Annotated in this window: 30 protein-coding genes and 1 pseudogene (2 of these 31 running past the window's edge); 9 read left to right on the forward strand and 22 right to left on the reverse strand. The window is 67.4% G+C overall.

What is annotated here, in order from left to right; genetic code table 11:
• Positions 1-436, forward strand: the 3' portion of a protein-coding gene (locus tag ACIP21_RS26905) for a LysR substrate-binding domain-containing protein (protein WP_400694392.1). Its footprint begins 443 nt before the window's first position; 436 of the gene's 879 nt are visible here — the last part of the coding sequence; the start codon falls outside the window, past its left edge; it ends in the stop codon at positions 434-436.
• A 151-nt stretch (positions 437-587) separates the two neighbouring features.
• Positions 588-2,588 carry a U32 family peptidase gene (locus tag ACIP21_RS26910; protein ID WP_400694394.1) on the forward strand — a complete coding sequence of 667 codons (2,001 nt, stop codon included), beginning with the start codon at positions 588-590 and terminating at the stop codon, positions 2,586-2,588.
• 108 nt (positions 2,589-2,696) lie between these two features.
• On the opposite strand, the gene ACIP21_RS26915 is transcribed toward ACIP21_RS26910, so the two are convergent.
• Together ACIP21_RS26915 and ACIP21_RS26920 are read right to left on the reverse strand one after the other, a co-directional pair.
• Entirely contained in the window at positions 2,697-4,091 is a 1,395-nt protein-coding gene (locus tag ACIP21_RS26915; RefSeq protein WP_400694396.1) for an aspartate aminotransferase family protein, read from the reverse strand.
• Between the two features lie 89 nt (positions 4,092-4,180).
• On the reverse strand, positions 4,181-5,029 hold the full coding sequence (locus tag ACIP21_RS26920) for a LuxR C-terminal-related transcriptional regulator (RefSeq protein WP_400694398.1): 849 nt from the start codon (positions 5,027-5,029) through the stop codon (positions 4,181-4,183).
• Positions 5,030-5,274: 245 nt separating this feature from the next.
• Between ACIP21_RS26920 and ACIP21_RS26925 the strand changes: the two genes are divergently transcribed.
• Positions 5,275-6,186 carry a LysR family transcriptional regulator gene (locus tag ACIP21_RS26925; RefSeq protein ID WP_400694400.1) on the forward strand — a complete coding sequence of 304 codons (912 nt, stop codon included), beginning with the start codon at positions 5,275-5,277 and terminating at the stop codon, positions 6,184-6,186.
• A gap of 21 nt (positions 6,187-6,207) precedes the next feature.
• Here ACIP21_RS26925 and madM read toward each other — a convergent pair whose 3' ends face one another.
• From madM to mdcA, 9 genes are read right to left on the reverse strand one after another with little or no spacing between them, the layout of a single operon-like run.
• Positions 6,208-6,972 (reverse strand): malonate transporter subunit MadM, encoded by a 765-nt coding sequence (gene madM, locus ACIP21_RS26930; RefSeq protein WP_400694401.1) that lies wholly within the window; start codon positions 6,970-6,972, stop codon positions 6,208-6,210.
• Between the two features lie 2 nt (positions 6,973-6,974).
• Positions 6,975-7,397, reverse strand: a complete 423-nt coding sequence (gene madL, locus ACIP21_RS26935) for a malonate transporter subunit MadL (RefSeq protein ID WP_400694402.1) — start codon at positions 7,395-7,397, stop codon at positions 6,975-6,977.
• A gap of 60 nt (positions 7,398-7,457) precedes the next feature.
• Complete coding sequence (mdcH, locus tag ACIP21_RS26940) at positions 7,458-8,378, reverse strand: malonate decarboxylase subunit epsilon (protein ID WP_400694403.1); 921 nt, start codon at positions 8,376-8,378, stop codon at positions 7,458-7,460.
• Positions 8,375-8,989 (reverse strand): malonate decarboxylase holo-ACP synthase, encoded by a 615-nt coding sequence (locus ACIP21_RS26945; RefSeq protein ID WP_400694404.1) that lies wholly within the window; start codon positions 8,987-8,989, stop codon positions 8,375-8,377. Before ACIP21_RS26945 ends, mdcH begins: the two co-directional genes overlap by 4 nt.
• A gap of 1 nt (position 8,990) precedes the next feature.
• On the reverse strand, positions 8,991-9,782 hold the full coding sequence (gene mdcE / locus ACIP21_RS26950; protein ID WP_400694405.1) for a biotin-independent malonate decarboxylase subunit gamma: 792 nt from the start codon (positions 9,780-9,782) through the stop codon (positions 8,991-8,993).
• On the reverse strand, positions 9,779-10,627 hold the full coding sequence (locus ACIP21_RS26955) for a biotin-independent malonate decarboxylase subunit beta (RefSeq protein WP_400694406.1): 849 nt from the start codon (positions 10,625-10,627) through the stop codon (positions 9,779-9,781). The genes mdcE and ACIP21_RS26955 overlap by 4 nt, the downstream gene beginning before the upstream one ends.
• Positions 10,620-10,919 carry a malonate decarboxylase subunit delta gene (locus ACIP21_RS26960; protein WP_400694408.1) on the reverse strand — a complete coding sequence of 100 codons (300 nt, stop codon included), beginning with the start codon at positions 10,917-10,919 and terminating at the stop codon, positions 10,620-10,622. Before ACIP21_RS26960 ends, ACIP21_RS26955 begins: the two co-directional genes overlap by 8 nt.
• Position 10,920: 1 nt before the next feature.
• Complete coding sequence (locus ACIP21_RS26965; RefSeq protein ID WP_400694409.1) at positions 10,921-11,856, reverse strand: triphosphoribosyl-dephospho-CoA synthase; 936 nt, start codon at positions 11,854-11,856, stop codon at positions 10,921-10,923.
• A complete protein-coding gene (gene mdcA, locus ACIP21_RS26970; protein ID WP_400694411.1) occupies positions 11,857-13,518 on the reverse strand; it encodes a malonate decarboxylase subunit alpha in 1,662 nt (553 codons plus the stop codon).
• Between the two features lie 363 nt (positions 13,519-13,881).
• On the opposite strand from mdcA, the gene ACIP21_RS26975 reads away from it, so the two are divergent.
• Positions 13,882-14,946 (forward strand): enoyl-CoA hydratase/isomerase family protein, encoded by a 1,065-nt coding sequence (locus ACIP21_RS26975; protein ID WP_400694412.1) that lies wholly within the window; start codon positions 13,882-13,884, stop codon positions 14,944-14,946.
• 16 nt (positions 14,947-14,962) lie between these two features.
• A complete protein-coding gene (locus ACIP21_RS26980; protein WP_400694414.1) occupies positions 14,963-16,114 on the forward strand; it encodes an acyl-CoA dehydrogenase family protein in 1,152 nt (383 codons plus the stop codon).
• A 13-nt stretch (positions 16,115-16,127) separates the two neighbouring features.
• On the opposite strand, the gene ACIP21_RS26985 is transcribed toward ACIP21_RS26980, so the two are convergent.
• From ACIP21_RS26985 to ACIP21_RS27005, 5 genes are all read right to left on the reverse strand, one after another.
• Positions 16,128-17,081: an AraC family transcriptional regulator gene (locus ACIP21_RS26985; protein WP_400694415.1), complete on the reverse strand. Its 954-nt coding sequence runs from the start codon at positions 17,079-17,081 to the stop codon at positions 16,128-16,130.
• Positions 17,082-17,385: 304 nt separating this feature from the next.
• Positions 17,386-18,441, reverse strand: a complete 1,056-nt coding sequence (locus ACIP21_RS26990) for a GlxA family transcriptional regulator (RefSeq protein ID WP_400694417.1) — start codon at positions 18,439-18,441, stop codon at positions 17,386-17,388.
• A gap of 128 nt (positions 18,442-18,569) precedes the next feature.
• A complete protein-coding gene (gene proX / locus ACIP21_RS26995; RefSeq protein WP_400694419.1) occupies positions 18,570-19,598 on the reverse strand; it encodes a glycine betaine/L-proline ABC transporter substrate-binding protein ProX in 1,029 nt (342 codons plus the stop codon).
• Positions 19,599-19,664: 66 nt separating this feature from the next.
• Positions 19,665-20,618 carry a glycine betaine/L-proline ABC transporter permease ProW gene (gene proW / locus ACIP21_RS27000; protein ID WP_400694420.1) on the reverse strand — a complete coding sequence of 318 codons (954 nt, stop codon included), beginning with the start codon at positions 20,616-20,618 and terminating at the stop codon, positions 19,665-19,667.
• 22 nt (positions 20,619-20,640) lie between these two features.
• Positions 20,641-21,801, reverse strand: a complete 1,161-nt coding sequence (locus tag ACIP21_RS27005; RefSeq protein ID WP_400694422.1) for a glycine betaine/L-proline ABC transporter ATP-binding protein — start codon at positions 21,799-21,801, stop codon at positions 20,641-20,643.
• A 359-nt stretch (positions 21,802-22,160) separates the two neighbouring features.
• On the opposite strand from ACIP21_RS27005, the gene ACIP21_RS27010 reads away from it, so the two are divergent.
• On the forward strand, positions 22,161-23,141 hold the full coding sequence (locus ACIP21_RS27010; RefSeq protein ID WP_400694423.1) for a LysR family transcriptional regulator: 981 nt from the start codon (positions 22,161-22,163) through the stop codon (positions 23,139-23,141).
• Positions 23,142-23,345: 204 nt separating this feature from the next.
• Positions 23,346-23,591 (forward strand): annotated as a pseudogene (locus ACIP21_RS27015) (alpha/beta hydrolase); the annotation flags it as partial.
• A gap of 2 nt (positions 23,592-23,593) precedes the next feature.
• On the opposite strand, the gene ACIP21_RS27020 reads toward ACIP21_RS27015, so the two are convergent.
• Together ACIP21_RS27020 and hisN are read right to left on the reverse strand one after the other, a co-directional pair.
• Entirely contained in the window at positions 23,594-24,325 is a 732-nt protein-coding gene (locus tag ACIP21_RS27020) for a hypothetical protein (RefSeq protein ID WP_400694425.1), read from the reverse strand.
• Positions 24,326-24,550: 225 nt separating this feature from the next.
• Positions 24,551-25,342, reverse strand: coding sequence for a histidinol-phosphatase (gene hisN / locus ACIP21_RS27025; RefSeq protein WP_400694426.1), 792 nt, complete (start codon positions 25,340-25,342; stop codon positions 24,551-24,553).
• A gap of 218 nt (positions 25,343-25,560) precedes the next feature.
• Between hisN and ACIP21_RS27030 the strand changes: the two genes are divergently transcribed.
• Positions 25,561-26,187, forward strand: a complete 627-nt coding sequence (locus ACIP21_RS27030) for a LuxR C-terminal-related transcriptional regulator (RefSeq protein WP_400694428.1) — start codon at positions 25,561-25,563, stop codon at positions 26,185-26,187.
• 166 nt (positions 26,188-26,353) lie between these two features.
• Complete coding sequence (locus ACIP21_RS27035) at positions 26,354-27,700, forward strand: hypothetical protein (RefSeq protein WP_400694430.1); 1,347 nt, start codon at positions 26,354-26,356, stop codon at positions 27,698-27,700.
• 73 nt (positions 27,701-27,773) lie between these two features.
• Here ACIP21_RS27035 and ACIP21_RS27040 read toward each other — a convergent pair whose 3' ends face one another.
• The 4 genes from ACIP21_RS27040 to ACIP21_RS27055 all read right to left on the reverse strand — a co-directional run.
• Positions 27,774-29,777: a MacB family efflux pump subunit gene (locus ACIP21_RS27040; protein WP_400694432.1), complete on the reverse strand. Its 2,004-nt coding sequence runs from the start codon at positions 29,775-29,777 to the stop codon at positions 27,774-27,776.
• 2 nt (positions 29,778-29,779) lie between these two features.
• A complete protein-coding gene (gene macA / locus ACIP21_RS27045; RefSeq protein ID WP_400694434.1) occupies positions 29,780-30,937 on the reverse strand; it encodes a macrolide transporter subunit MacA in 1,158 nt (385 codons plus the stop codon).
• Between the two features lie 79 nt (positions 30,938-31,016).
• Positions 31,017-42,398: an amino acid adenylation domain-containing protein gene (locus tag ACIP21_RS27050; protein ID WP_400694436.1), complete on the reverse strand. Its 11,382-nt coding sequence runs from the start codon at positions 42,396-42,398 to the stop codon at positions 31,017-31,019.
• Positions 42,395-57,671, reverse strand: the 3' portion of a protein-coding gene (locus tag ACIP21_RS27055) for a non-ribosomal peptide synthase/polyketide synthase (RefSeq protein WP_400694437.1). Its footprint extends 7,193 nt past the window's final position; the window shows 15,277 of its 22,470 coding nt (coding positions 7,194-22,470); its start codon lies off the right edge, out of view; the stop codon is at positions 42,395-42,397. Before ACIP21_RS27055 ends, ACIP21_RS27050 begins: the two co-directional genes overlap by 4 nt.

Genomic DNA, 57,671 nt, shown 5'->3' on the forward strand with positions numbered 1-57,671 from the left:
CGTGCGTGCCGGGTTGGGCCATGGGCTGGAATTCGCGCCGCTGTTGCATGATCGTCTGTGCCTGTTCCTGCCCACCGACCACCCGCTGGCCAGTGGCGACCTGCACCTGGCTTGCCTGGACGAGCAACCGATGATCCTGACCGGGCGCGACAGCAGCGTGCGGGCGCAGATCGAGCAGGTGTTCCGCGAGCGCGGGCTGAGACTGCGGGCGGCGATGGAGGCCAACTACATGTCCACGGTGCTGGCACTGGTGCGTAATGGCTTGGGGATTGCCCTGCTGCCGGAGTCGGCGGATGACGGCGAGCGGCGGCTGGTGCGCCGGCAGCTGGATGAACCGGGGCTGGAGCGGGAGCTGGGGGTAATTACCCGCGGCGAATGCAGCCTGTCGCCGGCGGCTGAACGGTTGGTGGAGTGCCTGAAAGGCATCAGCCTTTGAAGCCCGCGAACACAGCGCCGTACCTGTGGGAGCGGGTTTACCCGCGAAGAGGCCGGCACAGGCCATGCACCTCTGGGCACCCGATGATGCCACCCGCCCCATTCCCCGCTACAATGCCGCCCTAACCGTGACAGCCCGAACCTATAACGACATGTCCCTTCCAAAGAATCACCTGGAACTGCTCAGCCCTGCCCGTGACGTGGCCATCGCCCGCGAGGCGATCCTGCACGGCGCTGATGCCATCTACATCGGCGGCCCGAGCTTCGGCGCGCGGCACAACGCCTGCAACGAAGTCGGCGAGATCGCCGAGCTGGTCGAGTTCGCCCGCCGCTACCATGCCCGGGTGTTCACCACCATCAACACCATCCTCCACGACAACGAGCTGGAACCGGCACGCAAGCTGATCCACCAGCTCTACGACGCCGGCGTCGACGCGCTGATCGTGCAGGACCTGGGGGTGATGGAGCTGGATATCCCACCGATCGAGCTGCACGCCAGCACCCAGACCGACATCCGTACCCTGGAGCGGGCCAAGTTCCTCGACCAGGCCGGTTTCTCCCAGCTGGTGCTGGCCCGTGAGCTGAACCTGCAGCAGATCCGCGCCATCGCCGCCGAAACCGACGCGGCCATCGAGTTCTTCATCCACGGCGCGCTGTGCGTGGCCTTCTCCGGCCAGTGCAACATCTCCCACGCCCAGACCGGGCGCAGCGCCAACCGCGGCGACTGCTCCCAGGCCTGCCGCCTGCCGTACACCCTCAAGGACGACCAGGGCCGCGTGGTGGCGTTCGAGAAGCACCTGCTGTCGATGAAGGACAACAACCAGACCGCCAACCTGGCGGACCTGGTCGATGCCGGCGTGCGCTCGTTCAAGATCGAGGGCCGCTACAAGGACATGGGCTATGTGAAGAACATCACCGCCCACTACCGCAAGGAACTCGACGCCATCCTCGAAGGCCGCCCGGAGCTGGCCCGCGCCTCCAGCGGGCGTACCGAGCACTTCTTCCTGCCCGACCCGGACAAGACCTTCCACCGCGGCAGCACCGACTACTTCGTCACCGATCGCAAGGTGGACATCGGCGCCTTCGACTCGCCGACCTTCACCGGCTTGCCGGTGGGCGTGGTGGAGAAAGTCGGCAAACGCGACATGCAAGTGGTCACCGAAGTGCCGCTGACCAATGGCGACGGCCTCAACGTGCTGGTCAAGCGCGAGGTGGTGGGCTTCCGCGCCAATATCGCCGAGCCGCGTGGCGAGTTCGAGGAAGACGGCCAGAAGCGCTACCGCTACCGCGTCGAGCCCAACGAGATGCCCGAGGGCCTGTACAAGCTGCGCCCGAACCACCCGCTGTCGCGCAACCTCGACCACAACTGGCAACAGGCCCTGCAGCGCACCTCGTCGGAGCGCCGCGTGGGCGTCGAGTGGCACGCGGTGCTGCGCGAACAGCGCCTGATGCTGACCCTCAGCAGCGAAGAAGGCGTCAGCGTGCAGGTGGCGCTGGACGGCCCGTTCGGTGCGGCCAACAAGCCGCAGCAGGCACTGGACCAGCTGCACGACCTGCTTGGCCAGCTGGGCACCACGATGTACCACGCCAACGCCATCGAGCTGGATGCGCCGCAGGCGTACTTCATCCCCAACTCGCAGCTCAAGGCCCTGCGCCGCGAAGCCATCGAGGCACTGACCGAAGCCCGCGTCAAGGCCCACCCGCGCGGCGCGCGCAAGGCCGAGACCACGCCACCGCCGGTGTACCCGGAGTCGCACTTGTCGTTCCTGGCCAACGTGTACAACCAGAAGGCCCGCGACTTCTACCACCGCCACGGCGTGCAGCTGATCGACGCGGCGTACGAAGCCCACGAGGAACACGGCGAAGTGCCGGTGATGATCACCAAGCACTGCCTGCGCTTCTCGTTCAACCTGTGCCCCAAGCAGGCCAAGGGCGTGACCGGCGTGCGCACCAAGGTGGCGCCGATGCAGCTGATCCAGGGTGATGAGGTGCTGACCCTGAAGTTCGACTGCAAGCCGTGCGAGATGCATGTGGTGGGCAAGATGAAGAGCCACATCATCGACCTGCCGACGCCGGGGAGCGCGGTGGCCCAGGTGGTCGGGCACATCAGCCCGGAAGACCTGCTCAAGACCATTCCCCGCGGGCCACATTGATCGTTGGCCTGCTGCGGCCCATTCGCGGGTAAACCCGCTCCCACAGGGACCTTGGTGTCCCTGTAGGAGCGACCCTTGGTCGCGATGGGCCGCAAAGCGGCCCCGCCCCTACAGAATCCCCAACCCGCGCGCAGTCCGGTCCACCGCAATCCGGGTCTTCTCCACCAGCTCATCCAGCTCGCCATGATTGGCCACCAAAGCCGGCGCCATGATCATCCGCCCCAACGTCGAGCGAATGATCACCCCCTCCTCGAACCCATAGGTCCGGCACTGCCACGCCAGGTCATTCTCATTGGCATAGCGCTTGCGGCTGCCCTTGTCCTCGGCAAACTGCAACGCCGCCACCAGACCAGCGCCCTGCACCTGCCCGATCAGCGGATGATTGGCAAACACCTCACGCAGGATGCGCTGCAGATACGGCCCGGTGTCTTCCTTCACCTGGCGCACGATGCCCTCGTCACGCAATGCCTTGAGGTTGGCGATCGCCACCGCCGCCGCCACCGGGTGCCCGGAATAGGTCAGGCCGTGGGCGAACACGCCACCGCGCTCCACCAGCGCCTCGGCGATGCGCTTGCTCAGCACAAGGCCACCCATGGGCACGTAGCCCGAGGTCAGGCCCTTGGCGATCGACAGGGTGTCGGGCTCGAAGCCGAAGTACTCGTGGGCGAACCATTCGCCGGTGCGGCCAAAGCCGCCGATCACTTCGTCGGCGCACAGCAATACGTCGTACTGGCGGCAGATGCGCTGGATTTCCGGCCAGTAGCTTTCCGGCGGGAAGATCATGCCACCCGCGCCCTGGAACGGCTCGGCGATGAAGCCGGCAACGTTCTCGGCCCCCAGTTCGAGGATCTTCGCTTCCAGCTGCAGGGCGCAGCGGCGGCCGAACTCGGCCGGGGTCAGCTCGCCGCCTTCGGCGTACCAGTACGGCTCGTCGATGTGCGCCACATCCGGAATCATCCCGCCCATCTCGTGCATGAACTTCATGCCGCCCAGCGCCGTGGCCGCCAGGGTCGAGCCGTGGTAGCCGTTCCAGCGGCCGATCATGACCTTCTTGTTCGGCTGGCCGACCACCTGCCAGTAGCGGCGCACGGTGCGGATCAGCACCTCGTTGGCCTCGGAACCGGAGTTGGTGTAGATGGCGTGGCTATAGTGGCCCGGCAGCAGGCTGAACAGCAGCTCGGACAGCTCGATCACCGCCGGGTGGGTGGTGTGGAAGAACATGTTGTAGTAGGCCAGCTGGTCCATCTGCGCGGCGGCGGCGGCGGTCAGGTCCTTGCGTCCGTACCCGAGCTGGGTGCACCACAGGCCGGACATGCCGTCCAGGTAGCGCTTGCCGTCGCTGTCCCACAGGTGCAGGCGCTCGCCACCGACCATCACCCGCGGGCCTTCGGCGTTCAGCGCCTTCTGGTCGAGGAAGGCGTGGATGTGGTGGGCGGCGTCGCCGGCCTGGTAGTCACGGGTATCGCGGTGGGCGTGCAACTTGGCTTGGAACGGTGCGTTCATGGTTGTTGTTCTCCAGGGTGAAACGCGGCGTGCAGTTGTCCCTGCCAGACCGCTGACAGTGAAAATCGGGTTGAGCTGAAGCGGTGCGATCAGCGCCTTCGCAGGTAGCTTTCCAGCGGGTCCTTGCTCAGGCCTTCCTGGGCCTGGGCAAGCGAGTCGATGAACAGCGAGAACAGCTCGGCCTGCTTGGCGATGTCGAGCTTGGTGTAGAGGTTCTTGCGGTGGGTCTTCACCGTGTCCTCGCTGATGCCCAGGCGCTCGGCCAGCGAGCGGGTCGAGTGGCCGCGCAGCAGGTACTGGGCGATGCGGCATTCGCGCTCGGTGAGCAGCGAGGAGCCGAAGTTGTTCAGGGCAGCGTTGATCTGCCGGCCCAGGGCACTCTCGAAGCGCCCGCCGAGGGCGTCGACATCCAGATGGCCCCACTGGCGGCGCACGCTGGCCACCACCCAGGGCGCCACGCACTTGAGGTCGCTGACCTGCTGGCGGTCCAGGCGGCGAGTGCTGGCCAGGGCCACGGCGATGGTCAGGTGCTCGTCCAGCGGCACGATGAAGTTGAGCTCATCCTCCAGGTGCGCATGCTGGTAGAACGCCAGGTAGTACTCGCTGCGCTTGAAATGGTCGGGTGCGACATCGCTCAAGCGGTAGCAGCCGGGGGCGATGCCGTCCATGCAGGCGCGGTAGAACGGGCACAGCAGGTAGTAGCCCTCGAGGTACTTGTGGATGTTGCCCTCCGGCAGCCACGGCCCCTCCTCGTCCTTTTCGAACAGCGCCGAGGGCAGGCCCTTGCGCGGGTAGAGGAACACGGTGATGGCCTGGCACGGGGCAATCAGCTTGAGCGCGGCGAACAGCGCCTCGACGAAGGCCGGCGAACCCTGGGCGTCGACGACACGGGCCATCTGCGCGTACCAGTCGGGCGATTTCAGCCGGTCTTTGCTCATTGTCGTGGTCCCATGCCGGGGTTGTCGTGGCCTGGATTCTTGCACGGGTTTACCGGGTGAACCATCACCCTTCCGGGTGATAGGTCGCCTGCACGGGCTTCTTCGCGGGTAAACCCGCTCCCACAGGGATAAGCACTACCCTGAAGGCAACTGAGTTCCTGTGGGAGCGGGTTTACCCGCGAAGAGGCCAGCGCCGGCTTGAGCGCTATGGCATGATCGACGCCACCTTTGTATCAGGGCCGAATATGCTGATCGACGAAGAACTGACCCTGAAAAAGCTGGAAACCTTCCTCGCCTTCATGCGCAGCGGCAACCTCGGCCGCGCCGCTGCCGAGCTGTCGACCAGCGCAGTCAGCGTGCACCGGGCCATCCATTCCCTGGAAAGCGCCCTGCGTTGCCCGCTGTTCAAGCACGAGGGGCGCCAGCTGATCCCGCTGGAAAGCGCCTATGTGCTGGAGAAAAAGGCCCGCCAGCTGATCCAGGATGCCGAACAGATGGTGCGCCAGACCCGCGAAGCGGCGGGCTTCTACGCCGAACGGTTCCGCCTCGGCGCGCTGTACTCGCTGACGGTCAAGACCGTGCCGAAGCTGGTCATGGGCCTGAAACTGCGGCGCAGCGAGCTGAACATCGACCTGACCCTGGGCTCGAACGTCGACCTGCTGCAGCGGCTGAAGAACCACGAGCTGGAAGCGATCCTGGTGGCGCTGGACGAAAGCGTGGCCGACCCGGCCTGCGAGCAGCTGGCGCTGTTCTCCGACGATATCTTCCTCGCCGTGCCCACCGACTCGCCGTTCGCCGGCCAGCAGGAAGTGGACCTGGCGGACCTGGCCGACTCGACCTTCATCACCCTGACCCAGGGCTTCGCCACCCACCGCGATGGTGCGCAGGTGTTCCAGCAGGCGGGGTTCGAGCCGAAGGTGGCGATGCAGGTGAACGATATCTTCACGCTGCTGAGCATGGTCAGTTCGGGGGTGGGCTTCGCCCTGCTGCCGGGGCGGATCGCGGCGGTGTACGAGAACCGCGTGAAGCTGATTGCGCTGCAACCGCGCTACCGGCTGCAGCAGCATATCGGCGTGGTGTTTCTCAAGGCTCGGGAGCGGGAGCCGAACCTGCTGGCGTTGCTGGCTGAATGCAGGATGTACAGCCGGGAAATCTAAGCTGGGGCATTCGCGGCGGTACTAGCCGACCAATCCTCTGACACAGAAATACAAGATGGAAGGTCCCATCAAACAGCCCAATCCGGTATGGAAGGTCGCTGTTAACGCCCCATACGGCACCAACCGCCGATCCGTCGCCGCCAACCCGGCCGTCACACCCGAAACCGTCCCGGCCAACCCGCCAAACACCATCGCCGAGCGCGGGTTGTCCAACGCCAGCAAGCGCGCCGACACCGGGGTGAACACCATCACCAGGATCGCCTTGATCAACCCCGTGGCAATCGACAGCGCGACCACGTCCGAGCTCGCCCCCAGCGCCGCACCGGTCACCGGCCCGACGATGTAGGTCACCGCCCCGGCGCCAATGGTGGTCATGCTCACCGCATCACGGTAGCCGAAGGCATAGGCCACCGCGCAGCCGACGATGAACGGCAGCACCGTGCCCAGCAGCAGCGCCAGCGCACCGATCAGCCCGGCCTTGCGCGCTTCGGTGGCCTGCACCTCGAACGCCGTGGCGACGATGGCGAAGTCACGCAGCATCGCGCCCCCCATCAGGCCGATGCCTGAGAACAGCGCCATGTCGGCCAGGCCCTTCTGCCCACCCGTCACGGTACCACCGACCCAGGCCAGCACCAGGCCGATGACGATGGCGATCGCCGAGCCATGCACGCGGCCGAAGGTCAGGTACTTCGAGAGCATGACCGATAGCCACATGATCCCGCCGACCACCGCGAAGGCGGTGATCAGGCCATTGTGTTCCAGCGCATTGTCAATGATCGGCCACATGCTCAACGCCCTCCCGCAGGGGCAACCTGCGCATCGCTGACGGCAGGCGCCTCGAGCGCCGGCAAGGGTTCGCCGCGATGGCTGCGGCTGATCACCGCGATGGTCAGCCCGCACACCAGCACCGCGCCGACCGCGGCAATCACCGCCACCGGCCCGCCATGCAGGGCGGTGACCACATTCTGCTGGGCGGCCATGGCCACCACCACCGGGATGTACATCGCGCCCCAGAAACCGACGCCGAACTCGCACTCCTTGCTCATGCCGCCATTGCGGTGCATGTACAGGCGTGCGCAGATCAGCAGGATCATGGCGATGCCGACCCCGCCCACATTGGATTTGACGCCCAGCAGCACGCCCAGGAAGTCGCCGACGATAACGCCGGCCAGCGTGCATACCGCCAGCAGAGCCACACCATAGATGATCATTGTTGTTGTCCTCAGCTTGAGTCGAAGTTGCTTGTTGTTGTTCTTCGAGTTGCCGCGCGCTCATCGGTTGTCGGCCACCTCCTGGCGCAACAGCGCGTCGACGGTGTCCCAGCGGGTCCCTTCCAGGGCCAGTACCCGGCCGTGTTCGAACACCGGGCGGGCCAGGCCGCCGAGCACGCTGCCCGGCGGCATTTCCAGGTGCAGGCGCACACCGCGCTCGTAGGCGTTGCGCAACGTAGCACGCCAGTCGACTACCCGTGCCATGTTGCCGGCCAGGTCGTCGCGCAGGCGTTGTGGATCGTGGATCGGCCTTGCGCTGCTGCCGCTCAGGTAGGTGATGCGCGGGAGCTGCAGTTCGATGCCGGCGAAGGCACTTGCCAGCTCGGCGGCCGGGCCGTCGAGCAAGCTGCAGTGGGACGGCACGCTCACCGCCAGGCGCCGGGCCACGCCCTGGCCGCGGTTGCGGGCCCGGGCGGCGACCTCGGCCATGGCCGCGTCGCTGCCGGCGATGACGGTCTGCTGGTCGCTGTTGAGGTTGGCCAGGTACACCTCGCCGCCGACCTCGGCCAACAGCTGCTCGACGCTGCTCACCTCCAGGCCGCTGATGGCCGTCATGCCGTAGCCTTGCGGGTAGGCACGCTGCATCAGCTCGCCGCGCAAGGCCACCAGGCGCACCGCATCGGCAAAGCCCAGCGCGCCGGCGCTGACGGCGGCGGGATAGGCGCCGATCGACAGGCCCGCCACATAGTCGGGGGCGGGGCTGCGTTGCAGCAGCCAACGCGCCCAGGCCACCCCGGCGAGCAACAGGCACAGCTGCACGGCACGGGTCGACTGCAAGGCGTGCGCCGTGTCCAGGGCCAGCACCTGTTCACCCAGCACATCGCTGGCTTGCTCCAGCAGCGCCGCAGAACCTTCAGGCAGGCGCTGCAACATGCCTGGCTGCTGGGCGCCCTGCCCCGGGAAGGCGAACAGGCAGCTCACGCGGCACGCTCCAGGGCGGCCCAAGGGTCGGCCACCAGGCGCGCGCCAAGGGCAGACTTGAGCAGCACGCGCCGGGCCATGCCGGCCCATTCACGCAAGGCGATGGCGCCGGCCGGGGTTTGCAGTTGCACATCGATGCGGCATGGGCCGCAGTCGAGGATGTCCAGCAGTTCGCGGGCCTTGGCGCGGGCCATGAACTGCGGCGCACGGACCAGCAGATCCAGGTCGCTGGCCGCATGCACCACCTCGCAGCCGCTCGCCAGCTGGTAGCCCACGCCGCCGGTCGGCCCCCAGACCAGGCCACAGGCATCCAGCACCGGCGCCACCGAGGCCAGCGCCCGCAGTGCCGGCCAAGGGCTCTCGCCCTGCCAGCGCAACGCCTCGGGCGCCTGTCGCCGCTGCGCATCGGCCAGGCGCATCTGCGCGGCAAAACGCTGCTCCCGCCCCTGCCCGCGCACCCCGACCGCCACCCGGCCGGCGGCGCAGGCGGCGCGGCGCACCACCACGGGTTGGCCGGCGGCCAGTACCTGCCAGGCCCACGCTGGGGCATCGGCAGGCAACTCGCCCGGGGCCATGCCCCACAGCAGGTCATGCGGCTGCGGCTGGTTCATCTCAAGCCTCCTGCCACTGGCTGCGCAGGCGCGCCCGCACCTCGCGGGAGGCGCTGCGGTGCTCGCCGGCCAAGCGCGAAGACAAGTCCGTCGACCTGCCGATATCGCGCACGGCCTCGGCGAGGCAGGCCCGCACCTGCGCCAGGTCGGCGGCACTCGGCGCATCAGCGCTCTCCACGCTCAGACGGCGCCACAGCAACCCCAGCGAGGCATAGCTGGCGAGGTCATAGGCCATCGGCGGCACCTCGGCAGCCAGGGCCTCCAGTTGCTCGACGCTGCGCAGGGTGATGCGCGCCGCTGCCGCCTTGCCCATGGCGTGCACCAGCACCCCGCTGTCGTCCAGGGCGATCAGCCGCTGCGCCTGGTAGCCGTGGGCCAGGAAGGCGCCGGACATGGCCTTGCCCACCAGCAGGCCGATTACCGGGTGGCCGGCCAGTCGCGCCTGGGCATAGGCCTGCACCGCGCCGGCCAGGGCCTGGTGGATGCCCAGGGCTTCCTCGCGGCGGCCATAGGCCTGGCTGGGTACATCGATGACCGCGATGATGGCGCGCTTCTCACCCTCGCGGTCCAGCGCGATCGCCTCGCTGACGGCCTTGGCCAGGCCCCAGCCTTCGAGCAGCCCGACTTCGCCGTCTCGGGCCCGGGGAAACGGGTTGTCGGCGTCCGGCACCACCGCGATGAAGCGCGCCAGGCGGTTGTCCAGTTCAGCATCGACCACCCGCAGCGAAGCGGGGTAGCCCGCCTGGGGTTCACCACCGGAAAGGCCCGGCAGCCAGTTCAGGGCACGGTTCATGGGGCATCTCCTTGGTAGAGGGCACGCACGGCGGCGGCGTCAAGTTGCGCGCAATCGGCGCCCAGGCTGGCCAGGCGTTCCAGGTACCAGGCGTGGCGCCCGGCGCGGTTGGCCGCCGGGGCATCCAGCAGTTGCAGCAATTGCTGGCGGACACTGTCGACGTCGTCGGCCACATAGCCGTCCACCAGGCCGCTGGCATAGCGCTGCTCGCCACCGGTCAGGCTCCAGATGAACGGGCGATCCTTGGCGTCGTACTCGGCGATGCCGGCTTCCTGCTCGATCACCTGCGGGCCGTTGAGGCCCAGGCGCGCTTCGCGGGTCACCAGCAGGTGGCTGCACAGCCCCGCGGCGATGGACATGCCGCCGAAGCAGCCGACCGAACCTGCGATCAGCCCGACGACGGGCTGATGGGCGCGCAGTTCGACGATGGCCGCCTGGATTTCGGCGATGGCCGCCAGGCCAAGGTTGGCCTCCTGCAAGCGCACCCCGCCGGTTTCCAGCAGCAGTACGGCGCAGGTGGGGATGCCGTTGCGATTGTCTTCGATGGCAAGCTCCAGGGCGCCGGCGATCTTGGCGCCGCCCACCTCGCCCATGCTGCCGCCCTGGAAGGCGCCTTCGATGGCGGCGATCACGGCGTTGCGCCCGCCCAGCAGGCCTTTGGCGATGACCACACCGTCATCGGCCTGGGGCACGATGCCCTGGCGCGGCAGCCACGGCGACATCAGCCGGTCGAACGGGCCGAGCAGTTCGCGGAAACTGCCGGGGTCGAGCATGGCGCGGGCGCGCTGGCGGGCGCCGAGCTCGACGAAGCTGCGGCTTTGCAGCAGGCGTGCGGTGTCAGTCATGGCCGATCTCCTCGAAACCTTGCTCCAGGCGCAGGCGCACCACGCCGGGGGTGGCGCCGAAGTCGTGAATGTCGATCTTCAGCGCCGGCAGCGTGCGGCCGTCGAACAGGCGCTGGAACAGCTGGTTCCAGCGCGCGCTGCTGCCGTTGACCGAGGTGATCACCTGGATCTCCAACTGGCCGGCGTTGCCGGGCTCGATCAGCACTTCGAGGTCGCCGGAGCTGACGCAGCCGACCAGGGTGCGGCTGCGGCCGGGCTCGGCGGCGGGGAATTGAAAGGTCAGGGTTTCCATGTCACAGGCTCCCGGCTTTGTCGAGGAACAGGCAGGCGGCCAGCAGGTCGGCGGCACCGCCCGGTGAGGCGTTGAGTTGCAGGAGTTGCTGATCCAGTTCGCGCAGTTGGCGACGGCCATCGAGGGTGGCGCTGCCGCCGGCCTCCAGTACTGCGCGGGCGCCGGCTTGCAGGGTTTGCAGGCCCTGTGGGCCGGCGCGCCAGAGCACGCAGGTGTCGCTGAGTGCGCTCATGATCGCCAGCAACGCATCCAGGCGGGCATGGGCTTCGCTGGCGCCGTGGGCTCGGCTGCGGCGCAGTTGCGGCAGGCCGTTTTCGAGTACGACGGGGAAACCTTGCTGGGCCTGTTCGCGGGCACCGCTGACTCCGTAGCGGCGGCGGACCTGGCTGCCGTGGCTGTCCTGGGCAGGCGCTGCAGGGTCGTCGATCAGGGCGATGCGGCCGGCGCGGGCGGCCACGGTTTGCACGCTGGCCTGGGGATCCAGCGCTTGCGCCGCGACCAGCAGACCGAGCGCCCAGATCGCGCCGCGGTGAGTGTTGATGCCGCCGGTGGTGGCGAGCATGGCCTGTTCGCCCTCGCGGCCGAGGCGGCCCAGGTCGGCGCGCAGGGGTTGACCGATCTGGCCATGGTGGACGGCGGATGCAGCCATCTGGCGCAGGCAGGGCCACAGGGCCAGGGCCGAGGCATGCATCAGGGCCAGGGTCATGTCGCTGTGGGCGCCGCTGCTGCGGCGGTCGACCAGGCCGGGTTTGGGGGACAGGTCGGCTTCGTCGATCAGGGCTTCGACGGCCAGGTCGGCCAAGTGGTCAGGCAGGGACAGCTCGGTTGGCTTCTTCGCGGGTAAACCCGCTCCCACAGGGATGGGTACAGCAGTGTATCTGTGGGAGCGGGCTTGCCCGCGAAGAGGCAGTTGCGGTGCCACGTCGTGTGCATTCATTTACCAGCTCCTGAAGCGTGCGGGCGGGTTGTAGAGGCCGCCGGACCAGTCGACCAGGTCGGCGATGCTGCGCGCGGCGAGCAGCTCGCGGCTGGCGTCGGTGCGGCGGATGCCAAGGTCTTCGGGCAAGGCGATCAGGCCCTGCTGACGCAGGCGCAGGGTGTCCTTGGGGTCGTGGCGCAGGCCGATGGCGGTGACCCCGGCCACGGCGGCGATCATCTGCTGGCGCTGCTCCAGGCTGCGGGCCTTGTACAGGTAGGCGATGCCCTCTTCGGTCAGCAGGTGGGTGACGTCGTCGCCATAGATCATCACCGGTGCCAGCGGCATGCCAGCCTTCTTCGCCACCTCGACCGCGTCGAGGGTTTCGACGAAGGTGGGCTTGCCGCCTTCCTGGTAGGTCTCGACCATCTGCACCACCAGCTTGCGACCGCGTTCGAGCAACGTGTCGGGCACGGTCATGTCGAGCCAGGCCGGGGTTGCGTGGCGCCGCCCGCGGGGGTCGTGGCCCATGTTCGGCGCGCCGCCGAAGCCCGTCAGGCGGCCGCGGGTGACGGTCGAGGAATGGCCGTCGCCATCGACCTGCAAGGTGGCGCCGATGAACAGGTCGACCGCGTACTGCCCGGCCAGCTGGCACATCATGCGGTTGGAGCGCAGCGAGCCGTCGCGGCCGGTGAAGAACACGTCCGGGCGCTGGGCGATATAGCCTTCCATGCCCAGTTCGGTGCCGAAGCAGTGCACGCTCTCGACCCAGCCGGTCTCGATCGCCGGGATCAGCGTCGGGTGCGGGTTGAGGGTCCAGTTGCGGCAGATCTTGCCCTTGAGCCCCAGCGACTCGCCGTAGGTGGGCAGGATCAGTTCGATGGCGGCGGTGTTGAAGCCGATGCCGTGGTTCAGCGACTGCACCTGGTGCTTCTCGTAGATGCCGCGGATCGCCATCATCGCCATCAACACGTGTACCGGTTTGATATGGCGCGGGTCGCGGGTGAACAGCGGCTCGATGTAGAACGGCTGGTCGGCGACCACCACGAAGTCGACCCAGGACGCCGGAATGTCGACCCGTGGCAGGTCGTCGACGCGGTCCACCAGCTGGTTGACCTGGGCAATCACCAGGCCATCGCTGAACGCGGCCGGCTCCACCAGCGCCGGGGTGTCTTCGGTGCTGGGACCGGTGTACAGGTTGCCGTCGCGGTCGGCCATGAAGCCGGCGACCAGGGTGACATTCGGGATCAGGTCGACCAGCAGCCGCGAGTACAGCTCGATGTAGGTGTGGATGGCGCCGACTTCGAGCAGGCCGTCCTCCAGCAGCTGGCCGATGCGCAGGCTCTGCGGGCCGGCGAAGGAGAAGTCGAGCTTGCGCGCGATGCCGCGCTCGAACAGGTCCAGGTGCTCGGCGCGACTGACGCTGGGCATGATCATGTGCAGGTCGTGCAGGCGTTCGGGGTCGGCCTTGGCCAGGGAACGGGAGAGGAAGTCGGCCTGCTTCTGGTTGTTGCCTTCGAGCACCACCCGGTCGCCGGGGGCGATCAGCAGTTCCAGGGCCTCGACGATGCGCTCGGTGGGCAGCACCACGCCATCGGCCAGGTGGCGGACACGCTCCAGGCGGCGCTGTTTCTCGGCGCGCCGCCTGGACCACTGCGGCGGTGGATTGTTCGTTGTTGTCATGGGGTGACTCCACGGGTTCGCTGTCGTGGGGGCACATTAGGCCGGGCGGGATTGGGGGATCAATCAAGCTGGGGCGTTGATCATTACGATCAGGTTAACGATCGAGGTTTTCGCCGCTGGCCTCTTCGCGGGTAAACCCGCTCCCACAGGGTCAGGCGTCAATCTTGAGGCAGGTGCATTACCTGTGGGAGCGGGTTCACCCGCGAAGAGGCCCTCGAGCTTTACATCGCGCCTGGCAAAAACGCACGATCCCCCTGCAGATTTGTCCATTGTGCGAGACAAATCCGCATGCCAGGATCCAGCGATCCTCCAGCGCACACCAGGCTTCACTTGGAAAATCAATAACAAAGCAGGGAGAACGCGATGACCGCGCACGCTCACGCAACGGCCCATGTACTGGCCGAAGTCCGCAACCAGATTGGCCACCTCACCCTCAACCGCCCCGCCGGCCTCAACGCCCTGACCCTGGACATGGTACGCAGCCTGCGCCAGCACTTCGATCAGTGGGCCGAAGACCCGCAGGTGCAGGCGGTGGTGCTGCGCGGCGAAGGCCCCAAGGGCTTCTGCGCCGGCGGCGACATCCGCTCGCTGCACGACAGCTACAAGGCGGGCGAAAAACTGCATGTAGACTTTTTCGCCGAGGAGTACGCCCTCGACCTGGTCATCCACCACTACCGCAAGCCGGTGCTGGTGCTGATGGACGGTTTCACCCTCGGCGGCGGCATGGGCCTGGCCCAGGGCTGCGACCTGCGCATCGTCACCGAGCGCAGCCGCCTGGGCATGCCCGAGGTCGCCATCGGCTACTTCCCGGATGTCGGCGGCAGCTACTTCCTGTCGCGCATCCCTGGCGAAATCGGCACCTACCTGGGCGTCAGCGGCACCCAGATACAGGCCGCCGACGCACTGTATTGCGGGCTGGCCGACTGGTACCTGGCCAGCGACAAGCTCGCGGCCCTGGATGACGGCCTCGACCGCCTGCACTTGGGCGACACCCCGCTCAAGGATCTGCAGAACCTGCTGGCCCGCCTCGGCAGCCAGACGCTGGACGATGCGCCGCTGGAAAAACTGCGCCCGGTCATCGACCACTTCTTCGCCCAGCCTGACCTGGCGGCAATCATCGAACAGCTGCGCGCCGTTAGCATCGGCGACAGCCACCCCTGGGCCGTAGCCACCGCCGACCAGCTGGAAAGCCGCTCGCCGCTGGCCATGGCGGTTACCCTGGAGATGCTGCGCCGCGGCCGCCACCTGGCCCTGGAAGACTGCTTCGCCATGGAACTGCACCTGGATCGCCAGTGGTTCCAGTACGGCGACATCATCGAGGGCGTGCGCGCCCTGATCATCGACAAGGACAAGCAGCCGCGCTGGAACCCGCCGACCCTGGCGGGGCTGGCGCGCGAGCGGGTCGAGCAATTCTTCGAAGGCCTGTGAGCCGGGGAGTACACAGATGCAAGACGTGGAACTGAGCGAAGAGCAGATCATGATCCGCGACATGGCCCGGGACTTTGCCCGTGGCGAGATCGCACCCCATGCCCAGGCCTGGGAAAAGGCCGGCTGGATCGACGATGGCGTGGTGCGCAAGATGGGCGAACTGGGCCTGCTCGGCATGGTCGTGCCCGAGGACTTCGGCGGCAGCTACACCGATTACGTGGCCTATGCCCTGGCCGTCGAGGAAATCGCCGCCGGCTGCGGCGCCACCGGGGCGATGATGAGCATCCACAACTCGGTCGGCTGCGGCCCCCTGCTCGCCTACGGCACGCCCGAGCAGCAACAGGCCTGGCTGCCGCGCCTGGCCAGCGGCGAAGTGATCGGCTGCTTCTGCCTGACCGAGCCCCAGGCCGGCTCCGAAGCGCACAACCTGCGTACCCGCGCCGAGCTCATCGATGGCCAGTGGGTGATCAACGGCGCCAAGCAGTTCGTCAGCAATGCCCGCCGCGCGGGCCTGGCGATCGTGTTCGCGGTGACCGACCCGGACCTGGGCAAGAGAGGCCTGTCGGCCTTCCTGGTGCCGACCGACAACCCGGGCTTCAAGGTCGACCGCAGCGAGCACAAGATGGGCATCCGCGCCTCCGACACCTGCGCGGTGACCTTCGACAACTGCCGCATCCCGGCAGCCAATCTCCTCGGCGAGCGCGGCAAGGGCCTGGCCATCGCCCTGTCCAACCTCGAAGGCGGGCGTATCGGCATTGCCGCCCAGGCCCTGGGTATCGCCCGCGCCGCGTTCGAGGCGGCGCTGGGGTATTCGCGAGAGCGCATCCAGTTCGGCAAGCCGATCAACGAACACCAGAGCATCGCCAACCTGCTGGCCGACATGCAGGTGCAGGTCAATGCCGCACGCTTGCTGATCCTGCATGCCGCGCGCCTGCGCACGGCGGGCAAGCCGTGCCTGTCGGAGGCGTCCCAGGCCAAGCTGTTCGCCTCGGAAATGGCCGAGCGGGTGTGCTCGATGGCGATCCAGGTGCATGGCGGTTATGGCTACCTGGAGGACTATCCCGTCGAGCGCCATTACCGCGATGCGCGCATCACCCAGATCTACGAGGGCTCGAGCGAGATCCAGCGCATGCTGATCGCCCGCGAGCTCAAGCACTACCCGCTGTAGGAGCGAGGTAGCTTCAGCGACGTTTCAGGGTTTCCGAAGGCAGCTCGCCGAAGCGCAGTCGGTAGACCTCGGAGAACCGCCCCAGGTGCAGGAAGCCGTAATCCATGGCCAGTTCGGTGACGCTGCGCACCGAACAACTGGCATCGCTCAGGCACGCATGCACGCGCTCCAGCTTGCGCTGGCGAACGTACTGCCTGGGCGTGGAGCCCAGCTGTCGGTCGAACAATGCATACAGTGAACGCACGCTGATACAGGCCTGCTCCGCCAGAGTTTCGGCGCTCAGTTCCAGCTTGAGGTTGCGCTCGATGTAGTCGACGATCCGCTCCAGGCTGGCCCCCGGCGAAGCCAGGCTTTCCCGGCGGATGTTGGTGTTCATCAGGGTCAGCAGCTTGCTGGCGACGATCTGGCTGTAGTGGCCCTGCACCCGTGGCAGCGACTCGCTCACTTCCGCTTCATGGCAGACCATGGCCAGCAGGTTGACGAAACCGTCCAGTTCCTCCAGCCGGTAGTGGTTGCGCAGGAAGCGCACGCCGCCATCGGGCCGCTGCCAGCGCTGTTCGTCGCAGATCGAATCGAGCAACCGGGTCGGCACCTTGAGGATGAATTTTTCGCAGTCTTCGGAGTAGGTCAGGTCGACCGGGTCGTCCGGGTTGATCAGCAGTAACTCCCCCGGCACCAGGTGGTGCTCGCGCTGGTGCCCGCGCCACAGGCAGTTGCCATGCAGCAGGACCTGCAGGTGGAAGATCGACTCCAGTGCCGGCGAGGTGACCCGCACGCTGCCGCCGTAGCTGATGCGGCACAGGTCGAGTTCGGCGAACTTGCGGTGGCTGAGGCTGGCCTGCGGGTGGGTGGTGCGCGTCAGGCCGATGCAGTGCTGGCCCACGTGGCGGTTGACGTAGGCGGACACCGCATACGGATCGGCGTGATGGAACACGCTACTGCGCTCGCTCAGCAGGCGGCTTTCCATAGGCAAGGCACTCGGTATCGTTATTGTTCTGGGCGCCGCTTCCTACTGGCCCTGGGGGCTGTGGTCGCGGTCGTTCACGGTCGTGGGTTACACACTAAGCAAAAAGGCGGGGGTTGGGCAATGCGCCGTTTGGATTGGGTGGGCGGATAGCGGACAGCGGGCTGCTGGAATCTGGGCGATAATCGCACATTCTGTGTTGGCAGTGCGGCCCTCTTCGCGGGTAAACCCGCTCCCACAGGCATAGTGCGGTCCCTGTGGGAGCGGTTTTACCCGCGAAGAGGGCCGAGAGCCCAGCATCAAACCCTCAGTGCACCGCCACTTCCTGCCGCCCCGCCCACCCCTGGCTGCGCGCCCGGAACTGCCTGGGTGCAATCGCGAACAACTCGCGAAAGCGCCGATAGAAATGCGGGAAACTGACAAACCCGCTGGCCACCGCCACTTCGGTCAGCGACTTGCTGGTGTGCTGCAGCAACTGCCGCGCATGGGTCAGGCGCAGCTCCAGGTAATAACGCGGCGGCGTCGCCTGCACATGGCGGCGGAACAGGCGCTCCAGATGGCGCCGCGACAACCCGGCATGCTCGGCGATCTCGTCGATGCCGATCGGGTCTTCGATATTGGCGTGCATCAGTTCCAACGCCAGGCGCACCCCACGCGGCAGGCTCGGATCCACGTCCGCCGCACTTGACGGCACATCGCTCAGCACCCGCGCCCGGTCGCAGGCGAGCATCTGCTCCACGGCCCGACGCAAGTCCTCGCCGCCCTTGAACTCGAGCATCGCCAGCATCATGTCCAGCGCGCTGCTGGCCCCGGCACAGCTCATGCGCCGGCTGTCGAGCACATGGGCCTGGCGGCCGACCCGCACCTTGGGGAACAACTCGCTCATCATCGCCCGGCCATCCGGGTGGAAGGCGCAGTCGTGGTCGTTGAGCAGGCCGGCTTCGGCCAGGAAGTAGGCGCCATTCCACAGGCCACCGAGCTGGCAGCCCAGGTGGTCGGCCTGGCGCAGCTTGTGGCGCAACGACGGCGAGGCCTCCAGGCGCACGCGCAAGCCGCCGCACACCAGCAGGCTGTCCAGGCCGTGCACGTCGAGGTCGGCCAGGGCCAGGTTGACCGGCAAGGCGATCCCCAGGTCGCTCATCACCTGGGCGCCCTCGCCCACCACGTGGATTTCGAACAGCGGCGTGGCGCTCATCAGGTTGGCGGTGACCAGGGTGTCCATGGCGGCGGTGAAGGCCATCATCGAGAAGTGCTCGCGCAGGACGAAGGCCACGCGCCGACAGGGTTGGCCCAGGGCGGTGCGGCCGGCCGGGTCGAGGTGGGCCAGGTTGGTGTTCTTGAGGATGCTTTCGAAGTGGCTCATGGCGATGACTCAAACGCGGGAAAATCGCGGTGGATTCTTCGCGGGCAAGCCCGCTCCCACAGGCGCATGTGCAACCCTTCTGTGGGAGCGGGCTTGCCCGCGAATGCTACGGCACCGCTGGAACAGGATTAATTGCTGGCCTGGGTGGCAGCGGCGCGGGAAGCCTTCAGCCACTCATCGAACTGCTGACGGTGCGCGGCGACCCATTCCTTGGCATGGCGGGTGATGTCGGCCGGCTTCTTCTCGCCCTTCTGCATCTTCAGGTTCTGGTTGCTTTCGTCATCGGTGCTGATCTGCACCAGCGACAGGAACTTCTCGGCAGCCGGGTTCTTCTTGGCGAAGTCCTTGTTCAGCACCGCCACCACCTTGTCGATGGCAAACCCGAGGTTCTTGCCGTGGTACGTGGTATCGACATCGTTGTTGCCATCCGGCAGGTCGGTCTTCGGCACTTCCAGCCAGACCACGTCCTTGCCTTCGACCAGCACGCTGGCGATCCACTGCGGCACCCAGGTGAAGTACAGGATCGGCTTGCCTTCCTTGTAGCGGGTGATGGTGTCGGCCATCAGCGCGAAGTACGAGCCCTGGTTGACCGTCACGGTCTTGTCGAGGTCATAGGCTTTCATGTGGTGGGAGATCACCAGCTCGCAGCCCCAACCGGGGTTGCAGCCGGTCATGTCGGCCTTGCCGTCGCCGTCGGTGTCGAACAGCTTGGCGATCTCGGGCTTTTTCAGGTCGGTGATGTACTTGATGTTGTACTGGTCGGCGGTCTTCTTGTCGATCAGGTAGCCCTGGGCCACGCCCGGCAGGATGTTGCCGGTCTTGACCATCACATCGTCACCGCCGGCCTGCTGGTAGAACTTGTCGTGGAGCTTTTCCCACAGGTGCACGGTGAAGTCGGCGTCACCGTTGGCCAGGGCCACCATCATCACGCCGTATTCGGTCTCCTTCGGCTCCTGCACCTTGTAACCCAGTTCGCGCAGGCCCTCCATGGCAACCTCGCCACGGAAGCGCTCTTCGGCAATGGACGGGAAGATCGGCGTGACCTTCACCCCTTCGCCCGGCTTGTCGGCCGAGGCGTGGGCACACAGCGCGGCGGCCACCAGGGTCAGCGCCGTGGCGCATTTGAGGATGCTGCGGGTGAACGTGGATTCGTGCATCGTCGCTTACCTTCTTCTGATTGTTATCTTCAAGTGCGGCAGATCGAATGTATCCAGCGGTGAGCTTCAGGCGGTCTTGCGCCGCCCTGGGGGTTGCGCCGCACCGCACAGGCGCAGGACCACGCCCACGGGGCCGGTGTGGTACCAGCGCAGGCTCGGGTCGGCGTTGGTGCGCGCGCCCATGGCCTGGGTCAGGCGGTCGAGGAAGATCGCCAGCAGCACCAGGCCGACGCCGCCGACGGTGGCCAGGCCCATGTCCAGGCGGCCGATGCCGCGCAGTACCATCTGGCCCAGGCCGCCGACCGAGATCATCGAGGCGATCACCACCATCGACAGCGACAGCATCAGGGTCTGGTTGAGGCCGGCCATGATGGTCGACGTGGCCAGCGGCAGCTGCACGCGGGTCAGCATCTGCCGTGGGGTGCAGCCAAAGGCACGGGCGGCTTCGATCTTGTCTTCCGGGACCTGGCGGATGCCGAGGTTGGTCAGGCGCACCAGCGGTGGCAGGGCGAAGACGATGGTCACCAGCACACCCGGCACGTTGCCGATGCCGAACAGCATCACCACCGGGACCAGGTAGACGAACGCCGGCAGGGTCTGCATGGCGTCGAGCAACGGGCGGATGATGCTCTCGAGGCGATTGCTGCGGGCGCAGAGGATGCCCAGCGGTATGCCGATCACCGCGCAGAAGAACACCGAGGTCAGCACCAGCGCCAGGGTGGTCATCGACTCCGACCAGACACCGATCAGGCCGAGCAAGGTCAAGGTGACGAAGCACAGCAATGCCATGCGTTTTCCCGCCAGTTGCCAGCCCAGCAGCGAGGAAAGGAGGATGCCGATGGTGGGCGGAATGCTCTGCAAGGTGAACTCGATGCCGTTGAGCACCTGGTCGATCGGCCAGCGGATGGCCCGGAACACTTCACGGAAGTTGTGCACGAGGAAGTTCAGGGTGGCGGTGACCCAGTCGCCCAAGGGAAGCGTGGCGGCCTGGAACGGGTCGAGAAGGCTGAATTCGGACATGAGGGCTTACCTCTTTCTTGTATTAGTGGCGGCTCAAGGTCTGCAGCAGCTCGTTCTTCGACACCGTGCCCTTGAAGGCACCCTCGCGGTCGAGCACCGGCACCGGGTACGGCAGGTCCGCCGCAATCCCCAGTACTTCGTGCAGCGGCGTGTCGGTGTACACCGGCTGGCGCTCATGCAGGCTGTAGCGCTCGCTGGCGCTGGCGCCATTGGCGTCGGTGTCGACCACCCCGAGCAGTTGGCCACGGTCGTCGACCAGGTAGCCGAACGGCACGCCGGCCTGGAAGCTCGGCGCCTTGCCGTTGACCTTGCACACCACCGCCGGGTCGAAACGCGCCAGGTCGCCGGCCTTGAGCACCCGCGAGCTGTCGAAGCTTTTGAAGAAGGTGCGCACGTAATCGTTGGCCGGCTGGTTGATCAGCTCCTGCGGGGTGCCGATCTGCACCACCCGCCCGCCTTCCATGATGGCGATGCGATGGCCAATACGGATGGCTTCCTCGATGTCATGGGAAATGAAGATGATGGTGCGCTGCTGTTCGGCCTGCAGGCGCATCAGTTCGCCCTGCATCTCGCTGCGGATCAGCGGGTCGAGGGCCGAGAAGGCTTCGTCCATCAGCAGGATGGTCGGGTCGTTGGCCAGTGCCCGGGCCAGGCCCACGCGCTGCTGCATGCCGCCGGACAGCTGGTGCGGATAGCTGTGCTCGTGGCCGGCCAGGCCGACCTGGCTCAGCGCCTCGCGGGCACGGCTGTGGCGTTCGGCTTCCGGCACGCCGGCGATTTCCAGGCCGAACGCGGTGTTTTCCAGCACGCTCATGTGCGGCATCAGGGCAAAGGACTGGAACACCATGCCCATGTCCTTGCGGCGCACGTCGAGCAGGGCCTTGTCGGAGAGGCCGGTGATTTCCTTGCCGTTGAGGTGGATGCTGCCGGAGGTGGGCTCGATCAGGCGGTTGAACAGCCGCACCATGGTCGACTTGCCCGAGCCGGACAGCCCCATGATGACGAAGATCTCGCCACGCTTGACGGAAAAACTGGCATCGAACACGCCGACGACGTGGCCGGTCTTGCTGAAGATTTCGTTCTTGTCGGCACCCTTGCGGAGCATCTCCATGGCCATGTCGGGGTTGGGCCCGAATACCTTGAAGATGTTTTTTACCGAAAGAATCTCATCGGCATGGCTCATACGACCCTCTTTATTATGCTTATTAACCAATCATTCAACTTCGCACTTTCAACAAGGCGGCTACTGATCAGTGCGAGTACGCTTGGCAGTCCGTTCAAATTCGAACGTGAGTCAACACCGGCACGCAGAAAGTCCTGCTTCAAATTATTCGACATCGCTGTCGCGAATGCCGCGCCGTAGGTTTCACGTTAGGCCCTGTTCCAGGCGGGGTCCAACGACATTTGCATGGCGCAAACCATTACCTGAAGTTATCAATCGGCCCGCGACCACGGCGCCAGAGCGCCCGCGCATTTACCGCCGGGCCTTTGACAGGCTAGAGTGACCCCACCTGGCTAGACGAAGGACCTCACATCACCACCATGGTCAGACATTCCGAACCCGATCAGACCCTGATCAAGATGCCATCGCTGCGCGCCGTGAAGGTCTTCGTCGCCGCTGCCAAGTACCAGAACTTCACCCGCGCCGCCGAGGCCCTGTGCGTGACCCAGGCCGCGGTCAGCCGGCAGATCCGCGAGCTGGAAACCTACCTCGGTGCCGAGCTGTTCACCCGCGTCGGCCGGGCGGTGGAGCTGACCGTGGCCGGCTCGATCTTCTTCGATGCGGTGCAGTTGTCGTTCGTCAACATCTCCCAGGCGGCCGAGCGCATCCGCAGCAACAGCAACAGCCGCCACGTGGTCACCCTGTGCTGCTCGCCGGCCTTCGCCGCGCTGTGGATGGGGCCGCGCATGCCGCGTTTCTTCGACGCGAACCCGGACATCGACATCAACCTGGTGACCACCCAGAACTTCCTGTCGATGGAGCCCGGCGTGCGCCCGGACATCTACATCACCAAGCTGGGCAAGGTGCAGGCGGGCTACAGCTCCCATCAGCTCAACCATGACGTGATCTACCCGGTGTGCACGCCGCACTATCTGGCCCGCCATCCCGAACTGCGCACCTTGCACGGGCTGCGCGACGGCACCTTGCTCAACCTGAGCCCCTATGGCCGCTCGCAGGTGGCCGAGCACGTCGACTGGAACGTGTGGCTGGCGTTCCATGATGTCGACCTGAAAAGCCGTGCCAGTAACGCGCCGCACTTCTTCAACGCCAACGACTACAACCTGCTGGTGAACCTGGCGCTGGGCAACCAGGGCGTGGCCCTGGGCTGGCACCACCTGGTGGCGCCGCTGGTGGCCCAGGGGCTGCTGGTGCGGCCGGTGGAAGAGGAACTGGTGCTCAAGGACACCTTCCACTTCCTGGCCTTCAATGAAGACAAGGAGCATGACTCCAGTTGCCGGCGCTTGCGCGACTGGTTGCTGGCGGAGTTTCAGCCGTTGCTGGAGCAGTTGCGTACCCCGTGATCTTCCCCCGCCTGCAAGGGCCTCTTCGCGGGCAAGCCCGCTCCCACAGGTGCGGCGCAGCTCTTGAATGCGACGTGCCCCCTGTGGGAGCGGGCTTGCCCGCGAAAGGGCCTTAACATGCTATGCAGAAACAGCTTGCAACCAACCCACCGCACCGCTCGGTAATTTTTCAGACATCAATTCCAATACTTCCCCGGCCAGGCCTCGCTGCCGGTGCGCTGGTTGATGTCCCAGAAGTTCGATTCGCTGGGCAAGATCAAGGATGTCGGCCTGCCGCCGTTGCTGGTGCATGGCCAGGATGACCGCTTCGTGCCGCCGCGCTTCAGCCAGGTGCTGTTCGATGCCGCGCAGGAGTCCAAGACCCTGCTGCTGGTGCCGGGAGCGACCCACAACAACAGCATGAGCCTGGGTGGGCAGCGCTACCGAAGCGCCATCCAGTCGCTGTTCTGAGCTCACTGCACCGGCAGGAAGTTCATCAGCAACAAGCTCTGCGCGTAATTCAAGCCAATCCGCCGATAGCGCTCATCCAGCAACTCCGCCAGTAGGTCCAGGCGCGCCACGATCTTGCCGAACTCCACCGCAAAACTGAGGTTGCTGCCCTCCTCGGAGATCTCGTTGGAGAACAGCAGCAACACGCCATTGGCGTCCTGACGCTGGCCCAGCATCCAGGTGGCCTTCTCGATATTGCGCGCCGAGTTGTTGACGAACAGCGGGTCGATGCTATCGGTCATGTAGAACTCGGTGCGCCCGCCATGCGCGGTGATCAGCATGCTGCCGATGGCGTAGATGAAGGCGCCGACCCGGTCGCCGCGAAACTCGGGGCTCAGGGCGTAGCTCAGGGCCGCCAGGTCGCGGCGCTCGCCCAGCTGCGGCAGTGGCTGGCGCTGCTCGATGGCGAGGCGGATCTGCCGCTCGGCGGTGGCGGCGTCGAGGTAGCCGGACATTTTCCACTGGCTGGGGTTGCGCAGGTACAGCTTGTTCATCAGCAGGTACAGGCTTTGCAGGTTGTCGCGCATGGCCAGGGTGGCCATGCGGTCGACGCTGGTCTGGAACAGCTCGCTGGGCTTGCCGTTGCCGAACTGGTTGACGATGTCGCGACCTTGCTGCTGGCTGCAACCGGACAGGGCCACGAGTGTGCCTGCCAGCAGCAGGCGCGAGAGGATTCGGGAATTGCTTGCAACCATCGGCACCGGGGTCAAATTCGGCGGCCGCGCCGGGGATCGGTGCGGCCTGGCCAAGCATAGAGCCCGGAAAACGGAAAAAGTGCGGTGATTACAGATTTGGGATAACAGTACCGGCCTCTTCGCGGGTAAACCCGCTCCCACAGGTACTGCACAATTTTCAAAGGCTTAGGTAAACCTGTGGGAGCGGGTTTACCCGCGAAAGGGCCGTCAAAGGAAACGCCTCAATCACATGGCGTGGCGCAGCATCTCAACCAACTGCGCATGCAACACCGGGTCACCACAAGCCACCACGCACCCACCGTTCTGAGCGCTGCTGCCATCCCAGGCCGTGATCACCCCGCCCGCCCCTTCGATGATCGGCATCAGCGCCTGCACGTCATACGGCTGCAGGCTCGCCTCGACGATCACGTCGACAAAGCCCGAGGCCAGCATGCAGTAGGCATAGCAGTCGCCGCCGTAACGCATCAGCCGCGCCTGGCCGGCCACGGCCTCGAACGCCGCCTTGCGCTGGGCGGTGTCGAACATGTCCGGGGTGGTGCACATCAGCGTGGCCGAGGCCAGGTCCGCGCAGGCGCGGGTCTTCAGCGGCGTGCCGCTGCGCCATGCGCCTGCCGGGGTACCGACGAAACGCTCGCCGGTGAACGGCTGGTTCATCACACCCACCACAGGGCGCGTGCCATCGTTGAGGGCAATCAACGTGCCCCACAGCGGCAGGCCAGTGATGAACGCGCGGGTACCGTCGATCGGGTCGAGCACCCAGGTCAGCGGGCTGCTGCCCACCGCCACGCCAGCTTCTTCACCCAGGATGCCGTGTTCTGGATAACGTGCCTGGATCAGTGTACGCATGGCGTCCTCGGCCGCCTTGTCGGCCACGGTCACCGGGTCGTACAGGCGCCCGCCCTTGTCCTCGACCTCCAGGCTGGCGCGGAAATACGGCTTGATCGCCAGCGCGGCGGCATCGGCGAGCTGCTCGGCAAAGGCTTGGAATTCGCCGATCTGTTCAGCGCTCAGGGACATGGGGCAGGCCTCGTGAAAGATGATGGGGCGCGCATCATACCCGACAACCCGCAGGGCAGTAGACGCCTGGGAATAGATGCCATTATTCTGCCACTATTGCTACTTCATTTAACGGTCACTCGATCGTTGTACTAGGATACCCATCACCTCCCATCCCAGGCCCAGGATAAGGCCAACCTACGGATGGGATCCGCACCACCGATTTCATGGACGACACGATGAATGCTCACTTGCTCTACCCACAGATCGGCAAAGTCATTGCCAGCACCGGCAGCCGCCAGTTCCCGCGCATGCTGCACGACCTGATCCACGCCCACCTGACCATCGATGCCACGCAGATCCGCCAGGTGTGCAGCAACGCCTCGGGGCTGATCAACGAGACCGTGTTTTCTTCGGACCACCCCGCGCAGGGGGACTTCAGCGATCCCTCACGCCTGCACCGGATCCGCCGCAACGGTGAATCGCGCTACGAGATCCAGGTCCTGCGGGCGGGTTCGGCCTATGGTTTCTCGGCCCATGAGCGCAGCCGGCTGGATGACATTTCGCCGCTGTTGCTACCGATGCTGGAAAAGCACATCGATGCCCTGCAACCCATCGTCGAACGCAGCGCTCCGGAAAGCCTTGAGGCGCGTTTTCTGGAGCGCATCGGCCAGTCCGGGCTGAAGCTGTCGGCGCGTGAGTGCCAGGTGTGCCTGGGGCTGCTCGCCGGGCATACGGCGCCGGAGCAGGCAGAGCGACTCAAGCTGAAGGTAAATACCGTGGAGAGTTACCTGCGCCGGGCGGCGATCAAGCTCGGAATCAGCGGGCGTCACTCGTTGATGCGCTGGATGTATGCCGAGGCCTGAGTTTGACGAACAGTATCATCGGCCTCTTCGCGTCGCCAGGCCGATGCCACGCGTCTGCACCCCGTCAGAGCAAGATCACCCGGCGAGACTACCTGTCATTTCTGCCAGTTTTTCAATATTGAGGCGGTATCTAAGATGGGGCTTCATTCTGCAACAGGACGAAGTCATGACACATCAACAACCCGGAACACTCGACCCTGAATTTGGAAAGCTCGGCCTTGCTACCGTTCCCCCTGAAAAAGGCCGGAACCCCGATGTGGAGTCCCTCCAAGTGGTTGCAGTGGACTCTCTCGGCGAGGGTAGTCTTGCCTTTTGTGGTTTCAGTGCAGGCCTCGAGACAAGTTTAATGTTCACAAAAATGCTGCGTGACGGAACGTGGGACGAGGACACCGGCCACGTCAAGGTCGTCACAAACGAAGAGGCCCCCGACTCAAGTCATCAGTATGTATCGCTGGCGTCAGTCATCATCGATGGCAAGCAAGCGTACCTGGCAGTGGGGCAACCAGCCTATTACGAAACTGAACACTATCAAGTGCTGCATACTGTCAGCGTGGCTCGCTACGACAGCACCTTCAATGCCGTGTCCGAGTTTGGCAACAAGGGCATCACCTGGCCGGAACCAGGCAAGCCATGGATTCCGATCCAAAGCCAAGATTCTACACAAAAAAACACATCGCCGTCGCCAGCACTGGCACCCGCCACCAGGCCAGCGAAGATGCCCTTTATCTCACGGTCCAGCAGGCCCATCACAGTGATTGGCGATCATATCCAAGTGCTCTACCCGCTCAAAATCGAAGATGAATCCGGCGCCATTACCAGCGAGGACGTCTGGATAACATCATTCGATTTACACACGGGGAAGCCGCAATCGAGCATTAATCTCAAAGACAGGAACAACACACCCGTGAAGATGTTACACGGCGTTTTCCAAGCAGACGGCAGCTTCTTCCTACTCGCTCGCAACACGGAATCACGCGTGGTCGTGTTGCGGTACAAGCGCGATGGTTCGCTCGACCAGCAATTCGCTGATGGCAAAGGTGAAATCGATGTGTTCGGAGATGTAGACGCACTGGTCACAGGGTTCGAGGCCAGTAACGGACGGCTGATCATCACCCGCGCAGTATGGAAGCCTAACCGTAACCCAACCAACGTTTTCTGCTTTACCAGTGACGGCAAACGCGACGGCACGTTCAATGACGGCCAGGCGCTTGCGTTGCAGCGCGACCCGGAGTCTGGTCTGGCAATGGTCCAGGTGCATATTGACGCACAACGCCGGATCGTTTTGGCGGGCAGTCAGCTCAAGGGAACGATTCAAGAAATGAATGTTGTGCGCCTGCTAGAAGATGGCAAACTCGATCCAACTTTCGGCACCGACGGCTACTTCGATTACGGCCGCGATTTGAGGACTGCCAATGCTCTGTTCCTTGAGCAAGATGCCATCCGGGTTCTGACTGAGTTCCCAACGGCCGGTAGTCAACCCTTTCTGGAGCGCGTCGCCAAGCTGTTTGCATGAGGCCGGCATTTGACCGGTAGTACGCTGGCAGAGCAGCCCTGACAGGGCTCAGGGCTGCTCTGCCAGGATCAAATCAATCCCGCGCCAACGCCTCGATCGGGTCCAGCCGCGCCGCATTCCTGGCCGGCACAAACCCGAACACCACGCCGATCAACGTCGAACAGGCAAACGCCATGACGATCGACGCCGGCGAGAACACCATCTCCCACTGTTTCACGAACAACTCGAACAGGTAGCCGATCCCATACGAAAGCCCGATCCCCACCAGCCCGCCAAACAGGCAGACCATCACCGCCTCCACCAGGAACTGCTGGCGAATGTCCGACTGCCGCGCGCCCACCGCCATGCGGATGCCGATCTCGCGGGTGCGCTCGGTCACCGACACCAGCATGATGTTCATCACCCCGATACCGCCCACCACCAGCGAGATCACCGCGATCAGCGACAGCAGCAAGGTCAGCGAGCGGCTGGTCTTCTGCACCGTCTGCATGATGCTGTCGAGGTTGTTGGTGAAGAAGTCCTTGGTGCCGTGGCGCTGCAGCATGAGCTTGGTCACCTCCTCCTCCACCCGCTTGCTCGGCACGCCGTCCTTGATGCGCACGCTGATGCTGTCCAGGTGACGCTGGCCGAGCACGCGGCCGGCGGCTGTCTCGTAGGGCACCCAGATGTTCAGCTGGTTGCTGGCGACGAACAGGTTCTTGTTCTCGGCGGTAACGCCGATCACCGTGCACGGCAGGTTGCCGACCAGGATCACCTGCCCCAACGGGTCGACGTTGCTGCCGAACAGGCGCTGGCGCGTGTTGTGGTCGATCACCACCACCTGGGCCTGGCGCCGGGCGTCGTCGGCACTGAACACGATGCCTGCGGCCAAGGGGATGTTGCGCACCTGGAAGTAGTGCTCGCTGACGCCGTTGAGCTGCACGTCGACGTCCAGGTTGCGGTAGCGCACCAGGGTGCTCTGGCCAATCACCGGGGTGGCGCTGTCGACGTAGTACAACGCGTTCAGCGCCGCCACGTCGGCCGGCAGCAGGGTCTCGATGGTCTTGGCCCGGCTGTCGCCGAAGTTGCTGCCCGAATAGATATCGATGGTGTTGCTGCCGATCGCCTGGATGTCCTTGAGCACGTAGCCCTTGGCGCCTTCGCCGATGGCCGAGATCGACACCACCGAGGTGATGCCGATGACGATCCCGAGCATGGTCAGCAAGGTGCGCATGCGGTGCGAGACCAGGGCGATCCAGGCCATCTTGAACGCTTCGCGGAACATCCCCAGGCTGGCCACCAGGCGTCGCGCGGCCTGGGCCTTGGGCGCAGGTTCGGCGGCAGGCGTGGGCAGCGCCTCGGGAACATTGCTGCGGTCGCTGACGATCTGCCCGTCGCTGACCTCGATAATGCGCTGGGCGTGGGCGGCGACCTTGGGGTCGTGGGTCACCAGGATCACCGTGTGCCCGGCGCGGTGCAGCTCCAGCAGGATGTTCATCACCTCCTTGCCGCTGGCGGTGTCCAGTGCACCGGTGGGTTCGTCGGCGAGGATCACCTGGCCGCCGTTCATCAACGCCCGGCAGATGCTCACCCGCTGCTGCTGGCCGCCGGACAGCTGGCTCGGCCGGTGCGCCAGGTGGCTGCTCAGGCCCAGGCGCGTGAGCAGCTCGCGCGCCCGCTGGTGGCGCTGGCCCTGGGGCGTGCCGGCGTACACCGCCGGGATCTCGACGTTGTGCAGGGCGTCCAGGTGCGGCAGCAGGTGGTAGCGCTGGAAGATGAAGCCGAAGTGATCGCGGCGCAGCGCGGCCAGGGCGTCGTCGTCCAGCTCGCGGGTTTCCTGGCCACCGACCTGGTAACTGCCGCTGCTGGCGTTGTCCAGGCAGCCGAGGAGGTTCATCAGGGTCGACTTGCCCGAACCGGACGCACCGATGATCGCCACCAGCTCACCGCTGCGGATCTCCAGGTCGATGCCCTTGAGCGCCAGGAACTCGCGGTCACCCGCCAGGAAGCTGCGGGTCACGCCCTGCAGGCGCAGCAAGGGTTCGCCCTGGCCGCTGGCGACGGCCAGGTCCGGGCTGAGCTCGACATTCATGTTCATGCTCACGCCCCTGCTTCGCCGGACACCGGCTCGCCGATCACCACCCGGTCACCTTCGGCCAGGCCGCCCTTGATCTGCACCTTGACGTTGTTGTTGATGCCGGTCTGCACGTCGCGCACCTGGGCGAAACCCTTGGCGTCGAGCACCCGCACCGGGAAGCTGCCGTCGCCGTTGCGCAGGCCCAGCGCCGCCACCGGCATGGTCAGCACGCCCTCGGCGGTGTCGAGGACGATATGCACCTGGGCAGTCATAGAGATACGCAGGCGGTGGTCAGGGTTGGGCACCTCGAACAGGGCGTTGTAGAACACCGCGCCCTTGGGCTTGGTGCTGCTGCCGTCGCTCTTGTCGCTGCTTTGCGCGTAGTTCTGCGGGGCGGGCTCGGTACCGCGCAGCTTAGCGTAATAGCGCTTGTCCTCGCCGAGGATGGTGAAGTACACCTGCTGGCCGGGGGTGATGTGGATCACGTCGGCTTCGGAGACCTGCGCCTTGACCGTCATGGTGTCGAGGTCGGCGAGCTTGAGCAGGATCGGCGCCAGCTGGTTGGCGATCACGGTCTGCCCTTCCTGGGTGACGATGCCCACCACGTGGCCGGTGATCGGCGCATTGATGCGGGTGTAGCCGAGGTTGACCTTGGCCGTGTCGATTTCCACCCGGGCGCTCTGGATCTGGGCGTCGAGCGAGCGCACCGAGGCCTGTTTCACCGCGTAGTCCGACTCGGCGTTCTCGAAGTCCTGGCGCGACACCGACTCGTCGGCCTGCAGCTCCCGGTAACGCTCGTAGACCCGCCTGGCCTGGCGCAGCTGGGCCTGGGTCGAGCGCTTCTCGGCCTGCAGCTTTTCCTCGTCGACCTCGGCCTGGCGCAAGGTGTTGCGCAGTACCAGCGGGTCGATCTCGGCCAGCCACTGGCCCTGGCTGACCTTGTCGCCGAGCTTGACCTTGAGCGACTTGAGCTGCCCGGACACCTGGGCGCCAACGTCCACCTGGCGGATGCCCTCGAGCATGCCGGTGGCCAACACCGCATTCTCGATATCGCCCTTCTCCACCGTGGCGACGATGTACTGCGGCGGCTTGGCCGGCGCCTGGATCGCATACAGGCTGATGCCGGCGACCAGGGCCACGGCGGCGCCAAGGCTGAACTTGCGGAATCTGGACTTATCCATGAACACTCACTTCCATTGAAATCACATCATCAACAGGCTGCCTCTTGCCCTGTGGGAGCGGGTTCCGAGGCGCCTTCATTTATGGGGTCACCTTGGCCTGCTGCAACGCCTGGCCGTCATGCCACCAGGCTGCCAGGCTGAACACGTCCGGTACCTTGAGGATGCTGAAGTGGTCGCCCGGCCCCTGCCACAGCGCCAGCTGCGGCATCAGCGCCTGCCAGCCCGCCTGCATGGCCGCCTGCTCGCAGGCATTGGCCGGCGCATCCAGGCCCGGGTCGTCCACCAGCACCAGGCCCACCGGGCCGCTGTAGCCCAGCGCCGGTCGATACACCGTGCGCAGCGCCGTGGCGAAGGTGCGCACGGTGCCGTCGAGTACCCGCGGGGCCGAGCGCGCGGGTAGCAGCCCGATACGCACCATGGCCGCGTGCAGCTGGCGCAGCTGTTCGTCGTCACTGGCCTGGGCAAAGGCCAGCGGCTCGATGCCGAGGGCCTTGCCGGTGGACAGCTGCAACGCCTGGATCAACTTCTCCAGCGCCTCGCCGAAGGTGTACGGCCGGCCGCACGAGCCGCCTGCACCAGGCGCCTCGCTGTCGACCAAGGTCAGCGAACGCACCACCCGGCCCTTGGCCTCGAAACGCGCCGCCATGGCGTGCGCCACCCAGCCGCCGAACGAGTGCCCGACCAGGTTCAGCGGCCCTTGCGGGTAAAGCGCCTCGATCGCTTGCAGGTGATGCTCGGCAGCGGCCTCCACGGTCGCATGCGGTACCGCACTGCCATCCAGGCCCCGGGCCTGCAGGCCATAAAGCGGCCAGTCCGGCCCCAGCGCCTCGGCCAGGCCGATGAAGCTGGTGACGCTGTCGCCAGCGCCAGGTACGCAGAACACCGGCGCGTGGTCCGGCTGGCCCGTCTGGATCGCCACCAGCGGCTGGCAGGCGGCAGCTTGTCCGGTGGATTGCACCAAGCCAGCGAGCGCCTGGCTTATCGCATTGCCAAGCGCCGCCACGTGTGGCGCCTGCATCATGCTGCGGTGGTCGCCGGGCACGGCGATCTCGAGCAACGCCTGGGCCGGCAGCGCTTCGCGCCAGCCACGGCTGGCGCTGTCCTGCTCGGCACGGAACAGGTGCAGCGGCAGGTCCAGCGGCGCCAGGCGGTAGTGGGCCATGGCGTGACCATGGGCCAGTTCGCGCTCGAAATAGTGCCGCAGCTGTTCATCGTCCATGCTCGACCACAGGCCATAGAGCAGGTGCTGCTGCCGGCAACTGGCCAGCAGGCTGGCAAAATCGGCCTGCTCGCTTTCCAGACGTTGCAGCTGCGCCAACGGCGCGAGCCCGGCATCGCCCTGGGTGCGCCAGAAGCTGCTGCAATTGAGCAGCAACTGGCGCTCCAGGGCCTGCGCGCCCTGCCAGCGCGCCTTGCCCTGGTCGGCCAGGCGCGGCACATAGGTGTCGATCAGGCCGAGGAACTCGACCTGCTCGTCGGCCCCCAACAGCTGGTTGGCCATCTCCAACGCCAGCACTCCGCCGAACGACCAGCCTGCCAGGCGATACGGGCCATGGGGCTGGACCTTGCGCAGTTGCTCGACCTGATAGCGGGCCAGGCATTCCAGCGTGCGTGGCTGCGCCTGGCCGCAGGGGATGCCTGGCAGGCCATACACCGGGAAATCGCCCACCAGGTGCTGGCCGAGGACCGGGAAGTAGAAGTCCAGGCCGGTGAACTCGTGGACCAGGAACAGCGGCGCCTGATTGCCGGTTGCGCGGACGGTGACCAGGGTTTGCGCCTGGCCGACGCGGCTGGCGTCCAGATGACGCGCCAGCGTGGTCACGCTGGGTTGCTGGAACACGTCGTTGATCGCGGTGGGCAAGCCGGCCTTGGCGAGCTTGTCGACCAGGCGGATAGCCGCCAGGGAGTGGCCACCCAGCTCGAAGAAGTTGTCGTGGCGCCCTACCCGCTCGACGCCCAGCAGTTCGCACCAGAGCGCGGCCAGCAGGGTTTCGGTTTCCCCTTCCGGGGCTTCGTAGGGGCGGTCTTCGAGTGCGTCGGGTTGTGGCAGTGCCTTGCGGTCGAGCTTGCCGTTGGGGCTCAGGGGCAAGGCTTCGAGGTGCATGAACTGCGCAGGCACCATGAACTCCGGCAGGTGGGCGAGCAAGGCCGTGCGCACGGTTTCGGCGGTTTGCACTTCGCCGGTGTAGTAGGCGATCAGGCGTTGTTCGCGGGCTACCACCACGGCTTCCTTGATGCCTTCGAGGGCAGTCAGGCCGGCCTGGATTTCGCCCAGCTCGACGCGCAGGCCGCGCAGTTTCACCTGGTCATCGTTGCGGCCCAGGTATTCGATGTTGCCGTCGGCCAGATGGCGAGCCAGGTCGCCGGTGCGGTACAGCCGGCCGCCGGGGACGAACGGGTCGTCGATGAAGCGTTCGGCGGTCAGTTCGGCGCGGTTGAGGTAGCCGCGGGCGACCTGGACGCCGCCGATGTATAGCTCGCCGGCCACACCCTGGGGCACGGGTTGGCCTTGGGGGTCGAGGATGTACAGGGTGGTGTTGGCGATGGGTTTACCGATCGGGGTGTTGTCCGGGGCGGTGAGGCAGTGCCAGGCACTGACGTCTACGGCGGCTTCGGTCGGGCCGTAGAGGTTGTGCAGTTCGACTTCTGGCAACTGCTCGTGGAAGCGCCGTACCAGGCTGCCCGGCAGTGCCTCCCCACTGCACACCACCCTCTTCAGGGCTGTGGGAGCGGGTTTACCCGCGAAGAATCCAACTCGGTAGATGGCACCGGCTTCGCCGGTGTTCGCGGGTGAACCCGCTCCTACAGGGATAGTGCTCTCTGCGGAGGACAGGAACACATCCAGCATCGAGGGGACGAAGTGCAAGGTGGTGACGGCTTCGTCCTGGATGACCTGGCGCAGGTATTCCGGATCGCGGTGGCCGCCAGGGCGGGCCATGACCAGGCGTGCGCCGGTCTGCAACGGCCAGAGGAATTCCCACACCGACACGTCGAAGCTGAACGGGGTCTTCTGCAACACCACATCGTCCGCGCCCAGCTCGTAGGCGTCCTGCATCCACAGCAGGCGGTTCACCACACCCGCATGTTCGTTCATCACGCCCTTCGGCAGGCCGGTCGAACCCGAGGTGTAGATGACGTAAGCGAGGTGGCGTGGGGTCAGCCCCGCAACCACCGGGTTGCTTGCCGGCTGATCGTTCCAGACCGGCTGATCCAGATCGATCACCTCGCCCTCCGGCACATGGCGGGTAGCCGCATGCACAAGCACCGCCACCGGCGCGCTGTCGGTGAGCATATGACGCACCCGCTCGGCCGGGTAATCCGGATCGACCGGCACATAGGCCCCCCCGGCCTTGAGAATGGCCAGCAAGCCAACCACCATCGACAACCCGCGCTCGACACAGATCGCCACGCGATCATCGGGTTTGACGCCCAAGCCGATCAGGTAATGCGCCAGGCGGTTGGCCTGCTCGTTGAGCTGGCGATAGCTCAACGAACCTTCTTCGGCCCGAACCGCAACGGCCTCGGGCGTGCGCAACACTTGCGCCTCGATCAAGCCATGCAAGGTCTGCTCAAGGTCGTAATCCACCGCCGTATCGTTGAACGCCAGCAGCAGCCGGCTGCGCTCACTGGCATCCAGCAACGCCGTAAGCGCGGGCACGGCCTGCGCGCCTTCGGCAAAGGTCCACAGCAACTGTTCCAGATACCCCACGTAACGCTCGACCGTAGCCCGCTCGAACAGCGCCGTGGCGTACACCATGCCCCCACTGAAGCCTTCGGCGCTCTCGCCCAGGCACAGGCTCAGGTCGAACTTGGCGATGCTCGCCTGCCCGCCCACCGCCGTCACCTGCAGCGCCCCCAGTTGCAACGCCTGGCGCTCGGGGTTGGCGTCCCAGTCCAGCGACACCTGGTACAGCGGTGTATGGGCCAGGCTGCGCGACGGGCGCAGCGCTTCGACCACCTGCTCGAACGGCAGGTCCTGGTGCGCCTGGGCCGCCAGCACGGTGGCCTTGACCCGGCTGAGCAGCGTGGCCACGTCCGGCGCACCCGAGGTGTCCAGGCGCAGGGCAATGGAATTGACGAACATGCCGATCAGGCCATCGACCTCGGCCTGGCGACGGTTGGCCAGCGGCGAGCCGATCACCACCTCGTCCTGCCCGGCCAGCCGCGTCAGCAGCACCGCCCAGGCGGCCATGAACAGCATGTACGGGGTCACGCCCTGGGCCCGACACATGGCCTTGAGTTCGGCACTCAGGCGTGGATCGAAAGCGATCGCCACGCTGTCACCGGCATACTGCTGACGCTCCGGCCGTGGCCGGTCCCAGGGCAGGCTGACCAGGGTCGGCGCCCCGGCCAATTGGTCACGCCAGTAATCTGCCTGGCGCTGCAAGGCCTCGGCGCTCAGCCAGCGGCGCTGCCACAGGGCATAGTCCAGGTACTGCACCGGCAACGCCGGCAACGGGTCTTCAGCGTCGTTGGCGAAGGCCGGGTACAGGGCGCCCAGCTCGCGCACCAGCACGCCCAGCGACCAGCCATCGGCCACCAGGTGGTGCACGGTCAGCAGCAGCAGGTGCTGGTGCTGCCCGCGCTGCAGCAGGCGGCCACGGATCGGCAAGTCATGGTTCAGGGCAAAGGGTTGCCGGGCCTCCTGTGCGATCAGCCGTTCCAGCGCGGGCTCGTCCAGATCGCCCACGGCCTCTACCGCAAACTGGAAGCCCCGGGCATCGGCTGCCAGCAGCACCCGCGGTTCGCCGTCCTGCTCGACGAAATGGCTGCGCAGGCTCTCGTGACGCTCGATGATGCGGCGCAGGGCGCGCTCCAGTGCCAGTGCATCCAGCGCGCCCTGCAGGTGCAGGCCGATGGGAATGTGGTAGGCGGCGCTGCCTTCGGCCAGCTGTGCCAGGAACCACAGGCGCTGCTGGGCGAACGACAACGGCAGGCTGCCCAGTCGAGGGCCGGGCTGGATCGCCGGCAATGCGCGCTCGGCATGGCTGCCCAGGCTCGCCGCGACCGCCGCCAGGCTGTCGTCGGCGAACAGTTCGGCCAGCTCCAGCTCCAGCCCCAGGCGCTGACGCACCTGGGCCAGCATGCGCATGGCCAGCAGCGAATGGCCGCCGAGCTCGAAGAAGCGGTCGTGGCGGCCGACCTGGTGCAGGTGCAGCAGCTCGCCCCAGAGTTCGGCCAGCACTTGCTCGCGCCGGCCTTGCGGCGCCTCGAAGGCCACGGCGGTAAAGTCCTGCGGCCCCGGCGGCGGCAGCGCCTGGCGGTCGACCTTGCCGTTGTGGTTCAGCGGCATGCGCGCCAGCGCCACGTAGGCGCCGGGCAGCATGTAGTCGGGCAGGCGCCCGCGCAGGAAGCCACGCACGCTGCCGGCATCGAGCCCAGCCTGCTGGCAGCTGAACCAGGCCACCAGGCGCAACGGCCCCTGCCCGTCCGCCAGGGCCATCACCACTGCCTCGCCGACGCCCGGGCACTGCGCCAGTTGCTGCTCGATCTCCCCCAGTTCGATGCGGAAGCCGCGAATCTTCACCTGGTCATCGTTGCGCCCCAGGCACTCCAGCTGGCCATCGGCCTGCCAGCGCACCAGGTCGCCGGTGCGGTACAGGCGCTCGCCACTGGCGAACGGGCTGTCGACGAAGCGCTCGGCAGTCAGCTCGGGGCGGTTGAGGTAACCCAGGGCCACGCCGTCGCCGCCGATGTACAACTCGCCGACCACGCCACGCGGGACCAGCTGACGATGGGCATCGAGCACATACACCCGGGTATTGCCGATGGGCCGGCCGATGGGCACGTGCAGGGCATCGCTCGCCAGCTCGCGCACCGTGCAAGTGCTGGCGAAGGTGGTGGTCTCGGTCGGGCCGTAGCCATTGACCAGGCGCAGCCGCGGCGCCCGCGCGAGCATGGCGCGGAAGGCCGCAGGCTCGGCCCGTTCGCCCCCGCTCATGAGAATGCGCAGGCCCGCCAGCGCCTCGGGGATCAACTGCACGTACTGGTTGAACAGCGCGGTGGTCAGGAACAGCACGCTGATGCCCTCGTCCACCAACGCCGCCGCGAAGCGTTGCGGATCGACCAGGGTGGCGTGGTCGATCACCCGCACCTGGGCGCCGTTGAGCAGCGCACCCCAGACGTCCAGGGTGCTGGCATCGAAGGCCGGGTTGGAAGCAAAGGCGACACGGTCGCCGGCCTCGAAATCGGCAAAGCCGTTGTTCAGCACCAGGCGCGCGATGCCCCTGTGCGGCACGCATACACCCTTGGGCTTGCCGGTGGTGCCGGAGGTGTACATCACGTAGGCCGCGCTGCCGGCGTCCGGCTCCAGGCAGGGGTTGTGCGTCGGCTGGTCGCCCAGCGAAAGTCGGTCGATGTCGATACGCCGCACCGGGAAGTCGGCCTCGCTGTCACCCAGCGTCAGCAAGGCGGCGGCCTGGCAATCCTCGACCATGAACCCTTGGCGCTCGGCCGGCGCATGGATGTCCAGCGGCACATACACGGCCGCGCACTTGAGCACCGCCAACTGCGCGACCAGCAGCGCCAGCGAGCGCGGCAGCAGGATCGCCACGCAATCGCCGGGGTTCACGCCTGCGGCCAGCAGGTGATGGGCCAGGTGGTTGGCCTGCTGGTTGAGCTCGCCGTAACTCAGGGCCTGCTGGCCTTCCACGGCCGCCAGGGCGAGCGGATGACGGGCGACGCGCTGCTCGAACAGGCGGGCAATGCTCTCCTCGCGCGGGTAATCGTTGCCCGTGGCATTGAAGGCGTGCAGCAACATCTGGCGCTCGTCCGCGCCGACCAGGTCGACCTGTTCCAGCAGCGCCTGGTCATTGCCGACCATGGCCCACAGCAGGGCCTCGAAGTAACCGAGGTAGCGGCGCACGGTCGCCTCGTCGAACAGCGCCGTGGCGTAGTCGAGGCTGCCGGCCAGCCGGTCGCCGTGCTCGCCGAGGTTCAGGGTCAGGTCGAACTTGGCCACCTGCCCGGCCTGGGCCACGGCTTCCAGCTGCAAGCCTTGCAACTGCAAGGCGGCGCCCTGGGTGGCCTGCCAGTTGAGGGTGGCCTGGAACAGCGGCGTATGGCCCAGGCTGCGGGCAGGCCGCACGATCTCGACCACTTGCTCGAAGGGCAGGTCCTGGTGCGCCTGGGCGTTCAGCACCTGCGCCTTGACCTGGCGCAGCAAGGCCTCGGTGGTCGCCGCGCTGGCGCTGTCGATGCGGATGGCCAGGGTGTTGACGAACAGGCCGGCCAGCGCTTCGAGCTCGGCGTGGCCACGCCCGGCCACCGGGCAACCGATGACCACCTCCGCCTGCCCGCAAAGCCGGCCCAGCAACGCCGCCCAGGCGCCCAGCACGGTCATGTACAGGGTCACCCCATGGCGCTGGGCCAGGGTGCGCAGGCCGGCGGCAAGGCGCGGGTCCAGCGCCAATGCCAGGCTGGCCCCGGCAAAATCCTGGCGCTCGGGCCGTGGCCGGTCGCAGGGCAGCTTGAGCAGGCTCGGCGCGCCGTCCAGCGCCTGGCGCCAGTAGTCGGCCTGGCGCTGCAACTGCTCGCCCGCCAGCCAGCGGCGCTGCCAGACCGCGTAGTCACCATACTGGATGGGCAACGCCGGCAGCGGGTCTTCCAGGCCCTGGCACAGCGCCGGGTACAGGGCACCGAGTTCCTGCGTGAGCACGCCCAGCGACCAACCGTCGGCAACGATGTGGTGCACGGTCAGGGCCAGCACGTGATGGTCGGTGCCCAGGCGCAACAAGCGCGCCCGCAGCAGCGGCCCGTGGGCCAGGTCGAACGGCGCGCCGGCAGCATCACGCAGCCTGCCCGCCAGGGCCTCGGGGTGGAGATCCTCGCGCTGGAACCAGCCATCCCCCGGTGTGCTGGCGATGATCACCTCGGCACTGTCGTCGCGCGGCACGAAACGGCTGCGCAGGGTTTCGTGGCGCTCGACGATGCGCAGCAACGCGCATTCCAGCGCATCGTCATCCAGCGGCCCGCGCAGGCCCAGGGCCAAGGGCACGTTGTAGGCCTGGTTGCCGCCCTCCATCTGGGCCAGGAACCACAGCCGCTGCTGGGCGAACGACATCGGCAACGGCTGTTCGCGCGGCACCGGCAGGATCGCCGGCAAGGCGCTGCGCCCGGCGCCGGCCAGGACTTCGGCCACCGCCGCCAGTTCGGCATTGGCGAACAGCTCGGCCAGGGTCAGTTCCACGCCCAGGCGCAGGCGCACCTGGGACACCATGCGCATGGCCAGCAGCGAATGGCCGCCGAGGCTGAAGAAGTGGTCGCGTCGGCCCACCCGCTCGACCTGCAAGAGTTCCGACCAGATCAGCGCCAGGGCAGCTTCCAGTTCGCCCTGCGGGGCTTCGTAGCCTTGCTCGAACAGCGCCGAACGTTCGGGTCTGGGCAGCGCGCGGCGGTCGAGCTTGCCGTTGGCGGTCAGCGGCAGCACCGGCAACTGCACGAACGCCACCGGCACCATGTACTCCGGCAGGCACGCCTGCAGTTGCGCCCGCAGCCCCTCGGGCGAGGCCGCCTCGACCTCGGCCTGGGGCGTGAAGTAGGCGACCAGGCGCGGTTGGCCGGGCTGGTCTTCGCGGGCCAGCACCACCGCCTCGTTGATCCCCGGCAGGCGGGCCAGGCGGTTTTCGATTTCGCCCAGCTCGATGCGCACGCCGCGGATCTTCACCTGGTCGTCGTTGCGCCCCAGGTAATCGAGGGTGCCGTCGGCCAGCCAGCGCACCAGGTCGCCGCTGCGGTACATGCGCCCGCCCGTGGCGAAGGGGTCGTCGAGGAAACGTTCGGCGGTCAGTTCGGGGCGGTTCAGGTAGCCTCGGGCAACCCCGGCGCCGCCGATGTACAGCTCGCCGGGCACGCCCAGCGGCACCGGCTGGCGCTGCGGGTCGAGCACGTACAGGCGGGCGTTGTCCAGCGGCCGGCCGATGTGCAGCACCGCGCCCGCCTCGACCACGCCGGAGCTGGCGACCACGGTGGTCTCGGTCGGGCCATAGTTGTTGACCACGGCAAAGCGTTGGCTGCGGTTGAACTGGCGCAGGCGGTCGCCGCCGATCAGCAAGGTGCGCAGGGTCGGGTGTTCGAGTTGCTGGCTGAAGGCGTATTCGGCCACCGGCGTGGGCAGGAAGCTGACGTCCAGCGGTTGGCTGCGCCACCAGGCGAGCATGGCATCGAGGTCTTCGTTGCCGTGCGCCGGTGGCGCCAGGTGCAGCGTGGCCCCCGCGCACAGCGCCGGCCAGACCTCCCAGGCCATGGCGTCGAAGCCGAAACCGGCCAGGCACGAGGTGTGGCGGCCGTGGCACAGGTCGAAGGTGCGGCAGTGCCAGTCCACCAGGTTGTTGACCGTGCGGTGCTCGACCATCACGCCCTTGGGCTGGCCGGTGGAGCCGGAGGTGTAGATGACGTAGGCCAGGTGGCTTGCGTTCAGCCCGGGCACCACCGGGCTGTGCGTGCGGGTGGGCCAGTCCGGCCGGTCGAGCAGCAGCACCGGCACCTCGACCGCCCCCAGACGGTGGCGCAGCGCCTGCTGGGTCAGCACCACCACCGGCGCGCTGTCACCCAGCAGGTAGTGTACCCGCTCATCCGGATGCGCCGGGTCGACCGGCACGTAGCCGGCACCGGCCTTGAGCACGGCCAGCAGGCCGACCAGCGTCTCCAGGCTGCGGCGGGCGACCAGTGCCACGCGGTCGTCGGGGCGTACGCCCAGTTCGATCAACCGCTGCGCCAGCGCGTTGGCCTGCTGGTCGAGTTCGCCGTAGCTCAAGCTGTGCTCGCCACAGCTGGCGGCGATGCTGCCTGGGTGAGCGTGCGCCTGCCGTTCGATGCGTTGATGCAGCGTCAGCCTGGCCTCGAAGCTGGCCGGATAGTCATTGAACCCCTCCAGCAGCGTCTGGCGCTCGCCATCCGGCAGCATCGGCAACCCCAGCACCTGGGCCTGCGGGGTTTGCAGCAGGTTTTCCAGGGTCTGTTGCAGATAGGCGCAGACGCGCTCGGCCGGCACCTGGGCACTGGCCAGCAGGGTCAGGCGGAAGGCTTCGCCCAGGTCGTCGACGCTCAGGGTCAGCGGGTAGTTGGTGGCCTCGGCGGAGTCGACGATATCGATGCCCGCCAGCGCTGCCCGGCGCGGCTCGGCGGCCGCCAGCGCACTGTGGCGATAATTGAGCAGCGCGTTGAACAGCGGCGCCGGGGCCGCCACCCCGCTGCAACGCTGGGCCAGGGCCAGCGGCGCGTGCTCGTGGCGCATCAGCGCGCTGAGCCGCTGGTGGGTGGCGCGGATCGCCGTCGGCAGGTCACAGCCGGCCAGGTCCACCCGCAGCGGCAAGGTGTTGATGAAGATACCCAGCGCCCGATCGGTGGCCTCGGCGCCGAGCAGGCGGCCCATCAGCACCGTGCCGAACACCACCTGATCGCGCCCGGTCAGGCCGCCCAACACCCGTCCCCAGGCCAGGTGGAACAGGCTAGCGACACTGACGCCGAGACTACGGGCATGGGCACGCAGGCGCTGGCACAGTGCCAATGGCAGGTCGAGCGCGTGCTCGTTGTGGGGCTCGCCATCGCCCTGCACGTCCTGGATGTCGTAGGCCAGGGTCGACGCATCGATATCACCGAGCATCTCGCGGAAGAACGCTTCGTGCTGCGCTTCGCTGATGCCGAGCACCGCCTGCGCCACGTAATTGCGAAACGGCACGGGCGCGCCCAACTGCTCGCCCTGGCCGCTGAGGAAGGCGATCAGTTCCTGGCGCACCACGTCCAGCGCGCTGTGGTCCATGGCGATATGGTGGAACTGCAAGGTGGCGCTGAGCCTGCCGTCGGCCTCGGGGGCCTCGCGCAGCAGGCGGATCAGGGGTGCCTGGGTCAAATCGAGCCAGCTGCGCGCCGGGTCTTCCTGCGGCAGGTCGAGCACAAGCAGTTCGGCCTCGCGCCAGACCACCTGCAACGGCGTTTCCAGCCCCTCCCAGTGCACCGATGTGCGCAGGATGTCGTGGCGCGCCACCACCCCGCGCAGGGCATCGGCAAACGCCTGCAGGCGCGCCTCGCTGGCGAACACGAAGCGCGCCTGCATCACGTAGGGGTCGTGGCCGGTGGCGCTGGCGTGGTGGAACAGCATGCCCTGCTGCAACGGCGCCAGGGGGTAGATGTCCTGCACATTGGCGGCGCCACCGGGGATCTCGGCGATCAGGCGGTCCAGGGTGCCCTGTTGCAGTTCGACGAGATTGACCAGATCCGGGGTGATTCGCCTGCAGCCGGGGGCGATCAGGTTGCCCGGCACCTGCACCGCGCCCTGCCTCACAGCCACATACTCGCCGCTTTCCAGCAGCGCGATCAGCGCCGGCTTGTGCTCGCGCAGGCGTGCCACCAGGGCCGGGTCGGTCAGGGCCTTGCGGTTGCCCTGGACCACCAGCTGGCCATCCTTGAGCGCGAGCTGGACATTGTTGGCGACAAGCGTCGCCAGGAGTTGATTGATGCTCACAGGACGATCTCCATGCTGTCTGTGATGGCTGCGTAGCCGGCCAGGGTCGGTTGTTCGAACAGTGCGCGCACGTCGGCGTCCAGGCCTTGTTCGCGCAGTCGGGAGGTCAGGGTCACGGCCAACAGTGAATGGCCGCCCAGCGCGAAGAAGTTGTCGTGGCGCCCTACCCGCTCGACGCCCAGCAGCTCGCACCAGAGCGCGGCCAGCAGGGTTTCGGTTTCGCCTTCCGGGGCTTCGTAGGGGCGGTCTTCGAGTGCGTCGGGTTGCGGCAGTGCCTTGCGGTCGAGCTTGCCGTTGGGGCTCAGGGGCAAGGCTTCGAGGTGCATGAACTGCGCAGGCACCATGAACTCCGGCAGGTGGGCGAGCAAGGCCGTGCGCAGGGTCTCCACGGCTTGCGCTTCGCCGGTGTAGTAGGCGATCAGGCGCTGGTCGCGGGCGACCACCACGGCTTCCTTGATGCCTTCGATGGCCGTCAGGCCGGCCTGGATTTCCCCCAGCTCGACGCGCAGACCGCGCAGTTTCACCTGGTCGTCGTTGCGGCCCAGGTATTCGATGTTGCCGTCGGCCAGATGACGGGCCAGGTCGCCGGTGCGGTACAGGCGGCCGCCGGGGACGAACGGGTCGTCGATGAAGCGTTCGGCGGTCAGTTCGGCGCGGTTGAGGTAGCCGCGGGCGACCTGGACGCCACCGATGTACAGCTCGCCGGCCACACCCGGGGGCACAGGTTGGCCGTGGGGGTCGAGGATGTACAGGGTGGTGTTGGCGATGGGGTGGCCGATCGGGGTGTTGTCCGGAGCGGTAAGGCAGTGCCAGGCGCTGACGTCCACGGCGGCTTCGGTCGGGCCGTAGAGGTTGTGCAGTTCGACTTCTGGCAACTGCTCGTGGAAGCGCCGTACTAGGCTCCCCGGCAAAGCCTCCCCACTGCACACCACCCTCTTGAGGGCTTGCGCCGTACCTGTGGGAGCGGGTTTACCCGCGAACACCGGCGAAGCCGGTGCCATACACCGAGTTGGATTCTTCGCGGGTGAACCCGCTCCTACAGGGGTAGTGCTCTCTGCGGAGGACAGGAACACATCCAGCATCGACGGGACGAAGTGCAAGGTGGTGACGGCTTCGTCCTGGATGACCTGGCGCAGGTATTCCGGATCGCGGTGGCCTCCGGGGCGGGCCATGACCAGGCGTGCGCCGGTCTGCAACGGCCAGAGGAATTCCCACACCGAGACATCGAAACTGAACGGGGTCTTCTGCAACACCACATCGTCGGCGCCCAGCTTGTAGGCGTCCTGCATCCACAACAGGCGGTTCACCACGCCCGCATGTTCGTTCATCACGCCCTTCGGCAGGCCGGTCGAGCCCGAGGTGTAGATGACGTAAGCGAGGTGGCGTGGGGTCAGCCCCGCAACCACCGGGTTGCTCGAAAGCTGATCGTTCCAGACCGGCTGATCCAGATCGATCACCTCGCCCTCCGGTACATGACGGGTAGCCGCATGCACAAGCACCGCCACCGGCGCGCTGTCGGTGAGCATATGACGCACCCGCTCGACCGGGTAATCCGGATCGACCGGCACATAGGCGCCCCCGGCCTTGAGGATGGCCAGCAAGCCAACCACCATCGACAGCCCACGCTCGACACAGATCGCCACGCGATCATCGGGTTTGACGCCCAAGCCGATCAGGTGATGCGCCAGGCGGTTGGCCTGCTCGTTGAGCTGGCGATAGCTCAACGAACCTTCTTCGGCCCGAACCGCAACGGCCTCGGGCGTGCGCAACACTTGCGCCTCGATCAAGCCATGCAAGGTCTGCTCAAGGTCGTAATCCACCGCCGTGTCGTTGAAGTCCACCAGCACCCGCTGGCGTTCCTCGTCTTGCAGCACCGGCAGCCGCTGCAACAGCAGCTCCGGCTCATGCTCCAGCGCCGCAACCATGGCTTCCAGCACCCGCTGCATCTGCCCACAGATGCGCGCCGCGCCAACTTCGGCCGAGGTCATGGCGACCAGGCGGAAGCCCTGTCCCGTGTCGTCGACGTTGAGGCCCAGCGGGTAGTTGCTGCGCTCTTGGCTTTCTAGAGTTTCGATACCTTCGGTCGCTTGTTTCTGGCTGGCCGTAGCCTGGCGGCTGTGGCGATAGTTGAGCATGGCGTTGAACAGCGGTAGCGGCGCGGCCACGCCGCTGCAGCGCTGGGCCAGGGCCAGGGAGGCGTGTTCATGGGCCAGCAGCGCGCTGAGGCGCTGGTGGGTGGCATGGGCCGCCTCCCGCAGGCCCACATCGCCCAGGTCGACCCGCAGCGGCAAGGTGTTGATGAACATCCCCAGCGCCCGCTCGGCGCCCTCGCCGCCTTGCAGGCGGCCCAGCAGCACGGTGCCGAACACCACGCGGTCCTGGCCGCTGGCGGCGCCCAGCAGGCGTGCCCAGGCCAGGTGGAACAGGCTGGCGACACTGATGCCCAGTTGCCGGCCTTGCTGGCGCAGGCGCTGGGCCAGGTCGTCGCGCAGCCACAGCTGGGCCTCTTCGATGTCGCGGCCATCGCCCTGCACATCGCTGAGGCCGAACGGCAGGGTCGGCGCGTCGATGTCGGCCAGTTGCGTGCGGAAGAACGCTTCGTGCTCAGCCTGGCTGATGCCCAGCCGCGCCTGGGCCACATAGTTGCGGTAAGGCACCGGGGCGTGGGCGGGTTCGGCGTTGCCTTGCAGGTAGCCGATCAGTTCCTCGGCGACCACCTCCATGGCGGTGTGGTCGAGGATGATGTGGTGGAATTGCAGGGTGGCTTCGATGGGACCATCGGACTCGGTGTAGAGCAGGCGGATCAGGGAGGCCTGGCTCAGGTCGAAACCGGTGTCGGCTTCATCGCGAGCAAGCTCGCTCCTACGAACCGAAGGGACCGTGCGCAGGACCACCTGAACCGGTTGCGGCAGGCCGTCCCAGAGCACGGCGGTGCGCAGCACGTCGTGGCGGGCGATGACCTTGTCCAGTGCGGCGGCGAAGTGCTCGAGCTGTTCGCGGCTGGCGAAGGCGAAGCGCGATTGCAGCACGTACGGGTCGTGCTCGGCGGCGCTCAGGTGGTGGTAGAGAATGCCCTCCTGCAGCGGCGCCAGCGGGTAGATGTCCTGCACGTTGGCGGCGCCGCCCGGCACCCGGGCGACGATGCGCTCGATGGTGGCCTGGTCCAGCGCCAGCAGCGGCAGCATGGCCGGAGTGATGTGCTGGCAACCGGCCGGGATCAGGTTGGCCGGGACTTCGACCGTGCGCGCCTGGCCCAGGGTGGCCGCCAGGGCGGCAATGGTCGGTTGGCCAAACAGCGTGCGTACGTCGACCTGCAGCCCTTCGCGGCGCAGGCGCGCGGTCAGGTTCACCGCCAGCAGCGAATGGCCGCCCAGTTCGAAGAAGTTGTCGTGCCGGCCCACCTGCCGCACGCCCAGCATCTGCGACCAGGCCTGGGCCAGCGCGGTTTCCACCGGGCCTTGCGGCGCCTCGTAGGCGTGGCCGGCGAGCTGCGCCGGGTCCGGGTCTGGCAGGGCCTTGCGGTCGAGCTTGCCATGGCTGGTCAGTGGCAAGGCCGCCAGGCGGATGAACGCCAGCGGCACCAGGTGCGCCGGCAGGCTGGCCTGCAACGCCGCGCGCAGCGTTTCGACGGCCACTGCGGCGGCCGCGGTGAACCAGGCCAGCAGGCGCTCGCCACGCACCAGCACCACCGCATCGGCAACCCCCGGCTGCGCGGCCAGCACCGCCTCGATTTCACCCAGCTCGACGCGCACGCCGCGGATCTTCACCTGGTCATCGTTGCGGCCCAGGTAGTCGAGGGTGCCGTCGGCGTTCCAGCGCACCAGATCGCCGCTGCGGTACATCCGGCCCCCGGCGGTGAACGGGTCGTCGAGGAAGCGCTCTTCGGTCAGTTCCGCACGGTTCAGGTAACCGCGGGCAACGCCTGCGCCGCCGATGTACAGCTCGCCCACCGCGCCCACCGGCACCGGCTGGCGACGCTCGTCGAGCACGTACACGCGGCTGTTGGCGATGGGCTTGCCGATGTGCAGCTCGCCGCCCGGCTGCAACCGGCCGGACGTGGCGACCACGGTCGTTTCGGTGGGGCCGTAGTTGTTGACCAGGGCAAAGCCCGGGTCGCGCTCGAACTGGCGCAGGCGGTCGCCGCCGACCAGCAAGGTGCGCAGGGTCGGGTGCTGGCGTTCACGGCGCAGGGCCTGCTCGGCCACGGGCGTGGGCAGGAAGCTGACCTGCAGCGGCTGTTCCAGCCACCAGTCGAGCAGCTCGTCGACGTGCTCGCCGCCAATGCGTGCCGACGGCAGGTGCAGCACCGCGCCGGCGCACAGCGCTGGCCACAGTTCCCAGGCCACGGCGTCGAAACCGAAGCCGGCCACGCTGCTGGTGTGGCTGCCGGCGCCCAGGGCGAAGGCCTCGCAATGCCAGTGCACCAGGTTGGCCAAGGTGGCGTGCTCGACCATCACCCCTTTGGGCTGGCCGGTGGAGCCGGAGGTGTAGATCACATAGGCCAGCTGACGTGCATCCAGCCCCGCGACCTGCGGGTTGGCGTCGGCTTGCACCTGCCAGTCGTCACGCTGCAGTTCCACCCGCGGCGTATCGCCAACCAAAGCTTGCGTGCTGGCGTCGGTCAGTACTGTTGCTGGGGCACTGTCGTGCAGCAGGTAGGCAATGCGTTCGGCCGGATAGGCCGGGTCCACCGGCACATAGGCAGCGCCGGCCTTGAGCACGGCCAGCAGCGCGACCACACGTTCCAGGCGGCGCGGCAGGCACACCGCCACCCGATCGCCGACCTGCACGCCACGGGCGATCAGGTGATGGGCCAGGCGGTTGGCGCTGCGGTTGAGTTCGCCGTAGCTGAGCACCTGGCCATCCTGCACCAGCGCCGCCGCTTGCGGCGCGCGGGCGGCCTGGGCTTCGACCAGGGCGTGCACGGTCGGCCCTTGCGAGTAGTCGCGGCCGGTGCGGTTGAACGCGTGCAGGACCTGTTGGCGGGCGGCGGCATCGAGGATCGACAGGGCATCCACCGGCGTCGCTTCGGCCTGCTCCAGCGCCTGGCTCAACTGGGCCAGGGCCTGGGCCATCCACTGCGCCACCCGTTCGGCGCCCAGGCCTTGCTGGGCCAGCACGCTCAGGGTGAAGCCTTCGCCCAGGTCGTCGACGCTCAGGGTCAGCGGGTAGTTGCTGCGTTCCTCGCCGCCGAGCAGGCGCACGCCTTGCACGCTGGCATCGTCCGCAGCCGGTGCGGCGGTGCTGCTGTGGCGGTAGTTGAACAAGGCGCTGAACAACGGCAGCGAGGCTGCCACGCCACTGCAACGCTGGGCCAGGGCCAGCGAGGCATGCTCGTGGCCAAGCAGCGCCGACAAGCGCTGGTGGGTGACGCCCACGGCCTGGCGCACATCCGCCGTCAGGTCGATGCGCAGTGGCAAGGTGTTGATGAACACCCCCAGCGCCCGGTCAGCGCCCTCGCCGCCCTGCAGGCGGCCCATCAGCACGGTGCCGAAGACCACGTCGGTGCGGTTGGCCAGCACCCCGAGCACACGCGCCCAGGCCAGGTGCGCCAGGCTTGCGGCGCTCACACCCAGGCGCCGGGCCTGCTCGCGCAGCTGGCGGGCCACACTGGCGTTCAGTGGCAACCGCGCCTCCTCGATGGCACGGCCATCACCCTGTACGTCGGCCAGGCCGAACGGCAAGGTCGGCTCGTCGAGGTCGCCGAGCATGTCGCGGAAAAACGCCTCGTGGCCGGCGTCATCGGCCCCCAGGCGGGCCTGGGCGACATAGGTGCGGTACGGCACCGGTGCCGCCAGCAGGTCATCCTGGCCGTTGAGCAAAGCCTGCATTTCGCCGGCGATCACTGCCATGGCGGTATGGTCGAGGGCCAGGTGGTGGAACTGCAGGATCGCCACCACACGCTGGTTGGCCGGGTCATTGGCATGCACCAGGCGCATCAGCGGCGCCTGGGACAGGTCCAGACGCTGATGGCGGGCATCGAAGCGCGCCTGCAGGGCGTCGATCACCGCGTCACCTTGCAGGTCGGTGATCGCCGTCACAGCCAGCCGCGCTTCGCGCCAGACCACCTGCACCGGTTGCTCCAGGCCTTCACTGAGCACTGCGGTGCGCAGGATGTCGTGGCGGTCGATGACCTGTTGCAAGGCCCCGGCCCAGGCCTGCAGGCGGGCAAGGCTGTCGAAGGCCAGGCGCGATTGCAGCAGGTACGGGTCGCCCTGCCCGGCGCTCAGGTGATGATAGAGAATGCCCTCCTGCAACGGTGCCAGCGGGTAGATTTCCTGCACATTGGCAGCGCCACCCGGTACGCGGGCGAGGATCGCGTCGATGGCGGCCTGGTCGAGGTCGATCAGGCTGAGCATGGCCGGCGTGATGTGCGCCGCCGCGGGCGGCACGCGGTTGGCCGGCACCCGCACTTCACGGCCACTGCCCACCGCAGCGGCCAGGGCCGCCAGGGTCGGCTGGGCGAACAGCACGCGCACGTCGGCGCCGAGGCCGGCCTGGCGCATGCGCTCGATCAGGGTCACTGCCAGCAGCGAATGGCCGCCCAGTTCGAAGAAGTGGTCGTGGCGGCCGACCTGCTCGACCTTGAGCACCTCGGCCCAGATCCCCGCCAGGGTGGTTTCCACCTCGCCCCGGGGCGCCTCGAAGGCACGGCTGAGCACGGCGTCGCTGCCCGGCTGCGGCAAGGCGCGGCGGTCCAGCTTGCCATTGGCGGTCAGCGGCAAGGCTTCCAGCCGCACATAGGCGGCCGGCAGCATGTAGTCCGGCAGCTGGCCTTGCAGTCGAGCGTGCAGCTCGGCGATGGCCGGCGCAGGCTCGACGGCGGTGAAGTAGGCGACCAGGCGCTTGTCGCCAGGGACGTCCTCACGCAGCAGCACAGCGACATCCCGCATGCCGGCGCACTCGCCCAGGGCCGCTTCGATCTCGCCCAGTTCGATGCGGAAGCCACGCAGCTTGATCTGCTGGTCGGCACGCCCCAGGTAACGCAGGGTACCGTCGGCCTGCCAGCTGACCAGGTCGCCACTGCGGTACAGGCGTGCCCCAGGTTGCGGGCTGAACGGGTCGTCGAGGAAACGTTCGGCGGTCAATGCCGGCTGGCCCAGGTAGCCCAGGGCGACACCGTCGCCACCGATGTACAGCTCACCGACCGCGCCGACCGGCAGCGGCTGCTGGCGGGCATCGAGCACGTAGCAGCGGGCGTTGCCGATGGGCTTGCCGATGGGGATGCTGCCCTCGCCCACGGCGAGGATCTCGTGGGTGGTGCTGAAGGTGGTGGCTTCGGTCGGGCCATAGCCGTTGAGCAGGTGCTGCGGGGCGCCGTCACGCAGCACCCGGGCGATCACCGCCGGGTCCAGCACGTCGCCGCCGACCATCAGGTAGCGCAGCTTGGCCAGGGCCGGCAGCAAGGCCGCGGCAAACTGGTGGAACAGGCCGGCGGTCAGCCACAGCACGTTCACCCGGTGCGTCAGCAAGGTGTCGCGCAGGGCTTCGCGGGACAGCACCTGGTCCTGATCGATCACCACCACGCAACCGCCGTTGAGCAGCGGCGCCCAGACTTCCAGGGTGCTGGCGTCGAACGCCGGGTTGGAGGCGAAGGCGACCCGGGCCTGGCTGTCGAACTCGGCGAAGCCGTTGTTGATCACCAGCCGGGCGATGGCCCGGTGCGGCACCTGCACGCCTTTCGGGGTGCCGGTGGAGCCGGAGGTGTACATGATGTACGCCGTGCTCCCCGCCGCCACGGCCAGGCCCGGCGCGTGGCACGGGCTGGCATCGAGGTCGAGGCGGTCGAGTTCCACGCGCAGGGCCTGGCCGAGCCGAGGCTCGTGGCTCAAGGTCAGCAGCACGCGGGCCTGGCTGTCGTCGACGATGAACGCCTGGCGCTCGGCCGGGGCGTTGCTGTCCAGCGGTACATACACCGCCGCGCACTTGCTGGCCGCCAGCTGCGCCGCCAACAGCTCGAAGCTGCGCGGCAGCAGCAGGGCGATGCGCTCGCCGGGCTGCACGCCCAGCGCCAGCAGGTGATGGGCCAGGCGGTTGGCGCACTGGTCCAGCTCGGCGTAGCTGTATTGACGGTCGCCGTGTACCACGGCGATGGCATCCGGGCTGAGTGCGGCATGGGTGCCGAACAGGGTGTGCACGGCATGCTCGCGCGGGTAGTCGCGGCGGGTGGCGTTGAAACCGTGCAGCACCAGCTCGCGCTCGGCGACAGCCAGGCAGCTCAGGTGCCGCAAGGCGGTGGTCGGTGCCTGCTCCAGGGCCTCGGCCAACTGCTCCAGGGCGGTCCCCAGCAGGCGGCAGACCTGGGCCCCGTCGACCTCGGCCACGGCCTGCACGGTGAGCACGAAGCCGTCGCCCAGGTCGTCGACGTTGACCACCAGCGGGTAGTTGCTGCGCTCGAAGGCCGCCAGTTGCTCGATGCCCTGCCAGGCGTCGCGCAGCTCGGCCTTGGCCGTTGCGCTGTGGCGCACGTTGAGCAGGCTGGTGAACAGCGGCTGGGTGGCCGGCACGCCACTGCAGCGCTGGGCCTCGGCCAGCGAGGCCTGCTCGTGGGCCAGCAGCCGGGCCAGGCGCTGGTGGGTCAGGCGCACACCGTCGGCCACTCCAGCGCCACCGACGCTGACGCGCAGCGGCAGGGTGTTGATGAACATGCCCAGCGCCCGCTCGGCACCCTCGCCGCCTTGCAGGCGGCCCAGCAGCACGGTGCCGAACACCACTTCCTCGCGACCGGACAGCTGTGCCAGCACATGGCCCCAGGCCTGGTGCAGCAGGCTGGCGACGCTGATGCCCAGTTGTCGGGCCTGCGCCCTCAGACGCCTGGAAAGGCTCGCGTCCAGCGCCTGGCGGCGTTCGAGCACGCGGCTGCCGTCGCTGTGCGCATCACGCAGGCCGAACACCTCGGTGGGGGCGTCGATATCGCCCAGCAGTTCGCGGAACAGCGCGTCTTCGGCCTGGCGGTTGTCGGCCAGGCGTGACTGGGCCACGTAGTTGCGGTACGGCACGCTGTCATGGGCCAGCGGCTGGCCTTGCAGCACGGCGGTGATTTCCGCGACCAGCTGCTCGACGGCGGCGTGGTCGAGGATGATGTGGTGGATCAGCAGGGTGGCTTCCAGGCGGCCGTTGGTTTCAGAGGGCAGCAGGCGGATCAGCGGGGCCTGGCTGAGGTCGAGGGTTGCGCTGGCGTCGTCGTTCGCGAGACGCGTGGTGTGGCGCCAGACCACCTGCACCGGCTCCTCGAGGTTTTGCCAGTGGATGCTGGTGCGCAGGATGTCGTGGCGGGCGATGACCTGGTCGAGCGCTGCGGCGAAGGCCGCCAGCGTGGCCTGGTCAGGGAAGGCGAAGCGCGCCTGGAGCACGTAGGGGTCGGCGCCTTCGCTGGCCAGGTGGTGGTAAAGGATGCCCTGTTGCAACGGGGCCAGGCCGTAGATGTCCTGGACATTGGCAGCGCCACCGGGGATCTGGGCCAGCAGTGCGTCGAGGGCGCCTTGTGACAACCCTGCCAATGGCAGCATGTCCGGGGTGATGCGGGTGCAGTCGGCCGGAATGCGGTTGGCCGGGACCTGCACACGGGTTTCGCCGCCGACCGCCGCAGCCAGCGCGGCCAGGGTCGGCTGGCCGAACAGCACACGGATATCGGCGTGCAGGCCCTGCTGGCGCAGGCGCGAGGTCAGGGTCACTGCCAAGAGTGAGTGGCCGCCCAGCGCGAAGAAGTTGTCGTGGCGCCCTACCCGCTCGACGCCCAGCAGTTCGCACCAGAGCGCGGCCAGCAGGGTTTCGGTTTCGCCTTCCGGGGCTTCGTAGGGGCGGTCTTCGAGTGCGTCGGGTTGCGGCAGCGCCTTGCGGTCGAGCTTGCCGTTGGGGCTCAGGGGCAAGGCTTCGAGGTGCATGAACTGCGCAGGCACCATGAACTCCGGCAGGTGGGCGAGCAAGGCCGTGCGCAGGGTCTCCACGGCTTGCGCTTCGCCGGTGTAGTAGGCGATCAGGCGCTGGTCGCGGGCGACCACCACGGCTTCCTTGATGCCTTCGATGGCCGTCAGGCCGGCCTGGATTTCGCCCAGCTCGACGCGCAGACCGCGCAGTTTCACCTGGTCATCGTTGCGGCCCAGGTATTCGATGTTGCCGTCGGCCAGATGGCGGGCCAGGTCGCCGGTGCGGTACAGGCGGCCGCCGGGGACGAACGGGTCGTCGATGAAGCGTTCGGCGGTCAGTTCGGCGCGGTTGAGGTAGCCGCGGGCGACCTGGACGCCACCGATGTACAGCTCGCCGGCCACACCCTGGGGCGCGGGTTGGCCGTGGGGGTCGAGGATGTACAGGGTGGTGTTGGCGATGGGGTGGCCGATCGGGGTGTTGTCCGGGGCCGTCAGGCAGTGCCAGGCGCTGACGTCCACGGCGGCTTCGGTCGGGCCGTAGAGGTTGTGCAGTTCGACTTCTGGCAACTGCTCATGGAAGCGCCGTACCAGGCTGCCCGGCAGTGCCTCCCCACTGCACACCACCCTCTTCAGGGCTTGCGCCGTACCTGTGGGAGCGGGTTTACCCGCGAAGAATCCAACTCGGTGGATGGCACCGGCTTCGCCGGTGTTCGCGGGTGAACCCGCTCCTACAGGGGTGGTGCTCTCTGCGGAGGACAGGAACACATCCAGCATCGACGGGACGAAGTGCAAGGTGGTGACGGCTTCGTCCTGGATGACCTGGCGCAGGTATTCCGGATCGCGGTGGCCGCCAGGGCGGGCCATGACCAGGCGGGCGCCGGTCTGCAACGGCCAGAGGAATTCCCACACCGAGACATCGAAGCTGAATGGCGTCTTCTGCAACACCACATCGTCGGCGCCCAGCTTGTAGGCGTCCTGCATCCACAGCAGGCGGTTCACCACGCCCGCGTGCTCGTTCATCACGCCCTTCGGCAAGCCGGTCGAGCCCGAGGTGTAGATGACGTAAGCGAGGTGGCGTGGGGTCAGCCCCGCAACCACCGGGTTGCTTGCCGGCTGATCGTTCCAGACCGGCTGACCCAGGTCGATGACCTGGCCCTCCGGCACATGGCGGGTAGCCGCATGCACAAGCACCGCCACCGGCGCGCTGTCGGTGAGCATATGACGCACCCGCTCGACCGGATAATCCGGATCGACCGGCACATAGGCCCCACCGGCCTTGAGGATGGCCAGCAAGCCAACCACCATCGACAGCCCGCGTTCGACACAGATCGCCACGCGATCATCGGGTTTGACGCCCAAGCCCACCAGGTAATGCGCCAGGCGGTTGGCCTGCTCGTTGAGCTGGAGATAGCTCAGCGTACCTTCTTCGGCACACACCGCAACGGCCTCCGGCGTGCGCAACACCTGTGCCTCGATCAGGCCATGTAAGGTCTGCTCGAGGTCGTAATCCACCGCCGTATCGTTGAAGTCCACCAGCACCCGCTGACGCTCTTCGGCTTCAAGCACCGGCAGCCGCTGCACCTGCAGCTCCGGCTCATGCTCCAGCGCCGCGACCATGGCTTCCAGCCCCCGCTGCATCTGCCCGCAGATGCGTGCCGCGCCAATCTCGGCGGGAGTCATGGCGACCAGGCGGAAGCCTTCACCCAGGTCATCCACGTTCAGGCTCAGCGGATAGTTGGTGCGTTCCTGCCCCTCCAGCACCTCGATGCCCTGCCAGGCCTGGCGCTGCTCGGCGCTGCGCTCGCTGCCATGGCGGTAGTTGAGCATGGCGCTGAACAGCGGCAGCGGCGCGGCCACGCCGCTGCAGCGCTGGGCCAGGGCCAGCGAGGCGTGTTCATGGGCCAGCAGCGCGCTGAGGCGCTGGTGGGTGGCATGGGCCGCTTCGCGCAGGCCTACATCGCCCAGGTCGACCCGCAGCGGCAAGGTGTTGATGAACATCCCCAGCGCCCGTTCGGCGCCCTCGCCGCCTTGCAGGCGGCCCAGCAGCACGGTGCCGAACACCACGCGGTCCTGGCCGCTGGCGGCGGCCAACAGACGTGCCCAGGCCAGGTGGAACAGGCTGGCGACGCTGATGCCGAGCAGCCGCGCCTGGCGGCGCAGGCCGCTGGCCAGTGCGGCTGAGAGCGTCAGCTTGACCTCCTGCATGTCGCGGCCATCGCCCTGCACGTCGCTGAGGCCGAACGGCAGGGTCGGTGCGTCGATGTCGGCCAATTGCGTGCGGAAGAAGGCTTCGTGCTCGGCCTGACTGATACCCAAACGGGCCTGAGCCACGTAGTTGCGGTACGGCACCGGGTCGTGCTGCGGGGCTGGGGCGCCCTGGAGCAAGCCTTGCAGTTCTTCGCCGAGCACTTCCAGGGCGGTGTGGTCGAGGATGATGTGGTGGAATTGCAGGGTGGCATCGATGGGGCCATCGGACTCGGCGTAGAGCAGACGGATCAGGGGGGCCTGGCTCAGGTCGAAACCGGTGTCGGCCTCATCGCGAGCAAGCTCGCTCCTACGAAGCGAAGGGACCGTGCGCAGGACCACCTGCACCGGCTGCGGCAGGCCGTCCCAGAGCACGGCGGTGCGCAGCACGTCGTGGCGGGCGATGACCTGGTCGAGGGCCTGGGCGAAGGCCTGCAGGCGTTCGAGGTTGTCGAAACGCAGGCGCGAGAAGAGTACGTAGGGGTCGTGTTCGGCGGCGCTCAGGTGGTGATAGAGGATACCCTCCTGCAACGGCGCCAGCGGGTAGATGTCCTGCACATTGGCGGCGCCGCCCGGTACCTGGGCGACGATACGGTCGATGGCGGCCTGGTCGAGGTCGATCAGGCTGAGCAGCTCCGGGGTGATGCGCTGGCAGCGCGCCGGGATGCGGTTCTCGGGCACCTGGACCTGCTGGTCCTGGCCCAGGGTCGCAGCCAGGGCGGCGATGGTCGGCTGGCCGAACAGGGTGCGCACGTCGACCTGCAGGCCTTCCAGGCGCAGCCGTGCGGTCAGGCTCACGGCCAGCAGCGAATGGCCGCCCAGTTCGAAGAAGTTGTCGTGACGGCCGACCTGCTGCACGCCCAGCAGTTCGCCCCACAGGCGTGCCAGCAGGGTTTCGGTGGTGCCTTGCGGCGCTTCGAAAGGCCGTTGCTGCAGGGCGGCATCCGGCGCCGGCAAGGCCTTGCGGTCGAGCTTGCCGTTGGCGGTCAGCGGCAGGCGCTCGAGGTGCAGGTACAGTGCCGGCACCATGTACTCCGGCAGGTGCGCCAGCAGCGCCTCGCGCAGCTGCTGCGCCGCCAGCGGCGCTCCGGTGTGGTAGGCGACCAGGCGCGGCCCAGTCACCCGGTCGTCGAACGCCAGCACCACGGCCTGGCGCACGCCGTCGATACGGGTCAGGCAGGCTTCGATCTCGCCCGGTTCGATGCGCAGGCCGCGGATCTTCACCTGGTCGTCGTTGCGCCCGAGGAATTCCAGGGTGCCGTCGGCGCGTTGGCGCACCAGGTCGCCGCTGCGGTACAGGCGCTCCCCGGCCACGAACGGGCTGTCGATGAAGCGCTCGGCCTGCTGCCCAGGCAGGCCCAGGTAGCCGCGGGTGACGCCGGCGCCGCCGATGTGCAGGTGGCCGGTAACCCCCCACGGCACGGGCTGGTCGCGGTGGTCGAGGACATAGAGGTGGGTATTGTCGATGGGCTGGCCGATCGGCAAGGTCCCGCCCGGCAGGGCCATGTCGGGCTCAAGCGTCCAGGCGCTGCAGTCGACGGTGGTCTCGGTGGGCCCGTAGACGTTGTGCAGGCGCACGCCTGGCAGGCGTTGGCGCACCAGGGCCGCCAGGGCTTCGGTCAGCTCGCCACCGCCGCAGACGATGTCGGTGAGGCTGGTGCAGGCGGCACTGTGCGCCTGTTCGAGGAACTGTTGCAGCAAGGCCGGCACGAACTGCAGCACATTCACCTGCTGCTCCTGGACCAGCTGCGCGAGGTACTCGCCATCACGCTGGCCGCCTGGGCGGGCCAGCACCAGGCGCAGGCCGCTGCACAGCGGCCAGAACAGCTCCCACACCGACGCATCGAAGCTGACCGGGGTCTTGTGCAGCACGCTGCCGGTGCACAGACGCCGGGCCCAGTGCACCAGGTTGACCACGTTGCGGTGCTCGACCATCACCCCTTTCGGCACACCAGTGGAGCCGGAGGTGTAGATCACGTAGGCCAGGTGCCTGGCCGTCAGGCCGGGGACGCGCGGGTTGCTGATCGGCTGGTTGCCCCAGCCTGGCCGGTCGAGGTCGACCTGCACCGGGTGCGGCGCCAGATCACGGGTGGCCGCGTGGACCAGCACCGCCTGGGGCGCGCTGTCGTCGAGCATGTGCCGGATGCGTTCGGCCGGGTAGCCCGGGTCGACCGGCACATAGGCGCCACCGGCCTTGAGGATGGCCAGCAGGCCGACCACCAGCGACAACCCGCGTTCGATGCAGATCGCCACGCGGTCGTCGGGCCTGACGCCCAGGGCGATCAGGTGATGGGCCAGGCGGTTGGCCTGTTCATCGAGCTGGCGATAGCTCAGCTCGCCCTCCTCCGCCACCAGTGCCGGGGCATCGGGCGTGCGTCGCACCTGGGCCTCGAACAGGCCGTGCAACGGTTGCTCCAGGTCGTGCGGGCGCGCGCTGGCGTTGGCCTCGACCAGCAATTGCCGGCGCTCGCGCTCCGCCAGCACCGGCAGCTGCTGCAGCGGCAGCTGCGGTTGCTGTTCCAGGGCATCGAGCAGGCCCAGCAGCACCTGCTGCAATTGCTCGCAGACGCGCTGTGCACCGACCCGGGCGGTGACCTGGGCGGTCAGGCGCAGGCCATCGCCGAGGTCGTCGACGTTGACGCTCAACGGGTAGTTGCCATGGCCGCCGCTGGGCAGTGCCTGGATGCCTTCCAGTGCTTGGTGGTGCGCCTGGCGCTCGCTGGCACTGGCGCCGTGGCGGTAGTTGAGCATGGCGCTGAACAGCGGCAACGGCGCGGCCACGCCGCTGCAGCGCTGGGCCAGGGCCAGCGAGGCGTGCTCGTGGACCAGCAGCGCGCCCAGGCGCCGGTGGGCCAGTTGCACGCCGTCGCGCACGCCCAGGCCATCCAGGTCCAGGCGCAGCGGCAAGGTGTTGATGAACATGCCCAGGCCACGGTCGGCACCGGCGCCACCTTGCAGGCGGCCCAGCAGGACGGTGCCGAACACCACGCTGTCACGGCCGCTGGTGGCCGATACCAGGCGTGCCCAGGCCAGGTGCAGCAGGCTGGCGGCGCTTACGCCCAGTTGCTGGGCCTGGTGGCGCAGGCGCTGGTACTGGTCGGTTTCGAGCTGGATGCTGGCCAGCTCGAAGGCGCTGGCCTGGCCCTGCAGGTCGCTGAGACCG

The organism is Pseudomonas sp. NPDC089401 (assembly GCF_044749485.1).
GTDB lineage: Bacteria > Pseudomonadota > Gammaproteobacteria > Pseudomonadales > Pseudomonadaceae > Aquipseudomonas.

Coding starts and splice junctions, on each gene's coding strand:
- ACIP21_RS26945 (WP_400694404.1), bottom strand. CDS start 8,989: ATGAACCAGCCGCAGCCGCATGACCTGCTGTGGGGCATGGCCCCGGGC.
- ACIP21_RS26910 (WP_400694394.1), top strand. CDS start 588: ATGTCCCTTCCAAAGAATCACCTGGAACTGCTCAGCCCTGCCCGTGAC.
- proW (WP_400694420.1), bottom strand. CDS start 20,618: ATGTCCGAATTCAGCCTTCTCGACCCGTTCCAGGCCGCCACGCTTCCC.
- macA (WP_400694434.1), bottom strand. CDS start 30,937: ATGGATAAGTCCAGATTCCGCAAGTTCAGCCTTGGCGCCGCCGTGGCC.
- ACIP21_RS27030 (WP_400694428.1), top strand. CDS start 25,561: ATGAATGCTCACTTGCTCTACCCACAGATCGGCAAAGTCATTGCCAGC.
- hisN (WP_400694426.1), bottom strand. CDS start 25,342: ATGTCCCTGAGCGCTGAACAGATCGGCGAATTCCAAGCCTTTGCCGAG.
- mdcE (WP_400694405.1), bottom strand. CDS start 9,782: ATGAACCGTGCCCTGAACTGGCTGCCGGGCCTTTCCGGTGGTGAACCC.
- ACIP21_RS26920 (WP_400694398.1), bottom strand. CDS start 5,029: ATGAGCAAAGACCGGCTGAAATCGCCCGACTGGTACGCGCAGATGGCC.
- mdcA (WP_400694411.1), bottom strand. CDS start 13,518: ATGACAACAACGAACAATCCACCGCCGCAGTGGTCCAGGCGGCGCGCC.
- madL (WP_400694402.1), bottom strand. CDS start 7,397: ATGATCATCTATGGTGTGGCTCTGCTGGCGGTATGCACGCTGGCCGGC.
- ACIP21_RS26980 (WP_400694414.1), top strand. CDS start 14,963: ATGCAAGACGTGGAACTGAGCGAAGAGCAGATCATGATCCGCGACATG.
- proX (WP_400694419.1), bottom strand. CDS start 19,598: ATGCACGAATCCACGTTCACCCGCAGCATCCTCAAATGCGCCACGGCG.
- ACIP21_RS26985 (WP_400694415.1), bottom strand. CDS start 17,081: ATGGAAAGCCGCCTGCTGAGCGAGCGCAGTAGCGTGTTCCATCACGCC.
- ACIP21_RS26925 (WP_400694400.1), top strand. CDS start 5,275: ATGCTGATCGACGAAGAACTGACCCTGAAAAAGCTGGAAACCTTCCTC.
- ACIP21_RS27035 (WP_400694430.1), top strand. CDS start 26,354: ATGACACATCAACAACCCGGAACACTCGACCCTGAATTTGGAAAGCTC.
- ACIP21_RS26915 (WP_400694396.1), bottom strand. CDS start 4,091: ATGAACGCACCGTTCCAAGCCAAGTTGCACGCCCACCGCGATACCCGT.
- ACIP21_RS26955 (WP_400694406.1), bottom strand. CDS start 10,627: ATGACTGACACCGCACGCCTGCTGCAAAGCCGCAGCTTCGTCGAGCTC.
- ACIP21_RS27040 (WP_400694432.1), bottom strand. CDS start 29,777: ATGAACATGAATGTCGAGCTCAGCCCGGACCTGGCCGTCGCCAGCGGC.
- ACIP21_RS26965 (WP_400694409.1), bottom strand. CDS start 11,856: ATGAATGCACACGACGTGGCACCGCAACTGCCTCTTCGCGGGCAAGCC.
- madM (WP_400694401.1), bottom strand. CDS start 6,972: ATGTGGCCGATCATTGACAATGCGCTGGAACACAATGGCCTGATCACC.
- ACIP21_RS27005 (WP_400694422.1), bottom strand. CDS start 21,801: ATGAGCCATGCCGATGAGATTCTTTCGGTAAAAAACATCTTCAAGGTA.
- ACIP21_RS26975 (WP_400694412.1), top strand. CDS start 13,882: ATGACCGCGCACGCTCACGCAACGGCCCATGTACTGGCCGAAGTCCGC.
- ACIP21_RS26990 (WP_400694417.1), bottom strand. CDS start 18,441: ATGAGCCACTTCGAAAGCATCCTCAAGAACACCAACCTGGCCCACCTC.
- ACIP21_RS26960 (WP_400694408.1), bottom strand. CDS start 10,919: ATGGAAACCCTGACCTTTCAATTCCCCGCCGCCGAGCCCGGCCGCAGC.
- ACIP21_RS27020 (WP_400694425.1), bottom strand. CDS start 24,325: ATGGTTGCAAGCAATTCCCGAATCCTCTCGCGCCTGCTGCTGGCAGGC.
- ACIP21_RS27010 (WP_400694423.1), top strand. CDS start 22,161: ATGGTCAGACATTCCGAACCCGATCAGACCCTGATCAAGATGCCATCG.